Genomic DNA, 57,671 nt, shown 5'->3' with positions numbered 1-57,671 from the left:
GATTTCTGCAAGGCTTGCAGATCGGGTTAGCAATGAAGCGGCTTCCTCCAACTGCTGGTTAATGACGAAAGGAGCGTAGATCATCCACTTCTCCCAGTCGATAAAATAGACCCGTCTACTTCTGACCGCGGCATGCCGCCTCCAGACAGGATTGTTTTTCTGCAATTCCAGAACCCGGCGTCTATCCCCTTCTGTCTCCACCGCAAAAAATAGAAAGTCAGACTCATACTCCCCCAGCTCATCAGGAGTTATCGCAGTCCAGTTATGTACTGTACCGATCGGATGTCTCTCCATCTCTTTCTGCATTTTCTCAGGAGGAGCGAGCTGCAACGAGCGGTAGAAGACATGTCCAATATTCCTTGCCCCATACATACGCAGCTCAGACTCACGACAGACACATATCGCTACGGTGCCCTTACCAACGGTAGATCGAAGCAATTTGCGGATTTTATCAGCCTTCTGTTCATGATTATGCAGCCACCGCACAGCCTCATCCTTCCTATTCACCAACTCCGCGATGGTCATTAGATGAGCGTACACATCCTGGCTTACCCATGGAATGGAGATAATCGGGGCGACATCATTAATGTGTTCCCGGGCTTTGGACAGTACATTATCCTTACACAAGATCAGATCCGGCTGCTCCGACAGAAAAACTTCCCGGCTAATTCCCCATGGATCTCTGGCATGCTCCGGAAGTGTGAGACCTTTGGTAATTAAGGGGATGTGACGATGTAATTGAGCTGCACTAGGGATTAGGCCGAGTGTAAATAAATGATCTGTATAAGGCGATGAGAGCGAAATGATTTTTTTATCCTTGTTCTTCGTGAAAATCCTTGGAGAATAGCCGCTGGATTCTTTGAATCGTCTACTGAAATAGAACTCATCCTTATAACCGACATCCGCAGCGATATCCCGAATGGTCTTGTCCGATTGAAGCAGCATTTCTTTGGCTTTATTCATCCGAAGATGCGTAAGGAACACCACCGGGGATTTATCCATGGCCTGTTTGAATACTTGAGAGTAATAAGACGGATGCAGCTCCGCCATCTCTGCCAGCTTGTCAATCCGAATATCCTCACGGTAATGATTCTGCAAATAATCGAGCGTCAGCTTCAGCCGGATGTCTATATCATTAGGAGCTTGAGGTTCAGCATACCGTAATATTCCGTCCAGCATATCGTGCAGATATTGTTGACTTATAAACGGATTTCGGTCATTCACAAGCTTACCTTCCGCAACCATAAGATAGAAGAGTCTCTTAAACTGACTGCTGCCAACTGAGATCTGGCCTTGAAGCGGGAATTCAAGCTCCCGAATATATTCTCTACGGCTTAATACCTTTTCCATTAATCGATAGATATCAAAAGCAATCCAGTAGAATTGCAGCTCTTCCCCTGCATTGCTGGCCGTAAGCTGCAACCGGGTTTCCGGCCGGTACAAGTGCAGAGAGTTTCGTTCCAACTGGTGCTGCTGACCATCGACGTATAGGTGCCCTTTACCGCGTGCGATGTATAAAAGGATATGATGAGCCAAAGGGTCGCCCTTCGCCCAGGCCGGTACTGAAGAATCTTGGCGTGCCTCCACGATTTCATAGAGCACACCTTTAAGAAATTGATTTGCCTTGAGCGGTGTTAGCATAGCCTGCTCCCTTCTCGCTAGAAAAAAACACCGCCCGACTGGGCAGTGTTTGTGTAATAGCATCAAATAAGATAATGATAATCAGTATCAATTATAATTAATGTTTAGTTCTCTGTCTAGCATCTTCGGAACCTGTCTAATTTTATAGTTTCGTATACATGTTCTGATCCTGTAATCGAATCAGTACTTTCCCGAAACGTCCTCCCTCATGAATAACTACTTTACCGGACGGATAGGCTTGCTCCAAATAATCAGCGATGATGTTCCGATTCCGTTCATCTACAGGCAGACGATGATTACGAAGCCAAGTCAGCGTTTCCTCCAACGCCGCTTCCCTGGTGACCTCTGTCGTTTTCGTTTCCCGAGTGATGAGTGATTCGTATGCATAACCTTTTAGATACAGCAGATGCAGTAAGTATCCCATCTCCATATGTTTCGTATGGAAAGGCTGACCCGTGACAAGCGGCCAGATTTCATTCACCAGGCTATGCTCTGGAGGACTTACCGGCATACTGATATAACAGAATTTCCGCGCGCAATGAAGTATCTTTTTCACGCTATCCCAATTGTGAATCACCGGGCACATCGAGACAAAAACGAGATCGAAGGCCTCCTCCCAGCCTTTGCTCTGCACATCAATATCTTCAAAAGGTTCGGATACAATCTGCACCTGGTTTTCGGCGAACTTCGAGATATTTTCTTTCAACAATTCGACCTGTGGGGGAGAGGTTTCTACAGCAGTTACACGAGCTCCTCGCTCGGCAAACGGCACTGAGAATACTCCTGATGCGGCGCCAATATCCAGAACAGAGGCATTTTCGAATTGAACTCCTTGCCCCTCGATCCAGTTCATGATCCGTTTGGTTCGTTTTCTCCCTTCTTCACTAAATGATTGTTCGTTGAAAGTCTTGGCCTTATGGTCAAAAGATCGGGTAGGATCGACTCCCGCCCCTCTCATCTTCTTTAGGACAGAATCGTCTTTCCACGCTTTTTCCCAGTTAGCTGCATCAAAGAAATTATTCATGCTCGTTCCTCACTCTTTCATTATGGTTTTTGGATTTTCCTGAAGTGACGGCCACTCTCAAGCTGCTGCCTGTTCATTCTCCGGCGACTTCTCTTTACGAAGGAAAAGACCGAGTACTAAAGCAAGAAGCGCGATGAAGACGCCGATCCAGAACGCGTTATTGATACCAGCTAACAGCCCTTTGGTCATTTCTGCTGGAGAACTCGGATCGCTCGCTCCGCTTAAGTACTGTTTCTGTCCACCTGACATAATACTGAAATATAGGGCAGTACCGATTGCGCCGGATATCTGCTGCAGCGTATTCAAGATCGCCGTCCCGTGCGGGTGCAGATGGCGTGGCAACTGGTTGAGTCCAGCTGTCTGTGCGGGCATCATGACTAGTGCGACGCCAACCATCAGCGCGATGTGCACAGCGACGAGAAAACCGGTGGTCGTCGTTTCATCAAATCGGGTGAACAGCCATAGCGAGGCGGCGGCAATGACCAGTCCGGGGATGACCAGAACACGAGGTCCGAACTTGTCAAACAGCTTGCCTGAGACTGGAGCCATGATCCCGTTCACAACTCCCCCGGGAAGCAGGATCAAGCCAGATTTGAATGCCGTCATCATCAGCACGCCCTGCATAAACATTGGAAGCATGATCGCCGAAGAGAAGAATGTCATCAAAAGCACGAACAGCAGCACCGCGACAAGCGCAAACATAGGATATCGGAACGCCCGTAAATCCATAATAGGCTCCTTAAGCAGCAATTGCCGCCAAACGAACAACGCCAAGGCGACACCTCCCGCCGCAATTGTCCAAATCACCTCCGGCACCGACCAGCCGAGTTCACCAGCCTTGCTGAACCCATAGACAATTCCGCCGAAGCCAATCGTTGACAGCACGATGGATAAGAGGTCAACTCGTGGTTTTGTGACTTCTGATACGTTTTTCAGGACAGCAATGCCCACAATAATCGAGAGTAGCGCAAACGGCAGTACAAGGTAGAACAGCCAGCGCCATGAAAGCCCATCAACAATCAAACCTGAAATGGTCGGACCGATGGCCGGTGCGAACATGACGACGAGCCCTAACATCCCCATTGCGGCCCCCCGTTTTTCCGGCGGATAAATAGTCATAATTACGTTCATTGTAAGCGGCAGCAGCAAGCCGGTTCCTATCGCCTGAATAATCCGCCCGATCAGCAGCACACTGAATCCCGGTGACACCGCCGAGACGAGTGTACCGACGAAGAACAGACTCATCGCCGACAGAAACATTTGCCGGGTGGTGAACCATTGTTGCAATACCGCTGTCACTGGAACAAGCACGCCAACGATGAGCAAATAAGCAGCAGAAAGCCACTGGACCGTCGTCGCGGATACACCGAAAGATTTCATTAGTTCAGGGAGGGCATTGCCCATTAGTGTTTCGTTCAAAGCGGCAACGAACATACCGACGATCAGTGCTAGCATGATTGGACCACGCTTAATATTTTGTATGTCTAGCATTAGTTTCTCCTCCAAGTTTCTGTATTTAGTTTATTAATGATGGACGCGCAGCATATACGCCTAAAGATCAGCCATACAACAATCTATTTTATATGGATCTATAATATCCGTAATTGGAATATAAAAATCCCTCTTAACCTCTATTATGTAGATCTATATTATCCATAATTAAAACACAAGAAGTTCATCACTTCTTGTTTACCTCGTGACTGCAACGCTTGAACGCCTCATCCAATACGGACTGAATCGTATGTTCCCGCAAATATTGGTGCAGCTGTTGTTCCGCGCCGTTCATAACTTTTTCAACCAAACATTCTTTACCCGGATGCTTCTGCTCTCTCTGCACAGCCCCTTCTTCCGCTAACAACTGGTGCTGCTGCGAACTCGAATTCGAACATTCGAATAGCTGCTGTCTTCCTTCAATCACTTGAATCACATCAAGAAACGTAATCTGTACCGCTGGCCGGGCAAGCTCGTAACCGCCGTTCACTCCTGGCACAGCACGCACGATTCCATCCTGTCTCAGCTTGGACATGATTTTGGATAAATAGCTTTCGGAAACTCCAAGTGCCCCGGATAATTCCTTGATCCCTACGTTGTTGCAACGCTCCCTGTGTCCCAGATGAACCAAGGCGTGTAGGGCATAATCTGTACTTTTGGAAAACTGCAAGTTTTCCTCCTCCCTTCTCATGATTATCATTATTATAGACCTTCGTTGTCCATGATAAACGATTCGACTCAATAATGCAATGACATTCTTGTTCAGAACTTCGTTTCCAGTGGCGGCGCATCAGGATATAGCCCCCTAACGCTTCAGTTGCAGACCAGCCGTGAAGAAAAGCCGATAGATCAGCACACTGAGCAGCATACTGGTAATCGCAGCGGAGGCAGTAAAGGAAAATACAATTAAAATCTGATAGCGAACAGCAATGATGGGATCGGCTCCAGCAATAATCATTCCGGTCATCATCCCGGGCAGTTGTACAAGACCTACCGTCTTCATTCCGTCAATCGTTGGAATCATACTGAATTTCACAGAGCTTGCCCGGACCTTCTGCATCGCCTGCTGGGCGGTTGCGCCAAGAGATAACAGTGTCTCGATCTCTCCCTTATTCGACTGAACCTCCTGCTTGATATGATTAATGAACAGTCCGGAGACAACCATAGCGCTCCCAATCGTCATTCCGCTGATCGGAATAATATATTGCGGGGTAGCCTTAATAATATGCAGACCGAGAAGTATCCCCATCATCAGCACCTCTGAGGCCGAAATCGCCAACGCAATCCTCCAGAAGAGTCCCGGCAAGCCCTTTCCCCGCTTGGCAGCATTCCAAGAAGCAACAACAATCATAAAGAGAATAATCAGAATTATGTATATGATGTGATCGGCATTAAAAATAAACTGTAGGACATAACCAACGATTAGAAGCTGAACCGCCGACCGTACAGTTCCAACAGCAATGTCCTTTTCCAGGCCTAGCTTTTGCCAGATCGAGACCATCATGGTGCCCATCACAAAAAGAAGTGTAAAGCTTAGTGCTTTTAATGTCATAGTTGCAGGCTTCCTTCCGTAGGTCCAACAAATCTTCTGGCCAAATCCGCGACAGGTTCATTAAAAAAGGTGTCACTGCTGTATTCCTGCAGTCCGCCCTTATCCATCATCCATGTTCGGTTACTAATTCTGCGAGCTTGCTCCAGATCATGAGTAACCCAGATGAAAGTCGTGCCTTCTTGCTTGTGCCAATCCAGCAGCAGCGCCTCCACCTTCTGTGTGCTATTGATATCCAATGAAGCTGTGATCTCATCCAACAAAAGAATCTCAGGCCGGAGTAATAACGAACGAATCAGGGAAATCCGCTGCTTCTCTCCGCCTGAACAATCCTTCGCCACTTTAGCAAGATCCAGATAATCAAGTCCAAGCTGTTTCAGCAGTTCTGTGGCAAGGGACTCATCGTAAGGCCGCCCATGCAGCCTGCTTACCGTACGCAAATTATCCTCTATACTCCCCGGAAGCATGACCGCTTGCTGGGCCACATAGGTTACAGCCATCCGCCATTGCCGGGCATGAATATGTTGAAAAGACTTACCGTTGACCAGCAGATCCCCTTCATCCGGTGTGTCCAGTAACGCCAAAATTCGCAGCAGCGTGCTTTTCCCCTGACCCGAAGCACCAATCATTGCAATCCTTGTCGGCTCGGAAATCTCCGCAAAGATCTGTGAGAATAAATACTTACTCCGAACATTAGCATCTGTCGACCAATTCAATTTGGCCAAGTTACGAATTTGAAAAATTGCACCCAAGTCGATTCCTCCAAAACGAAGGACTGAATTACTCTTCGCTCATTTTATAACCTCTCTCTATATATGATACGGATTTAAACGCATTTAAATCAAGCTAAAGTTGTCCTCTGTGAGATTAACGAACCAGCAGATAGATTGCGAACACTGCTGCGAGACCAAACCGGTAATAGGCAAAGGGTGCAAGCTTCAGCCGCTCGAGCAGCTTCAAGAAGGTAATGACCGCTAACAGGGCCACAACAAATGAGACAAGAAATCCAGTGATGAAAAAGCTGGCGTCAGCAGCCGTGAGCGATTGATAGCTCTTCAGTAACTCATAGCCGCTTGCGGCAACCATCATCGGGATCGCGATGAGGAAAGAAAAGTTCGTAGCCGCTTTGTAGCTAGCACCTGTCAGCAGGCCCCCTGCAATCGTCGCCCCGGAACGAGAAAAGCCAGGCCATAACGCCAAACATTGAAATAAACCAATCGTGAAAGCTTGCTTATAGGATAGCTGATCTATATTTCCTGCCGTGATCGAAGTCTGTTTCTTCTGTCCGTACAGCATAAAAATTCCTCCCAGCACCAGCCCTGCAAGTACCGTATAGGGAGAGAACAAATACGTTTTGATCACAGCATGAAGAACGAGACCAAGTACCATTGCCGGCAAGCAGGCGAGGATCACATGGAGCAGATTCAATTTCTGCCCTCCATATGAATTCCCCGACTCGGATTTAACCTTTACCAGACCCAGCAAGCCGAGAATCCGCCGCCAGTAAAGGATGGCTACAGCGAGTATGGCCCCCAACTGAATAACGATCTCGAACGTATCGGCTTTCTCTCCAGTGAATTGCAGTAGCTCTCCGCTTAGAATAAGATGACCTGTGGAGGATACCGGCAGGAATTCGGTAACTCCCTCCACAATGCCTTGAATAATTGCCGTAATGTAATCATGCATAATATCGTGCGCTCCCCATCGTTATCGTGACTTTTAAAAAGAACGGATAAGAACTCAAGGCTCTTATCCGTCTTTAGTTTCGTGCAGATACTATTCTTAGCTACGTTTAGTCGTTATGTCTGCCTTCATGATGATCCTGCACTTGCTGCACCTTTTTCCCACTCAAGTCAATGCTATCAAGAGTTGTTGTGTTCAAAGCAGACAATTGAACGTCCACACTTGCAGTCAAAGTATGCGACACACCTTGGGCATCCTTACCGGTAAATGTAATGTCAAATTGCTGGCGCTGAATTTCATTAGCCGGATTGACCACTGCGTTCAGATGGATGTTTTGAATTTGCACACCCTCAGTCAACGCAATATCTTTAGCGTTAAACAGGCTATGCTTGAACAGATTTTCCGGATCGTTCTGCTGCGCTTTCGCTCCACTGTCTTTCAGGTCACTCCGCTGTGATTGATCCGACAAATGCTTGAAAGCAACTGGTGCGAGCGCTTGAACAACCGCCGGAATTTGCGCACTATCCAACTGCAGGGAGATATTCTTGGACCCGTCGCTTGCCGTGGTAGATGTGATTTCATTCTTCAAGTTACCAATCAATGCATCAATGACCGTCTCTTCCTGACTGTTGAACCAAGCCCCATCCTTGGTCTCTTTGCCCTGTTCCTGATCATCCTTCTCTGCTTTGTCTTGCTTCACATAGTAGGTGTCGGAGGCATCACTTTTCCAGACTTGTCCTTCAGGCTGACTATAAAGATTGAGGTTCTGAGAACCTGCTTTTCCGCTAATCTTAACGGTTCCACTCACCGCTTCATTCTTCAGGTCAGCCTTCAATGTGCTTTGTGCCCCACTAAGCAGGGACCCGTTATCCTTAAGAACAGCATCTGCTTGAACAGTCACGCTGTGTAGATTCTGCCCTGTATTCTTCAGCGCAGCCTTGTAATCTTCATACCCCGAGGTTCCCGCAAACGCCGTAAAGCCAGTGGCCAACATCAGCGCACCACTAATTCCTACTGCACTTCCGGTTAAAAGCCATTTCTTCTTCATGTTCTTCCTTCCCTTCATTGCTAGTTTATCTTGCACAATGCTAAGCCTAAGTGATAATCCTAAACTCATCGTGAAGAGACTATTAAATAAATCTTAATTCATGAAATAAAAGAGATTACAAGGAGATCTGATCTTTCTTGCTTTTGGTCAAATATAGAACCAAGCCTAGGATAATGACGATAAAAATAATGCTGGTGCCAGTCGTCCCTAGCTCAAGGCCGCCTTCACTACGGGGCTGGGACAAGTAATCTCCCAGTGACGCGCCCATAGGGCGGGTCAGGATATACGCCATCCAAAACGCCACAACAGCATTTAGCTTCAGGCGGAAGTGGGCCAAGGTGATCAATCCAATGATAGCGGCAAAAATCACTGCAGAGACCAGGTACCCGAGGTTCAGACTTTCAGCGACAAGATCTCCGGCTGCCGTTCCTAGTGCAAAAGTGAAGAGAATTGCTAGCCAATAGAACGCTTCCCGCTTTCTTGTGGTAATGGAATGGATCGACAATGTCTTCTCGCTTGCGTACCAAGCCATGAAGGTCACCAGCAGGGCCAGTGAAAAGTACAGCGTTGTTGATTCCAGCGGAACCCCGAGATTGTCAACGAGGTTGTCTGTAATTAGTGTTCCTACAACGCTGATCAGTACGACTGCCAGCCAATACAACGAAGGAATATATCTATTAGCCGACATTTGAAAAAACAGCGCGACAATCAACAGACCCGTTATTGCCAGAGTGGTGATCGTTAATCCCCAATTCAAATTGAAATTGAGATAATCTGCGGCGGTTTCTCCCACAGTCGTAGCCATGATCTTAATCAACCAGAAAAAGATCGTGACCTGCGGAACCTTGTTCCATAATTGCTGCTCTCTCTCTGCTAAAGTGCTTGTGCTATTCATTGACCCATTCCCCTTCCATATAACAGCATGAATGATTTGCTTACCACCAAAATTCCAGGCTAGACCTCCTTCCTCTCGAAGAAGATGTAGCCTAGGGCCAAAAACATAACCAGGCTGGATAACACAAACACCGAACCCGTTGCCAATTTGGCAACTGAGATGGAATGACCGAGCCATAAGGAATACCAGCCTGTATATGAAGTTATGGAGAATGAGGAGAAACCTTGTAGAAAGTAAGGAACGGCTTTGGTTCCCACGTATATTAAAATTGAGAACACAAGAAATCCGCCAGCACTCCGGAAAAATTGGGCCACGCATACAAACAATGCTGCAAGGGACCACATGGACAGAAACGCTGCTACGTAAGCTTTTAGTAATCCGAAAGCGTCTATGCTTCCTGTGCCCGGGGTTCCAAATATTAGATTACACAGGGTGCTCACAGTTCCGAGAAGAAGCAGCAATACCCCGATGGCTACCCCCAACGCAAGAAACTTGGCTGTATAAGCACCTAATCTTGTAATGGGCCGCAGCAGGGCTAGTTTCAAAGTCCTGGAGGAGACTTCCTGCGGAAATAAATCAGCAATCTCCAGAAACAGAAACAGCGGAATCAAGAAGATTGTATAGATCTCCAGCATCTGGACTGGATAGGTTGGACTGACTGTAAACAGTCCCAGAACAGGCTGCAGCGAATGAAATAGTGCAATCAGCAGCAACGGAATGAATACGGATATTGCGAAGAAGAAGATTGTCTTTTTGCGATAGATCATGAGCTGTAGCTCGTTTTTAAGTCCTGCTGTCAAGCCGTCCATCGTTCATCAGCTCCTTTCCATTCTGAAGTTCGGCGATGTAATATTGCTCCAGAGAGATGTTCTCCCTTAGCAATTCCTGTACGCTGCCTTCACGAATCAGAACGCCTTGATTCAAGATCCCTACTCTGTTGCAGAGCTGCTCCAATTCATGAATCATGTGACTGGAAATCAGGAAGGTAATTCCCTGTTCAGCAGATAGTTGTTGTACCAGCGCGCGGAAGTGAACAACCCCTTCAATATCCAGACCATTCGTCGGCTCATCCCAAATGACTAGTTCGGGGGAGTGCACAATCGACGAGGCCATGGCAAGCTTTTGTTTCATACCGGTGGAGAAGTGTCTTATTTTTTCTTTGCCAAATGCCGCTAGACCCACCGCCTCAAGGACCTCATCAATCCGTTGCGCCCGGATATTCGGATAAAAGCTGGCATTCAGCTTCAAATATTGAACCGCAGTGATGTAATCGTAGAAATCAGCGGATTCAATCATGCAGCCCACCTTCCGCATACCTGATGCGAAGGAATGCTCCAAATCTTGTCCGAACAACGAAATACTTCCGAAGCTTGGAGAAATGAGTCCGGTCAGCATTTTTAGAAGAGTCGTTTTGCCGGCACCATTAGGTCCGAGCAATCCGTAGATATCTCCTTTTTGCAGCGACAGATTCACACCGCTAATGCCTCTGCCGTTTCGGAATTCCTTGCTTACTTCTGTTAGCTTCGCTATATCCTCCATGTCTACTCCCCCCTTAGCTATAATGTCTAGTTCCCGTAAGCTTTCCCGCAACCTTAGACTACAGGGTAAATCTAAAATGGCTGTGAACAGACTCTTAAATAATTATTAACTCCCCTGATAACAAAAAAAGCCAAAGCATCATCCGCAGATTAGCTTTGGCTTGCCAAATTTATATTAGGGACGGAACCGATAGCCCGCTCCCCATAACGTCTCAATATACACTGGATTGGCGGAATCCTCTTCGATTTTCTCCCGCAGCTTGCGGATATGCACGGTCACCGTCTGCGTATCACCAAGCGAGTCGATGCCCCATAACCGATCGAAGAGCTGATCCTTGCTAAATACATGATTGGGATGTTGCGCCAGAAAATAAAGCAGGTCAAATTCCTTGGTCGTCAGCGTGACCTCCTCATCTCTGACAAAAGCTCGGCGGGAGTCGGGATTCAATCGTAGCCCCCTGATTTCAAGCTCTGTCGTGGATGGTCCACTCCCCTTCAGACGGTCATAACGTGACAAATGGGCTTTTACTCTGGCGACCAGTTCGGCAGGCTTGAAGGGCTTGGTCATATAGTCATCCGCGCCAAGCCCAAGCCCGCGCACAATATCTATATCCTCCCGTCGTGCAGTGACCATTAGGATAGGAATATCCAGGACGTCACGGATTTTTTTGCACACCTCAAAGCCATTCAGCTTAGGCAGCATCACATCCAGGACGATTAATTCAAATTTGCCGCTAAGACTTAGCTCCAGCCCCTGTTCTCCATCAACAGCGATCTCCGTTCGATATCCGTTCATCTCCAAATAATCCCGCTGAAGCTCAGCAATGGAAGGCTCATCTTCTACGATCAGTATCGTTCTCTGCATGGACCAGCGCCTCCTCTTCTATCGGTAACACAATTCGAATCACCATTCCTTCACCTTCCTGGCTGTCCGCATAAATGGTCCCCCCATGCTCAACTATGATCTGCTTAGCAATGGCAAGACCAAGACCACTTCCGCCTGTTTTCGTATTTCTGGACTGCTCCGCACGGTAAAACCGTTCGAATATATGCTCAGCAGCCTCCGAAGGAACACCAGGACCATTGTCTCCAATAGCCAGTGTAAGGGCGTGATTTTCTATCCGGGTGCTGACGGTGATTTTCTTGTTCGGCTTATCCATATACTTCAGACTGTTCTGAATGATGTTGCCGAGCACACGTCTAAACGAATCACGGTCTACAGCAACCTTAGCTGCTTCCCCGCCGTCCATATCAATTTGCAAATCTACCTTCTGTTTTTCCAGCTCCACCTTCAGCTCGTCCGCCCAGTCATTTAGAAAAGGAAGAATCGGTACGGATTCAAAGGAAAACGGCAGCTTCTGCATATCCAGCTTGGAGTACAAAAATAATTCATCAATCAGATGATCCATTTCACCGGCTTTAGCCGCGATGGTGCGCATGTACTTTTCAGTCTTTTCGGGTGAGTCCGCTATGCCTTCCAAAATCCCGTCCACATAGCCTTTTATAGCAGTAATCGGTGTTTTTAAATCATGGGAAATATTCGTAATCAATTCTTTGCGGTTGTTCTCATATTGCTGCTGGACTTGAATAGACTCCTGAAGCCTAGACCTCATCTCTTCAAAAGCCATGCCCAGCTGTCCTAGTTCATCCTTACCGCTAATCTCCACCTTGAAATCAAGTTCACCATCGGTCACCATTCGCGCTGCTTTACGCAGTTCAAGCAAGGGACGGATAATTCGTCTCGACATGTAGGTTGTCAGCAAGGTATGTGTCAGCAAGAGAACAACCACAGTGGACAGAAACAGAATCGGGAAAAATGTTCGCACGAATTGAACCAAAGGGTCGATTTTACTTACCAAAAAAATACTTACCGGCTCTGCATCCTTGGATAATAAATCAAACTGCGCAATCTGATACCAGTCATTGTTATATTTCTCCCTAAAGGACTCATTATGAGTTCCGGCTTGTTTGAAATCCGGAAGGCTGTCAATCAACCCTTTCTTTAGGAGGAGATCGTCTGAGGCATACAATGCTTTATGGTCTGTACGAATATAAATAGAAGTGTTCTTCTTGAGCATATCTGCGGATAAATCATTCAAAAAAACAGGGTCTGTCAGTAATTCTTTATTCTGCATGAAGGTGTGTTTGATCAGATCGCGGGTATCGCTCTCTTCCATACTTTCAAATTTACTCCCATAGGCACTTTCAAGGCTTTGCACATCCCCATGATAGACGATAGTTAGCAGTATAGCTGTTATCAGAATCAGAAGCAGCGGTACCACCAGCATTGCCGCGTACGACAGCAGAAATTTCATTCGAATGGACATCTCGGCCAATCACCCTACCTCTATTTGTTTCAGGATGCACTTATCATACGTCATTTCACATGAGATCTAAAAGTACAACCTCCGTTGCTCTAAAGTCAGACTGTTCGATCCTTTCTTCTGCGCAGCAACCACCACACGAGAAGCAGCACCACCACGCCGCAAATAGCATAACTAACCGGACGTAAATACTGCTCCACAATACTCCAGTTTCCTCCCAAACGATATCCCAAATACAGCAGAGCCAAATTCCAGGGAATACAGCCGAGCAGGGTAAACACTGCAAACTTCCAGGTCTTCATGCCTGCAATCCCTGCCGGTAAAGAGATAAAGGTACGGACAAAGGGCAGCATGCGGGTGAAGAATACAGTGCTCTCTCCAAAACGCTGGAACCAGCGTTCCGCTTGCTCCAGATGATGCTCATTCAGCAAAATATATTTGCCATACTTCTGGAGCAGGCGCCGCCCCCCGGCTCGGCCCACATAATATGCAAGGATTGAACCCAAGAGATTCCCGATGATTCCGGCTACAGCTACGTCCACAAATGAAAGTGAGCCTTGAGCAACCAGCCACCGCTAAGCATAATTACCTCGCTTGGAATCGGAATGCAGGCGCTCTCCAGGATCATGCCTATCCATATCCCCCATACTCCCATTGAGTTTACCAGATGCAGGGCTGTTTCAGATATCCAGGATAATAATTGGTGCACGAATATTCACTCCGTTTCAATTCAAGAATTCGTCTAAACCAATGTAATGCCCAAGTATAAACTGGTTATGAAACAATTCTTAAGGAATTATTAAATCATACAGAACCCTCGCATCGCCAAAAAGAGGCTCTTAACTTGCTTAGCCTCGCTCTGGTAATGTCCGATCATAGTGGGCCCTTGCCTCTTCGACATCTGAATAATTCGTTCTGCCCCACTGCCTTAGTTCTTTCATTGGTTCAAGTAAGGTTTCACCTAATGCCGTTAGCGAATAGTCCACGATTGGAGGCACTACGGGTGTGATATGGCGCTTGACTATTCCATCGCGCTCCAGCTTTCGCAGTGTTTGTGTCAGCATTTTTTTGGAGACTCCATCAACTTTTCTGGAAATTTCCCCATATCTGATCTGGCCGTTCTCCAATGCATAAATGACGAGCGCCGTCCATTTGTTAGAAATAATATCGAGGACTCTGCTATAGCCACAGCCTGCCAGCGTAAAGTCGGGTTGTTTTTTTCTATTGGAAGATGCCATACCTTTTCCCCCTTATGAACTTGTAAGTAACCTGGGCACTTTAAAGTGCCTCCTTATGTAAGTTTAGATTTTAGATTAAGGTATGTCTATAGCTGCCGCCACACTACCGTAACTGTTACGAGTGGAGTGTGCAATGGAATGAAAATAACTCTTTATCAGGAGGAAATGAGTATGTCAAATATAATTAAACCACGGCCCAAACTGTATGTAATGGATAACGGAGTAATGAGTATGGACAAGAACTGGATCATTGCCATGCATAATCCGGCTACGATTAACACTCCTAATGCGGCAACGCAATTCGTTGAATTTCCGATCTATACCGTGTTGATCGACCATCCTGAGGGAAAGATTTTGTTCGATACTGCCTGTAATCCCAATTCGATGGGCCCTGAAGGGCGCTGGGCTGAATCCACCCAATTGTCCTCTCCATGGGCCGCCAGTGAAGAATGTTATCTGCATAACCGGCTGGAACAGCTGAATGTACGACCCGAAGACATTCGGTACGTTATTGCTTCTCATTTGCATTTGGATCATGCGGGATGTCTGGAGATGTTCACCAACGCGACGATTATCGTGCACGAGGATGAGCTGAATGGTGCACTGCAGAGCTATGCCCGTAATATCAAAGACGGTGCTTATGTCTGGGACGACATTGATGCCTGGATCAAAAATCACCTGCAGTGGAAAACCATCAAACGCCAAGAAGATAATCTGGAGTTGGCTGAAGGCATTAAGATTCTTAACTTTGGCAGCGGACATGCTTGGGGCATGATTGGCTTGCATATAGAACTACCAGAGACAGGAGGAATTATTCTCGCTTCGGATGCAATCTATTCAGCGGAAAGCTACGGTCCACCCGTCCGCCCGCCAGGCATTATTTATGATCTGCTTGGTTATCGGGATACAGTAGAAAAGATCCGCACACTGGCTGCTCGAACGAATTCACAAGTGTGGTTTGGACATGATGGCAATCAATTCAAGCAGCTCCGTAAATCAACTGAGGGTTATTACGAATAAAAGGTTCCTTGAATCATATTCTTCAGCTGCACCGCCCGACTCTTAATTTCATTCTCTTTCTCTAAATAGGTTAAGATGGCCACTCCTAAAGCTACGGAAGGCTCGGCCTTGCTCATTTCTTCGCCAAATAAATGCAGCAACTCCTGCAGTTCCTTTCGAGTCGTATTTCCAGCGGGTATCTTCTTAATGAGGACCCCGATCTGTGCAATCAGGTCTTGGATGGCCTCTTGCCTATTGTCTTCTTGCCCCGGGAATCCCCAATGAAGATGAGATTGAAGCATAGAAGACGGCATTAATGGTGCTGCTTGGGTACTCAGCATGGAATCCGCAAGCACGTCTACTTTTTGCACAATAAACTGGGCGGTCTCTTCAATAGATGCAACTTCAAATCCATCAATCAACCAGTACAAATATTCTTTAAGAATCGCTTTATAAATAAATACCAGATCCGTTAGAAAAGGTGTTATTGGCTCACCGTAAACAGGCAGCAGACAATCTCGATGTAACATCATCAGCCGGCCCCGAACCCGTTCCCGAAGCGGAGCAAATGTAGGGTCTTGCTGGATGGGCAACTCAGTGAAATCTACAAGGATGCGTTTATATTCGATAAAATATCTAAATCGCAAAACGATTTGCTGAAGAAGCTTTTCTCTAGCCGGGAGCTCTCGTCTTGATTGTAAATTCTCTACCCTATCAAAATAATCATTCTGGCATAAGTCAAACACTTCACTGAATAGGTCCTCTTTGGAAGAGAAATACTTGTATACTGAACCTTTAGCGATTTGGCAATCGTCGGCAATATCCTGTATGGATGTAGCCAGAAAGCCTCTTTCCTTAAATAACCTGCAAGCCGAACGCAAGACCTCCTGCTTGGTTACCGCCATATATAACACCCCTTCTTGACTTCTCTTGACCCATAGTACATAATTACGAACACCAAGTCAATAATTGATCGAGGAGTGGATAAGATATGAATTCTTTATTTAACCCCGCAACAGCAGCATTGGTTGTCATTGATCTTCAACAGTGGCTGGGTAACCAGTATGCTCCTTATACTTCCCAGCAAGTCGTGACTAACGCTGCCTCGTTGGCCCAGGCATTTCGTCAGCAACAATCCTTTGTCGTTCTCGTGCATGTATCCAGCAAGGATATGAAGGACCTTCCTCGTCCGATATTGGATCAAAGCCCCCCTCCAATGAATTTATCCGAAGGTTGGGATGAACTACTACCAGAGCTGGGTGTGACGGAAAACGATCATATTGTCACCAAGAAGCAGTGGGGCGCTTTCTATGGAACAGATCTTGATCTTCAATTACGCCGAAGGGGGATTGATACCATTGTTCTGTGCGGAATTGCTACCGGACTAGGTGTTGATACGACCGCACGCGAAGCGTTTATGCATGGCTACAAGCTCATCTTCGCGGAGGACGCAATGACGGGATTCAGTGAAGCTGAACATAACCATGTTCGAGATTACATTTTCCCCCGTATAGGCCGAACACGGACAACTAAAGAAATTATAGATAGCATGGGCTCGTAGTAATATAGATTAAGATGTTTGACTTGCTATATTGAACATGTTAACTTAGGCCGAGCATTAACAATGATTTACAAACCCTCCTACTTATCATTAAACCAATCACGAACGAAAGGTCATTCCAAGATATGATGATTTATAGTCGTCTCGCCATCATGATGCCCCCCTTTCCCTAGCTAGGCTCATATTCTTGTTGTCATAACGGAGTATAAGCTTGTAGGAGGGCTACTACTTGCTGGTAAGTCTGACAACCTGGGGAATGAGCCTCTTCCATAATGGTTCATTGCTGGCGATGCCTTTATACTTCTTAGTAATTAGCAGTGGAATGTGGTGGCTTGGCAGAAGATTTATTACTGCGGAATAGTCTTTTTGGAATGGTTTTTTAAAATTAATAAAACACCAAGAAGAAGTGAACCGGGGCGACACTTCAAACACATAAGAAGAGCAGTCCAGAACTATTTATTAGTTTCTGAACTGCTCCTTTTTTCAAGCGGGAAATCCATTTACCTTTCGACGTTCTACCACGCTAAAATCAAGACTCTTTAGGAGGGCATTCTATGAAAGTAAGATTAACTAATTATAATGAAAATTGGGTTAGACAATTTCAAGATGAAGCCAAATTTTTAAAAAGAATATTTGGAGATGAAATAATACGCTTTGAACATTTTGGAAGTACATCCGTTCCGGGCTTAAAAGCTAAACCTGTTATCGACATGATATGTATTGTAAGGGACATTGAAAAAGTTGATGTATATAACGATAAGATGTTCGCACTCGGATATGACGTTGCAGGTGAATGGGGCATTGCAGTATTTTTACATGAAAAAGATCTAGTAAACCAGCTCACAATCATGATGTTGCCATACATCAAATAAATTACCATCCAAATCTTCAAGCACAAAAAATTTCCCGTATTCCCCCTCATCACTAATATCTCCTACCTTAACTTCTTCTGATTTCAAATAGTCATGTAAAGATACAATGTCATTAGTGAAGAATGTAATGATCCACCTTTTCTTCTGTTTTATTTCAATGACCGCTCGTGAATCATTATCACTTTGAATTAAATCTAAAATTGGTCGGTTATCTCTAAATAAACTTAAATAATCTTCTCTTTGATGTCTAATATTAAATCCAAAATGCTTGACAAACCATGCCGCCGATTTCTCCAGATCCTTAACAGGAATCACATTGTAGGCGATACCCAATATTTTTCCAACTTCCATATCATTCCCTCCTCCATTTTCGCTCCAACAGAGATTCAATTATCCATAGTTTACCATACAAGCGTTTTCAGTTCCTCAAATTGTTCGAATTGAATTACACCGTCAAATCACGAAATAAATATTTAGCTTTACAAAAAATAGGATATGGTTTATTTTAACATTAAGTATTCATTGAATATTTATCAATCAGATACAACATTTAAATTCTATTTTATTCAAAGTTGGAGGTTACGATGGAAGGTACGATAAAGAATACCTTACTAAAGAATATTAAATTTGCTTACAACGAGGCTTTAGAGTTAATTGTTTTCATGGGAATGATCGCTAATGAAGAGCAGCTACTCACATCAGCAGAGGATCTTAAACTTGAAATGGATCCACTCGCATTATCCTATCAGGAAGAAGCACGTACCCTTCTATCACCCCATGCAAACCGGGAACTCCAGTTTTTCTTTCAATATAACTTTTTTCATAAAGCACTGGATTTTGCCTTCTATGAGTCCATCTGTACTTGTGCAGAACCACTAACGGCTGAAGTCTGGATAGCTCGTCTAGAGAAAAGCCCTGCTGAAAAGGTAGTCGCAGAAATGGTATATGGCGTATATTACGATAAATTAGAAGAATTTCTCGAAGGAAACGATTGGGAAGTCGTAAAAAAAGATATTCACTTCATGACTGAACTTGTAACTAGAACCAAACCGCATCAAGAGGTTATTAATGCCCATGGTCCATTACTCGAATGTCTCGCTTATCCTGAGGACACGAAGCAACGTTATATGCAGCTCTTCAACCAGTTCTATCGGGATGTATTTTCGCTTTGGAAAGATTCACTAAGAAAGGCATCTCAAGAAGCCTCCCGGCGGTATGAAGAAATGTTCCTGGATAATCCTGAAAGGTTTATTCGTGAGGTTAACAAAAATGAACCTGCTTTATATGACGTCCAAACTAATTTTCATGTTAGCTTCATCTCTCAAGTTGGCAACCACTGTCTCTTTTTTAACACTTCAGAAGCTGAGCGTGTGGGAACGGTAATCTTCGGGGTACATAATGCTCTTGTATTTGGCCCTGCTGCTGATCGGGAGAAAACGGAGTTATTCTTAAAGGCATTCTCAGATAAAAGACGTTTAGACTTCTTATTGCTATTACGGAAACGCCCGCACTATGGGCAAGAAATTGCAACAGCACTTGGCATCACTCCCGCTGGGGTAACTTATCATGCCAACTTCTTATTCTTCTTAGACCTCATCCAGATCAAAAGAGAGGATCATCGATTATATTATCATCTTCAAGTGGATAAATTGCGAGAACTGCTGGCTGTCACCACGAAGGTCATGCTGGACGAGGAACCAGGGAGGGTTTAATTTGAATGAATCTATGATTGCTCAAGCGGAGTCTAAAAAGAAATCACGAGTCATTTCGAATACATTTATGCGTTTACTAAAACTTGGAAAACCCTATTTAGGTTGGTATCTCATATTGTGTATCTTAGCAGCAATCGTTTCTCTTGCAGCAGTTGGGATAGCTGAATCTTTACGGCGTATGATCAATGCTGCTACGAATAAAGACATGTCTAGTTTAATGTCCGGCGCAATTATTGCCCTAGTAATCGTTATTGTGGAGGCTTCGGCTAACTTTTTTAAAACTTACTTATCAGGTGTACTTGAGTTCAAATCTACCTCCAAGCTTCAGGTATCTGTTCTGTCCAGATTATTAAATGTTCGAATGAAAGATTTAGACCGTTATCATTCTGGTGATCTCATCAGTCGTATTAACGATTCTGCGACTGCTGCCCAGCAAGGTATCAATCAGAAGACGATTGATCTCTTCAGTAATCTGATGCAAATTACATTTCTTCTGACCTATCTACTCTCACTCCAATATGCCTTAACCTTGGGGATGTTATTGATTTGCTCATTGGTACCTCTTGTGATGCTTCCCTTTACTTCTCGTCTACGTTCTATGCATGAGCAAAGACAGCACATTGAAACTACTCAACAAATGTTTATACAGGATACGGTACAGGGTGCAGAGGTTGTTCGTACCTTCTCCCTTGCGCCCAAGCTTCAGCAGCAATTCACCGAGCGGGTTATGAAATATTTGAATATTCATTTACCGGTGTCACGCTTAGAAGCTGTAGCTTATAATATGCCTCTTGCCGTTATTCTTGGTGGATTGCTCTATGTTCTCTCCTATGGTGGATATCTAGTTATTCAGGGGCGTTTGGATGTGGGCGCCGTGGCAGCCTTTCTTGTATGCTTCGAGCAAATTGCGAATCCAGTGTCGAAGCTTGCGAATCTATGGACTGAGTTACAAGGCTCTTTGGCGCAAGGTAAGCGGTTATTTGAGGTCCTAGATTTACAAGAAGAAGGTGTACGCAGTGATTCCCATGACAAAGATCTTCATTTGGGAACTTCGACCAACAGCAATCAGGCGGTTAGCGGATTATATCCCATTTCTTTTAACAACGTCGGTTTTGGTTATGGTAATGATCAAGTATTAACAGGCGTCAATCTAACGATTCAACCTGGTAAGGTAACCGCACTTGCCGGCCCTAGCGGTAGCGGAAAAAGTACCCTTCTACAATTAATACTGTCATCATATGAGCCTAATGAAGGTACAATTCACTCTGGTAATCTGCTGTTAAGCAGCATACCACCTCGATCCTGGCGTAGCCATTTGGCTTATGTATCTCAGGAATCCTATCTATTCTCCGGAACACTCTATGAGAATATTGCGTGGGGACGACCTGATGCTACTGTTGAAGACATCATTTCAGCCGCACAACACGCAGGTATTCATGAATTCATTATGACAACCCCTCATCAATATGAGACTTTTATCGGTGAACGGGGGCTTACTTTATCTGGAGGCGAAAGACAGCGACTATCTATTGCCAGGGCGTTTGTGCGAAAGCCTAAGCTTCTACTTCTTGATGAACCCACTGCAGCGCTCGATAGCCACAATGAAGAAATTGTCGGGCATGCCCTGCAAGAACTCATGCATGATCGAACAACGGTTGTTGTTGCTCACAGACTCTCTACCATCAGAAATGCAGATCATATTTATTACATGGAAGCGGGCTCTATCGTCGAAGAGGGCACCCATCTGGAGCTAATGGATTTGAAAGGAAAGTATTATACCATGGTTGAGACAACATTTAAAAAGAATGATATTTCTGCTGCAGTCATGGAGGAAGCACAATGAATATAAATGAATCCAAGGATCTTAAACTAGGATATGTGCTGCGTCGATTGATGTCTTATGCTTGGCCTTATCGCATTGGATTTATTGTTGCTTTACTCCTCCTCTCCGCCAGGCTAGTAATGGACGTAGGAATTGCAGCTGTGCAGCAAGTATTTATTGATACGATCAACGGCTCTAACATGGATGCGCTTACGCGGATAACCGTTATTTGTGCCATTGCCTGTGTGATTATCATTTTCTGTCTCATGCTACAGCATTACTTCCGCTTTGTCATACAGAGTCGGATGGCATGGAATATCCGCGGTAAGCTATTTGGCAAGAGCAACCGAATACCTTTTCAGCAAGTACAATCTATGCATTCCGGTGATTTGACTTCACGTAATAATCAGGATGCAAGTATAGCCATTGGTATGATTAACAGCATTGTATATGATTTAGGATATAACCTTCTTTTATGTTTTATTTCCTTTCTATACTTGGCCAAAACGGATGTCTGGCTCGCCCTGCTTGCTCTCGGATCGGGACCCCTTGTATTTCTTTCTGGTCGCTTCTTTGATCGCAGGCTACGTAAATTATCTACTGAAATATATGCTAAAGAGGCGGAATTACGTGGGATTCTACAAGAAACACTGCAGGGCATGGCAGTCGTGAGAGCTTTCTCACTAGAAGAAATTCTCTTAGACAAATATGCGTTAGAACGTGAGAAGCTAAGAAGAATGCAGCTGAGAAGATCCCTTCTTAATGGACTCCTATGGCAATCTTCTGCTTTTATCAACAATATCATTATGATAACCTGTGCGGCTTTAATAGCTTTATCTGCTCTAAAAGGTGGGACAACTGCAGGTGAAGTACTCGCCTTTATTATTCTGATGGGAAGGGTTCAATGGCCATTTGTCCATATGTCCCAAACATGGGGCAGTGTACAGGAAGCCTTAGGTGCATCAGACCGCGTATTCGCTATATTAGATTCGCCTGATGAAGGAAACGATCATGCTTCACCAGAACCGGGCGTATTACCTGTAATTTCTGATGAAGTGGCTGCACTACATATAGAGGATGTCCATTACAACCATTCATCTATAGAGGATAATGAATCCCCGCTTTTTACTGGTGTTAATATCCACATCCAGCATGGTGAAACCGTCGCTGTTGTGGGACCAAGCGGGTCGGGGAAAACGACGTTCGTTCGATTATGCTGTGGACTTTATGAGCCCAGTGCAGGCAACATCTCTGTTTATGGAAGATCTATTCCTGATCAGCTTGAAGAAGCCCGGGCAATGATCACCTATGTCCCACAATCTCCTTATTTGTTCTCAGGGACTATACGGGATAATATCGCTTATAGCTCTAGTACAGCAACGGATGAAGAAATAGAGCAAGCCGCCCGCCTCGCAGGTGCAGAGGAATTTATATCGAAGCTGCCTAATGGCTATGACACTTTGCTAGGTGAACATGGATCGACTTTATCCGGTGGACAAAGACAACGTATAGCCATAGCCAGAGCTTTCCTTCGTAATGCTCCACTTCTTCTTCTGGATGAAGCTACCTCCGCTCTCGATAACGAGTCCGAGCGAATGGTTCAGGAATCTCTTGATTTGTTAATGAAGGATCGCACAACACTAGTGATTGCGCACAGACTCTCAACCGTGCGAGAAGCGTCTAGAATTATTGTCTTAGATCAAGGTACTATTGTTGAGGAAGGCACACATGATTCTTTATTAGAAAGAAATGGTCTTTACGCACAGTTATACAACATTCAATTTCAAGCTTCAGAACAAGAAGACACTCATGCAGATGAATTAACAGCTACATATCCCGCTTAGAATCACAACAAATTAGATTTGTTACAAAAAGAAGGGGCTGTCCCCTAAGAAGATATATCTTTGGGATCAGCCTCTTAGTGCTGTGTTCACATCGGCTTAATTCAGCATGGCCAACGGAAAAGCCCCGATTAAGAGTTAGAAGGAATCCTTAACGCAACACAAATTTCAATCAGCGATCATACTCTCCGCCATCTTTATAAGTTCTTTCTTACTCATCAGCCCAGCTTCATTCACCATTATTGAGTATACAACGCCTTGTTTACTATCATACCAGGTGATCGTTTCGCCAAGGGTAGACTGCTTGAGATATATGGCCTCCACTTGCTTTAGCTGGATGATCTCGGACGTAGCATTCGATGATTTGGGCAAACTGATTCCTTGGCCATAACTGGCCGTGATACCTACAGCCGTGTCGTTTTTTCCATCTGTTAAATGAAGGATTGACGAGTTAGCTTTGGCCCCCTGCAATTTTTCAATGAACAGCTTATCGTTATTCTTGGAAGCATTCGCCCGATCGATTAGCTTTTGTTTTAACGGTTCGCTCTCCTTACCAAGTGGCATCTCAAGAAATACTTTACCGTATGAGAAGCTTAACCCTTTGGGAAGATACCCGGGCTGCTTAAGTCTAGGTGCCGCAGTCCGTGCCTGCTCAGCCAAGAAATCTGTATATGAATGATAATCTATAGGCAGCTGCTCGAATTTAAGTTCATTTACCGTGTCATAACCATTCAGCTTGTTGATATAATTATCCTTAATGTAATAAGCTGCCAATTCACCGGGTTTTAAAAGGCTTACTACTTGTTTGCGGTATATCTCCAATTCATTGTTCAGCTTATCAGGCAACGAAGGCGATGGATCAGTCGTTTTAACTACAACTTCGCCTTTACTAGTGAAGATTTGAAGATGTCCAGAGGCCGCATACGCGGTAAATGAGAGCAGAAAAACACAGCTTACAGCAATGGATAGAACTGTTTTTCTTTTAACGGGCCGTGCTTTTGAAGCATTGGTATGCCCCATCTTCTCAATTTCCTGTCTGATGCTGGATGTGACATCTATCTGTCGAAAATGATCGTCAGAAACGGAATATCTTCTTAACTCTTCGTCTGAATCCATGTATGCTCCCATTGACCTTCCTCCTGACATGCATTGATGTTGTTCTTAACCTTTTTGCGAACCCGGGTTATTTTTTTACGAACAGCTTCCGGACTTTTGCCTGCAATCTCTCCGATCTCTGTATAGCTCTTATCATGAAAAACATACAGAATTAGCAAGCTTCTTTCTTCCCCAGAAAGTTGGGATAGTGCTTTAGAAAGCGGTCCATTGAAGACCCCTCTCAAATACTCCTGTTCGGCGCTCTCTGCAACAAAATTCCCCCTCCAGATTCGACTCAGCTTATCATATAATTGGCGTTTACGAATCAGATTCAGACAGTGATGGTAAGCAATCTTGTACAGCCAGGCGCTGAAGCTGACGGTTGGAGCATAACCGTGGATTGACTTATAAGCTTTCAGAAAAATATCCTGCGCCGCATCCTCAGCATCCTGCTCATCACACAGCAGCCTACAACAGTAGATAAATAACTGCCGCTGGTACGCCTCTACAATTGGGATAAATGCTCCCGTTGTGCCCGCCTGCACTTGCTGGATATAATCTTCGATCCCTGTGGTGTCGATGTGTATTCTCCCCCTCTCTTTTATGAATACTTATATAACAATGCAAGCCGCTAGAAACGGACACATCTACCTGATATTTCACATACTGACAGCTAAAAAAGCCCGCAAACGCGGGCCTTATGTAGTGATCTTCAAAATTACTCCTAAATTTCACTGGAAATATCCTCTGCTAAATATAACGGACCTATCGGTATCAATATACACATTCTTGATATCGGGTTTACGTAAAACATCCACCACATAATAATACAACGGTACAATGACCATTTGGTCGATCAGAACTTTTTCTGCGTTAGCTAATAGCTGCATGCGTTTGCGATTATCGAAGATCTGCTGCGCTTGTTTGATAAAATTATCATACTGAGGGCTGCTCCACCCTGAATCATTTACACCACTCCAAGAAGTAAAATACTCCAAAAAGGTTGCTGGATCATTGTAGTCCGCCCCCCACCCTGCTCTGGCTATGCTATAGTTCCCCTTATGCCGCCTATCTATCAGTTCTCCAAAGCTCTTAACTTCAATGCTTACATGAATTCCAAGGTTCTTCTTCCAATCTCCAATCACTGCTTGTGCTATAGTCTTATGACCGTCACCTTCGTTAATAAGAATGGAGAAGCTTGGGAGTGTCTTCAGCCCCTCTTCCTTCAAACCTTCCTTTAGCAGCTGCCCGGCTTGGGCCTGATCCTCTTTGAAGTATGCAGTATCGGAAATTTCTGAGCGAAATTCCGTTTTTGTCCCCCTAATACCCGTGGCAACAAAACCATATGCCGGTATGCCATAAGGCAAGGCTTCCCGGTCAATAGCCATCGCTAACGCTTTACGTATCTTAAGATTTTTGAATGGAGCTTTGCTGAGATTGAATTGGTAAAAGTAAGTGCTGCCGTATGGCATTTGGATCAGATCACGGGAAGTTTTGCCGTCCAAACCTTCGTAATCAATATTCTCTTCTCCGCCTACCCAATCAACATTATTCATAAGGTAAGCTGATGTCACGGTGTTAATCCCATCCAGCATCAATCTCGGAACCAATACACGAACCTCTGAGAAAGAAACCTCTTGCGCCATGTAGTAGTCGGGATTTTTGACCAATACAACCTCACCGTCATTCCACGATTTAAGCTTGAATGGACCATTAGTGACCATGGTTTTGTTCGTGTTGCCCCAATTCTTATTCGCTTTGACCGTTTCTGCATGAACCGGCAGATAGATTGAATGTGTAAGAATTTGGAGGAAATCAGGAGTTTGTTGCTTCAACTTCACCTGCAGCGTATTTTGATTCAATGCTTTAATGCCGATCTTCGCAGGGTCCTTCAGCTTTCCACTGTTGTAATCCTCTGCGCCCGCAATGACAAATAAGCTGAGCGCATAAAGATTGTTGGCACTCGGTGCAAGGATCCGTTTCCATGCGTACTCGAAGTCTGACGCCTTCACCGGCTGCTGGTTGCTCCACTTGGCACCTGCTCGAAGGGTAAAGGTATACGTTTTGCCGTCATCCGAAACAGTCCATTTTTCAGCCATTCCAGGAACAGCTTGTCCCCAGTTGTTCAGACGAACCAAACCCTCAAATAACCCTTTTACGATCGTATTAGAACTGCCCGGCTCGGCTAAGGCTGGATCGAGCGATTCTGGCAAATGTTCAACCCCAATCCGAAATACCTGTTGAGTCTTTGCAGCAGAGGCTGTAGGTTCCTTCCCCACGTCCAGGCTCATCAGCAAACTAATACACAAACACACATACAGCCATTTTTTCATCCACTATTCCCCTTCATTCTCTTAGCAATTACTAGCTTCCTTCACCAAGAAACTCTTCAGTCATTATAAACTAGTTTTTTAAACTTTTTTGTCGAATTATGGCAGATAATATAAGCACTTCTTCAACAAAGCTATTGACTTGTTATTAGTAATGTTTACTATTAACATAACAATTCATTTACTTTACATTAAGGAGCGTTTATATAGATGATCAAATCCACTTTTCCTGCTAAAAAAGAACGACATCTGCTATTCGGGTCTGTTCCTCCCGTTACCGGAAACAAACCCACTCTTAAAGAACAGATGACAGATTTACAGAATCGCAGTGAAGATTATTTGTTTGCCATTGAAGAGGTCGGCATCACAAGAGTCACGCATCCTCTAACCATCCATTCAACTTTGGCACCGCATGTTCAGACGACCATAGCCAGCATAGAATTGACCACGAACCTGGGGCAAAAGAGCAAGGGGATCAATATGAGCCGCTTGACCGAGACTTTGGAATCCTATCGGCAGGAGGGGTTGTCTGCAGATCTTGCTCAATTATGTAGATTAACAAAAGAACTAACCATAGTAATGAATCAGACTGGCTCGAAGTTAGTAATGGAGTTCCCCTGGTTCTATGAGCGTTCAGCACCTGCCTCTAGTCTAGTGGGGTTAGGCCATTCCGAACTGTATATTGAAATAGCGTATGATGAGTCCGCATACAAGAAATTTGAAATCACGGTGGGTATTACTACTGCTGTAACTACACTTTGTCCGTGTTCTAAAGAAATTAGTGAATATAGCGCGCACAATCAGCGGGGATCGGTCAAGATTCGGGTCAATGTCGACCCGCAGCTTCTGGATGGCAATTGGAATGTACTGCTGCTGGAAGCGGCGGAGTCGAATGCCAGTGCTGCGCTTCACCCCGTGCTGAAACGGACGGATGAGAAAATGGTCACTGAGCGAGCCTACGAGAACCCCCGTTTTGTCGAGGATCTCGCTCGGCTGATTGCCGCTGATCTCTATGAATATGACTTTGTGGAGAAGTTCACAGTGGAATGCCGTAATGAGGAATCAATTCATCAGCATGATGCGATCGCCCGAATCCGCTTTGATAAAAGGCAAAAAAGCTGAGGTCCGTAACGGACCCCAACTCCTTTCTCCCCTAAGCCATCTCATCGAGACGCACAAATTGCAGGTTCCGGGTCTTTAGCTCTCCCAATACCTCCTCCAGCGCTTGCATCATATAGTAAGGCGCATTCGGATCTGCACCCATGGTCTCCCCGCTGTCATGCAGCAGGACAACAGAACCATCGGTAATACGGCCTAACAGTGTGGACTGTAAGCGGGTGCGACAGACCCTGCTGCTCCAATCGCCGCCTTTTAGCGACCAGAGAACAATGCGGTAATGTCTGTAATGGAAAAAATCAAACAGGTTGATTAAGCCCCATGGTGGGCGGTAATGGTTCGGCCTAATTCCAACAATCGATTCTATGATATCAGCAGAACGTTCCAGGTGCTCACGCCGAACCGTACCGGGCAGCATTAACCAGTTGGTCTTATGATTATAATTATGAATGCCGATCTGATGGCCTTCGCGGTCCATCCTGCGAATGAGCTCAGGATACTGCTCTGCTTGCGCTCCAAGTACAAAAAAGGTTGCTTTGACTTGATACAGTTCCAATAAATCCAATAATTCCGGGGTATATATCGGGTGCGGGCCATCATCAAAAGTAAAAGCCACCTGCTTTTGAGCTCTTCCCTTGCGAAAAACACCAAGACCGGTCATTCGGCTGATCAAGCTGGGAACAAACATGTAACAAGAGGCTGCACACAATATTCCGCCTGCCAGGTATTTGAGCATGACTCTCCTCCATATGAAAAATAATGATGGTAAATTAAATATATGCGTTTAATGTCAGGGGAGAATAGCTCGTTTCCCTTTTTTACGAACATCCGTTTTAACCGCTGATTTGTTGTATGGGGGCGAACCGTTTCTTCAGTGAAGCACGGGAGTGGATCAACTGCATCGGTACCAGTAGCTCTGTCCGCCGGTTGACCCGGTTCCTGCCATCGGGGTGAAGAGCAGACAGCAGTAAACGCAGGTAAATCGTTGTAAGCCAGCGGAAAAAACCTGGCTTGAGTGGTCTTTGTTCGAATCCCAAACCGTGAATCAATCCACGATGCAACAGCGTAATTCCAAGCAGCCCCTTAACCTGCTGGAACTCGGCCCTAGTCTCGAATGCTTCTTGAATCTGCTGCAATGATCGGCGAAGCAATCGTGCGCTCTGCAAGGCAGCGCGGGCACTTCCTTTAGATTGATGGAGCTTAACAACCATTTCATTATCGAGATGAATCTCTCCTACCCAATCCCCGTAATGAATCACGGTGGAATCCTGGCAAACAATAGTCTTACCCCTGTGTTTTTTTAGCAGCACCTTGCAAATACCAAATTGGGACGTATGCGAACTGCGAAAATGGGACAGTAGCTCAAACCCTTTTTCCCACAGTAGCCAGAGGGATTGCAATATCGTTTTTCGTGCCTTGATACTCAATAAGTTCACTCCTTTTAAATTAAGGAATTTCTCCCTTTGTATTTCATTGTACCTATCAATTCTTTCAACTTTCTTGCATAAATCTTAAGATTAACTGAAACGTAGAAGAGGCCTCTAATTAATGGACGTTACAAAAGAGCGTATCCCTGCCTGATGAATGAAAATAGCGAATATTAACGAGCCGTCAAAATCGAGAACATTAAAATGTTCGAAGAAAATAAAGAATTAAAATGACTCCAACACAAAAACCAACGGCAGTCTTGAACTGGACATAAAGTTCTAGACTGCCGTTGGTTTAATATATTCCGTTACTTGCGTAGACTGATCGAGATCCAGCTTGTTCTGATCATGCAAAAGCATAATTGCAAAAGCTGTAAACTGCTTCAACACGAAAGCAAGAGAAAAGCACCTTTACTGATTACTTGAATAACCCCATAGAAGTCCCATAATTCCAGATACTGCGAATATAAACCGCTAGTTTCGATTTTACGGATTGCATTGGATTCTCTCCCTCCCCCCTCACTTCTACGGGATGATTCATATCATTTCTTTTTCCATAATAAAATCGTCCATCACAAGCCGTTGCCGATATCCGCCACTTGCGTACGGACGGTTCGAAATTTGATCCGTAATTGCCTTGTCGGATTGAAACTTGTGTACCAAGTAGTCAATCTGTTCCTGAGAAATGATCGTAATAAAACACTCATTCCTTCCGGCAGTAGAGTAGTCTAGTTAGTCTCTCTTATCCTGCTTTTTATTCCAGACTATGACAATCTGCCAGAGAAGCAAACGAAAGGAAACTGCGCCAAGTCCCCACAGTATAATTCCTATCCTCGCGACCTCGTAATTTTGGCTCAATATAACAATAAGTAATCCTGTAATTGCAAAAATTGCAGATGCTCGCAGAATGGTCACTCTGCCAAAACGATCAAGCAAGAAGCCGCCTGCAGCACGCCCTATGGTCATGGCAGCTACAAACAGCCCAAAAGCAAATGATCCCATAGCAGGCGCGAACAAATCATCTATTGGATTGAACGGGTGTCACTTTCCTTTACTGATCAACCACTTAATAAATATACTTTATAAATTAAATTTATTTATAATGCAGTACGATTTTATTGTCAAGATTAATTCTAGCAATGCTGTTACAATAAGTTTCACTAATTTGCAAGCTATAGCTACACTTGACTTTAGAATCAATTTTGCTGCATAGTGAATAAAAATCTTCATTAAAATAATGGAGGCTCCCGATGAATCAGCCTAGTAAGAACCTTATCAAAGAAATTAACCTGAACCACGTAAGAAGAGTAATGAAGCAAGTGCATACAGCAACAAAACCTCAGCTATCGGCGTTAACGAAGTTGAGTGTGGTGACCATTAATTCGCTCGTCAAAGATCTTGTGAAGTATGGAGAGTTATTGGAGGATGAATTAGTCTCATCGAGCGGAGGAAGACCCGCTTTAAATTACCGCTATAATTTCAACTATCATTTGGCATTAGTCCTCTATATGAAGGAATATCAGGGTCAGGATAACATTGTTGCGACAGTAATTAATCTGCAAGGGGATGTATTGGCACGGGAAGACTATGTAATGGCATTTTTCGAAAAAGATCGTTTCTATGCAATTATTAACCAATTTCTAGAACTGTATCCTTCCATTAATGTCATCGGGCTTGGTATTCCAGGACAGTCTGTTCGTGGTGAAATTACCGTAAGCAGTCATGAACGGCTCAACGGGATTCGAATCATTGATGATTTACAGCAAGCGTTTGGCCTACCTGTCGTACTTGAAAATGACGTCAACGCCGCTGTGGTTGGATATTGTGTAGAGAGAGAGCCTGAAGAAGAGCAAACGGTGGTCGGGATCTATTTTCCAGACAAGGCCCCTCCCGGTATGGGCATCTATCTGGATGGTAGAATTGTCAAAGGTAAAGACGGCATGGCCGGTGAAATTAAATTCCTCCCACTCTATGTAGATTGGGGAAGCTCCCTGGACTTTCAGGCGTTTGCCGAGTTGGTTAGCCAAACTGTTCATATTACCAATGCTATTCTCGCTCCGCATAAAATTGTCATTTATCAGCAACTGATGAACCCGGCAGATTGGGAGCGATACTGGAAGGAATACAGAGTCAAGCACAGTATGCCTGTAGAACCTGAGGTATTATTGGAAACGACATTCCAAGAAGATTATGAAATAGGGATGAAATGGTTAACCCTTAAAGAACTAGAACCTAGTATTACAATAGCCGATGAATAGCCTGAGTGGACAAAAAAGGGAAGGACATCATGTCCTTCCCTTTTCCACAACTGCAAGATTAGCCAAACAAAAAAAGCAGGTTGCTCCGGAGAGCAACCTGCTTTGAACTTTAGCCATTAATTGTTGATGATCAGGTTAAAGCCGTTTTGAATAAAGTTGGTATTCGGGTTGGCAATGTTGCTGGTATTCAAGTTATTGAAAGTTGCCGAACCATTGCCAGTGTAGGTATAGATCGCTGCACCTTTATGTGAGGAAGTAAAGCGCGATGTCTCAATACCATCCCGACCTGTGCCGTTAATGTTGATGTTGTTGAATACGATGTTCTGGAATCCACCGCCGTATCCGAACTGAATGGCACTGCGCTGGGTGTTGATGATATCAATATTCGTGAACGTTACGTTACGAATCGGATCACTGGATGCTTCCAGGTCAATCGCTCCGCGTTCACCGTTGTACAGATCCTTGCTTGTACCGCTGTTGATAATGGTAGTATCCGAAAAAGTAATTCCGGTGTTGTTTTGGAAGTGGTAACCCGGGAATACCGTATTCATACGGATACCGGAACCGCCTACTGTATCAACGATCAGGTTGTTAGTGGCTTTGTGACCGCTGCCGCCGAAGAAAGCGATACCCGCAGCACGCCAGTTATGCTCGATGGTGTTGAAGGAGAAGGTGTTGTTCACACCTTGAGGCGCACCATTGACACTGCTAGGCCAAACCGCCAGACCATCGTCACCGTTGTTGCGGATGCTGCTGTTGCGCACAGTAGAGTTGCTTGTACCTTGCGAGAAGTTAACGCCGTCTGCAAGGTTGTTGCGAATACGGCTGTTCTCAATGACCAGACCGTCGGCAATCATAGCCGGCGTATGGGCATAATCGCCCACCCAGATACCACATTCAAAGTGCTCTACCCAAACGTTGCTGACTCTGGAGTTCTTACCGAAATTGTCCATGAACGCTTTGTAGATGGCCTGTTCACCATAACGTGAACGAAGATTGGAGTTCATGTAGACATTGCTGAAATCAAGTTTGCCTTGAACGCGGAAGGAAATCCCGCCGCCTGCAACGTTCGGGTTCGTGAACTGGATATTTGTATGCCAGATGCCCGCACCCAGAATGGTAATATTGTTAATCATGTTGGTCTCAGTGCCGATTTTCCACATTCTGCTCAAATGGAAGGTACCTTCTGGAATATAGAGTGTTCTGCCTGTAGACACTGCTGATTGAACGGCTGCTTCGAAGGCAGCAATATCGTCCCCGCCGTCATTGGCTACGGCACCGAAATCCGTTACAGATACGGAATTTGCCGGACGGGTAATGGCTGCCGGAACAGCTTCGATTTCAAGGAAGTCTACACCGTATTCCAGGTTGTCGCCATTGTTCTTCTGAATGCGGATGGTATCGCCCGCTTTGAGCGGAGTATCCAGCTTCCAGTGCACTTCATCGAAGCGGAACAACGGACGCCCGTCCGCTGGCGTATCTCCCGGATGATCGCTAGAGAAGTACTGCCAGTTGTAGTAAGAGGTCAATGGAACGGTCTTAGCTTTGGTTCCGTTCACGTAGACATCCAGCGCTCCGTTAAGACCCATACCGTTAGCAGAGTCTGGCATCGTAAAGCGCATGGTTACACCTGCGCCGCCTTCACCTGGTCTTACAGTCCATTGTACGCTGGAACCGTTGGAAGGAAGGGCAATATAGCGCTGGCCAGAAGCTTCCGAAGCAGTCTGCGACTGGTCGAAATTCGGCGCGGATTTTAGCGTTGCTCCGCCACCACGAGTCGCATCTTCAGTATTATACCGGGTATACGGCATACTTGCTCCACGATTGGAGTTTACTGGAGGCGTTGGAGCCGGTGTAGCTGTAGGTCCTGGTGTTGCCGTTGGTGCTGGGGTGGGCGTTGGTGTTGGAGTTGTACCGCCCGCGCCATAAATTTCAAATTCAGATAATTGTCCTGCAGGCCATTCCGTGTTAGCCGTTATGTTCAGGCGAACGTAGCGAGTGCTTACGGCCGCGAAATTAATGGTAACTGAATTGCCAGCAACATTTGGATTGAACGCATAGTTGGCAGAACCGACAATATTGTTGAACGATGAACCATTCGTGCTTCCCTGTACAGCTAATGTCTGTGTCCGTGTTCCCCAAGATGCCGGCAACTTCAACACGATTTGATCAATATTCGTGTTCGCGCCAAGATCTACTTGAATCCATTGTGGAAAAGCATTGTTGTTGCTCTCCCAGTAAGTTCCCTGATTGCTGTCATTCACATTGCCTGGTCCGTAAGTTTGAGTATAGCTGCTAGCGCTTACATTCTTCCCCGTCGCCAGATTCGGTCCGCCGGCAGCAGATACTGGAGCAGGAGATTCAACTGTCAGAAATAAGTTTGTGATTAGCATGGTCAATACCAGAGACCACGCGATATATTTTTTACGCATTCTATTCCTCCTAAGGTAAGTGTGAGTACGATAAAGCGTAGTGTCATGCAACGAATAATTGTTAGCGGTTACAATTCGTTTAATAAAATGCTATTTTTCTTCTTTACCCGCCTCTCTGTCTACTAATCGGAATTACTGTCGAACGCTCCTCCTCTCAATGACATATACTCCAATTATAGATGAATCATTGCCAAAGAAATAAGTGGTAATTCTACGTTTTATGTATGCATCTTCACGTTAATAGTGGTAATAATTAGTATTTTAATCTTATTTTCCCTCCCCTTGTGCTTCTAATTCGATAATTTCGTCTATGTTAATACCGACACAAATTCAGCAATATCGACATCTAGACAGTAGTCACCGCCTCTTCCCTCGAGAACTGGAGTAACCCACTGAAAAAAAAGCAGGATACTCCGAAGAGCACCCTGCTTGGGACTTTACCACTAGTTGTTGATGGTAAGGTTAAATCCATTTTGAATCAAGTTAATATTAGGATTCGCAATGTTACTGGTTATCAGATTGTTGAATGTGGCTGAGCCATTCCCGGTATAGGTGTAAATTGCTGCGCCCTTATGTGGCGATGTGAAACGCGATGTCTCAATGCCATCCAGACCTGTGCCATTAATGTTGATGTTGTTGAACACAATATTCTGGAATCCGCCGCCATATCCAAACTGAATGGCACTGCGCTGTGTTCTTTGAATATCAATGTTGCTAAACGTCACGTTCTTAATGGGATCATTGGAGGCTTCAAGATCTATTGCTCCACGTTCACCATTATATAGGTCTTTACTCGTACCACTGTTGATAATGGTAGTATCGGAGAACAAGATACCCGTATTGTTTTGGAAATGGTACCCCGGGAATACGGTATTCATGCGGAATGCGGAACCGCCAACGGTGTCAACGATCAGATTGTTGGTGGCTTTGTGACCACTGCCGCCGAAGAAGGCAATCGCTGCTGCACGCCAGTTGTTCTCAATCGTATTGAAGGAGAACGTGTTGTTCACGCCTGCAGGCGCACCGTTGACGTTGCTGGTCCATACCGCCAGACCGTCGTCACCGTTGTTACGAATACTGCTGTTACGTACCGTGGAGTTGCTGGTACCTTGAGCAAAGTTCACACCATCAGCAAGATTGTTACGAATCCGGCTGTTCTCAATGACCAGACCATCAGCGATGATAGCTGGTGTATGGGCATAGTCTCCCACCCAGAAGCCGCACTCAAAATGCTCTACCCAGACATTGCTGACTATGGAGTTCTTGCCGAAATTGTCCATGAACGCTTTGTAGATCGCACCTTCATGATAACGTGAACGAAGATTGGAATTCATGTAGATATTGCTGAAATCAAGCTTACCCTGAACACGGAAAGAAATTCCACCGCCTGAAATATTCGGGTTAGTGAACTGGATATTCGTATACCAAATTCCTGCACCCAGAATCTTAATATCATTAATCTTATTGGCCGGTGTGCCAATCTTCCACATGCTGCTCAGATGGAATGTACCTTCAGGAATGTACAGTGTCTTGCCGGTTGCAACCGCGGATTGAACCGCTGCTTCAAAGGCTGCAAGATCATCCTGACCATCATTCGCAACCGCACCAAAGTCGGTTACAGATACCGAGTTGGCCGGACGGGCAATGGCCGCAGGAACAGGCTCGATTTCGAGGAAATCCACACCATATTCAAGGCTGTCGCCATTGTTCTTTTGAATACGAATGGTGTCTCCTGCCTTAAGGGCTGTATCGAGTTTCCAGTGAACCTCATCAAAACGGAACAGCGGACGTCCTGCACCCGGTGTATCTCCTGGTTGGTCACTGGAGAAATACTGCCAGTTGTAGTAAGAGGTCAACGGAACCGTCTTAGCCTTAGTACCATTCACGTATACATCCAGTGCGCCGTTAAGACCCATACCATTTGCCGAATCCGGCATAGTGAATCTCATGGTTACCCCTGCGCCGCCTTCCCCTTGTCTTACGGTCCACTGAGCGTAAGAGCCGTTAGAAGGAAGAGCAATATAGCTCTGACCAGAGGCTTCCGAGGCGATCAGTGCTTGATCAAAGGTTGGAGCGGTCTGGAGTGTTGCTCCACCGCCACGGGTAGCATCTTCCGTATCATACCGGGTATAAGGCATGCTTGCGCCACGGGCCGAGTATACGGTCAGATTAGTTGTACTAACGTTGTTGGTTTGTTTAACCGGAGCTTCATTAGCGTCTACCTCAACGGTAGTCGTCACAGTGTAGTTACCAATTGCCGCTGTCCAGGAACCAACACTGACATTCACCGATGCTCCCGGTGCCAGTGTGCCGTTATAAGTACCGTTGTAAGTCTGAACGGTTGCTCCGGCAGCGTTCTTCAGAACGACAGTAACACCATGAGCTCCCCCGGCAGAAGCCAGATTTCCTTGATTCTTCAGGTTAACAGTAAATGCTACTGGGTTGTTGACTGTTGGATTACCTGGAGTCCAAGAGACCGTGCCCACCAAGTCAGAGCTGGTGATTGGGGCAACAACTATTGAAGATGGATGTGTGTAGCTGTTGTTTGCTTTATTTTCTTCGATGATCTCGTTATTCTCATCAACCTTAGCGCTGACCGTATAAGTGCCAGCAGTCTTGGTACCCGCATTCACGGATACTGTTGCCGATGAACCTGTTGTCAAAGCGGCTACAGTCGCAGAGCCGGCCAACTCATTGTTCAGATAGAAGTTCACCTTAGCGGCCGGGGAACCGGCGGAACCGATATTCTTAACGGTTGCGTTCAATGTGATTGCATTATTCTCAACCACAGAAGTCGGTGTCCAGGAAATACCGGTAATTGTCAAATCAGGATTCGGGGCTGGTGTTCCGAATACCTGGAATTCAGCAATTTGCCCGGCAGGCGCGCCAGAGTTGGCAGTAATATTTAATTGCAATCGTTTAACAGTAGCTGTTACAGGAATTGTTACCGAGTTTCCAGTAGCAGGGTTAAACGTATAGGATTGAGCAGCTACCAAATTACTGAAGACTGTCGTGTCTTGATTATGACCAAGCACTTGAATCGTTTGAGTCCGTGTGCTCCAAGCAGAACCAGGGTTCAGCTTCAACACAATGGACGTGATATTATGATTCGCTCCGAGATCCAACGTCAGCGAGCTTGGATTACTGGCGCCTTCCCAATACGTATTGGTATTGTTATCATTAGCATTCGCAGCTACAAAGGATAAAGTACTCGAGGAGGCGGTGATCGCCTTACCGATCGCAATGTTACTTCCTGTTGGAGGCGTTGGTGTTGCTGTCGGACTAGCCGTTGGCGACGGGGTCACCGTTGCTGTAGGTACAGGTGTTGCTGTCGGTGTAGGCACTGGGGTCGGTGTTGCTGTAGGCGTGATCGTCGGTGTGGCCGTAGGCGACGGGGTTACTGTCGGTGTCGCTGTTGGCGAAGGTGTTACTATTGGCGTAGCTGTAGGTACAGCGGTTGGTGATGCAGTTGGCACCGGAGTTGCCGTTGCGGTCGGCGACGGAGTCGGCGTTGGGCCACTGGCACCGTACACTTCAAATTCGGACAATTGGGCTGCCGGCCAGCCGGTATTGGCCGTCACGTTCAAACGAACATAACGTGTGCTGGTGGCCGTAAAATTGATGGTAACCGAATTACCAGCAACGGATGGATTGAATTCGTAATCCGCAGAACCGACAAGGTCCGTGAACGTTGAACCGTTCGTGCTGCCTTGCACGGCCAGTGTTTGTGTCCGTGTGCCCCAGGTCGTCGGCAGCTTCAATACGATTTGGTCAACATTTGTGTTAGCACCAAGATCCACCTGAATCCATTGTGGGAACGCATTGTTCGTACTTTCCCAGTATGTCCCTTGATTGCTATCATTCACATTGTTTGGACTATAGGTTTGAGTGTAGCCGCTTGCGGAGACATTTTTGCCCAGTGCCAGGTTTGGTCCACCGGCAGCCGATACCGGTGCAGGAGATCCAACGGTCAGGAATAAGTTCGAGATCAGCATGGTTAATACGAGTGACCATACGACATACTTGTTGCGCATTATATTCCTCCTTAGGTGATGTGTAAGTACGTAAAAAGCTTTAACTCTCATAAATGGACGAGTTGTTAGCGGTTACAAAATAGCACATCTATCCATTTAAGCGCTTACTATTTCTTGTCCAGCCCTGTCTTTCTTGGACAATCTGGTATAGCAGGCGATCCTCCCTTCTATGACAATACACACTCATTATAGAGGCATCATCGCCCAGCAATAAGTGGTAATTCTACGGTAAATATAGTCATTTCCATGATAATAGATACAAATAATCCAAAAGTAGGTATTTCTATGCGCGCCCTATATCCTAAATCTGGTGCTTCTGCACCATTTCTAATGTGTCCCATATATTACTTGAGTTCACAGAAAAAGAACAGGTCAGAGCCCTTCTCTCTGACCTGTTCTTGCCCTTATATTACAATCAGGAACGATTCCGTTCACATTCCAAAAATAGCATTAGCTATTGAACGTCACGCCAGTCATTTTCTGACTCAGCAGCCATAGACGCTCTGCCAAACCGGGATCAATGGCCCGTTGAAGCACGCCAGGACCAAAGGGAGCATCGTCTGGGACGAGCGTTGAGATATCCACACTCTCACAATATACTCCGCCTTTGTCTTCAAGCTGCAAGTTGGCAGCACACCAGACACTGGTCGCGGCGCCCTGTTCTGTAGTAATGAAGGTATACTGGCTGCTAGTAGCAGTCAGTTCTTCCTCCGAGACATCCCGTGCCAAGTCTGTCTCAATCGAGCCGGGATGAACGGCAAATGCACGAATACCATGTGGCTGCCCACGACGGTCCAGCCCAACAGCAAATAGAGAATTCGCCGTCTTGGATTGACCATAAGCCACGTATTTGTCATACGGCCGGTCCTCAAAGTTCAAATCATCGAAGTCGATACCAGAAATATGAATCCCGATAGAAGACAACGAGACTACCCGGGCGTCGCCCGACTGCTTGAGCGCTGGCCACAATCGGGCCGTCAATTGAAAGTGTCCTAAGTGATTAGTGGCAAACTGGGCCTCATATCCTCTCGCATCGTGAGTCACCTTAGGTCCCATGATCCCTGCATTGTTAATGAGGATATCCAACGGACGTCCGGAATCTAAGAAACTCTGCGCAAAGGCATCAATGGATGCCGGGTCAATCAGATCCAGCTCTTCCAACTCTATGCGCGGAATGGACGCCAGTGCTTCCCGAGCTTTCTCTAGCGTTCTTGCAGGCACGATTACTGTAGCGCCAGCTTTCGCGAGTACACGTGTCGTCTCCAGACCGATACCGGAATAACCACCAGTGACAATAGCGATTTTTCCTGTCAGATCACGGCCTCCAAGCGCTTCTTCGGCTGTAGTAGTCGTTCCAAATCCGGAAGGAAGTGGTGCTTGCGGTGTAGCAGTATAATAAGAATAATTGTTCATAAAGTTTTCTCCTCCTAATTCTGAGAGCTTCATCATATACTGATAATGCTCCAACTTGAAATTCATAACTTCCAGCGTAGACTGTATTTCTGTCAGTTGCTGATCAATCTGCTGCTTATGCTCAAGCAATACGTTATAACAGCTCTCATACTGCTGATCCATCGCCAGTTGCATGTAGCGTTCTATCGATTTTATCGGCATACGGGTTCGTCTCAGCCGCACGATGAATATGAACCGTTCCAGATCCAATTTTCCGTATTGGCGTTGTCCATTCTCCGTCCGCTCTGAAGGCGGCACCAGTCCGATTTTCTCATAATAACGGATCGTATCATAAGTCAGTCCCGTCTCCCGGGCAATGTCTGCAATACTGTATACAGACTCCATCTCTCGCTCCTTTCAACTGGGCAACTCCTCACCCAAGCTTGTCATTTCTTCTGCATCTTATCCCATGGAGTTCACTCCATGTCAAGACATTCCCTTTCAAAAAACATTCCTATGACCTTAGCATAGCCTGCGGATGATCACTTTATTTCCACCCCTTTACTACGGGAGAATCCGAACAAAAATGGCATCAGTGAGATTACACCCGCCAGTGCGAGGATAAGCCCGATCCAGAGCGGTGCGACCAAACCATAACCGGCGCTAATAGCCAGCCCTCCAACGGACGAGCCTACCACTACACCAAAGGTAACGATCGCGGTATGAATAGTGTTTACCATAAGACCACTTCCTCCCGCTCGTATAACTCTTGTCACCATAGGCGGGTTCATGGGAACCCCGGCAAGTCCAATGACTATAACAGCCGGGATAACCACAGCCGGTTCATGTGCACCAATGGCAAATGCCAGAAGCGCTACCGACAAGAGAATCAGACCTGTGGTCAATAGTGGCATCATATATCGATCGGCCAGTCTGCCTGTAATTAAATTCCCAACCACAGTCGCAGCTCCATATACGACAAAGAGCAGTGGAACCGAGGCTGGAGAAAAGCCTGTCAAATCGGTGAAAATAGGCGCAAAATAGCTGAATGCTGCAAATGTCGCTCCAATAATGAGAAAGCTGGTCAAGTAAGCTGCCCAGAGACCGCGGTTACTAAAGGATTTCAGCTCATGCCGCAAACTTGTAGGTTCGGACGTAGACAATACCGGAATCAACCGCAAGGCGGTCAATCCTGAAAGCAAGACAAGAACCGCGACTGCCCAGAAGCTGAATCGCCATCCATAAGCTTCTGCCGCCCATGTCGCCGCGGGTGTACCGAGAACCGTTGCGATCATAAGACCACCGAAGATAATCGACACTGCGCGTCCGCGGGTATTCTCTTCCACGAGCGAAGCGGAGATCGAGATCGATACACCGAAGGCTGCCGATGAAGCTATACCGGTAATGATGCGTGAGATCATCATCAGCTCATAGTTCCCTGCTATCGCGCCAAGCAGTTGTCCAACGAAGAAGACTGCAATTAGGGTAATAAATGCTTTTTTCCTTGGTGTATTCAACAAAGCTGCAGTGAGCAACGGTCCACCCACAACCATCCCTGCAGAAAAAGCGGTAATAAGATACCCCACCGCCGATACGCTTACTCCGAATTCTGCGGCAAGTGTATTCATCATTCCGGCTACCATAAATTCTGAAGTGGTCATACAAAAAATAGCCAAACTAAGTACATAGATTGCAAATGGCATTTCAATCTCCTCTTTTCATAAAATATTGTAAAACCTAAGTATTGTAATGATCGGTACAATTCTAGCGCAAAAAAAGTGCCGGATACCCGGCTAGTAAATGGCTGCCAATGTGCCTTCCACAATGGTGTTGGCCAAATCACGATTCTGTGCGGAGCTGTTAAGTACACGAAGTCCGTAATAGCTGCTGAGAAACATACCCGCTAGTTCTTTGGCTGCTCTCCCTGAAGTGATTTCACCAGTCTCAATCCCCTGCTCCATCAGCCCAGAAAGCATCTCCTCTAAAAAACCGATATGCCGTGTTGCCACCTGCTCTACCATCGGATCGACCCCTGCCCGTTCCATCGCTGCGTTAATCAAGAGACAGCCCCGGCGTCCTGTTTCAGAGAAATCCTCCTGAACGGCCCAGTCCAGTAGTCCCCGCAGCTTTTCTTTCAATGGCAATGGACGCTGTAAAAGCTCGCTCTGCTCCCGGATCCCCTGCTCATGATAGCGCTGAAGGGCCTGTTCGTATAATTCATGCTTGCTGCCAAACGCATTATACAAGCTGCCTTTTCCAAGGCCTGTCTGTTTGCACAAATCCTCAGTAGAGCACCCTTCGTATCCGTTTATCCAAAAGGCTTCCATAGCTGCGTCGATAACCGCCGTATCTTTAAATTCTCGTGGTCGCCCACCTCTGGTCATGACAATATTCCCCCTTTCCAAGCAATAATAAATCACAGTATAGATAATTTGTAACGTTCAGTCAAGAAGTTGTTTACAGTGTTATATTTCTCTGTTACAGTGAAGATGTTATACCATATTAAATCGGGAAAGGAAGTCGGAATATATGAAAATTGCAATTATTGGAGCCGGACATATCGGCGGAAATCTTGCCCGTCGTCTTACCAAGCTTGGACATGAAGTCTCCATTGCCAATTCCCGCGGTCCCCACACCTTGACAGACCTCGCCGCAGAGACTGGCGCCACGCCTCAAGAAGTTAAGGAAGTCGCCCGTGGAGCGGAGTTAGTCATTGTCACGATTCCGCAAAAGAATATTCCTGATCTTCCCGAGGGGATCTTAGATCACACGGCACCAGACGCTGTCATTATTGACACCGGCAATTATTATCCCCGTCAACGTGACGGCCTTATTGCGGAGATCGAGGCTGGCTTGCCGGAAAGCCGGTGGGTCGAGCAGTACTTGAAACGCCCCATCAATAAAGTATTCAATGGGATTACCGCTGCTAATCTGCTAGAACGCGGAGTGCCCGTTGGTTCACCCAACCGTATTGCCCTGCCGGTAGCCGGGGATGATGCCGCTGCCAAGGCTATTGTGCTTCAGCTTGTCGAGGAACTAGGTTTTGACGCTATAGATGCCGGCGGACTGGATGAGTCCTGGCGTCAGCAGCCGGGTACACCGAGCTACCGGGAGCATGGAGCGGATAGTCTCCGCCAAGCCCTGGCCGAGGCCAGTCCCGAACGAATTGAAGATTTTAAAGCCTGAGACATTGATTTTTAACATGAAATAACTTATTGTAATAGAAATGTGAAACGGATAAACGACGTTGAAGAAGAGTAAGTACGCATCAGATGTTGAGGTCCAGAGAGTCGGTGGCCGCTGTGAACCGATCCTCACCTGATGCCGAATGGGCTTCTGAGTCGCTACGCTGAACTCTAAAGTAGGCGCTGCCGGGAGTCTCTCCCCGTTACCAAGAGAGGAGTATCGCAAGACTGCCATTCATGGCGTCTTCCTGTACTTTTAGTGAACCGCTTGTATATAGAGTGAACTTAAGAATCTAACGGAGCCAAATTCTTAAGTTCAGCTTATATAGCGGTTAAAAAGGTGGTACCACGATAACCTCGTCCTTTGCGGACGGGGTTTTTTTGTATTTTTTAAAGGGGGTGATGTCCATGGACGATGGTTGGTGGTTCCGTAATTTCAGTCGCACAAGCCTATTATTGAGGAGGATCATTCATGAAAGAACGTATATTAACCGGAGACCGGATTACTGGAAAGCTCCATCTTGGACATTACGTCGGAAGTCTGAAGAACCGCGTAGAATTGCAGCATCAATATGACACCTTTTTATTGCTTGCAGATGTGCAGGCCCTCACGACCCACTTCGAACAGCCGGAGCTGATTCAGCGGAACCTGCGTCAGGTAGCTATGGATTACCTGGCAGCCGGAATTGAACCGGAAAGGGCGACCATCCTGGTGCAGTCATTGATCCCGGAGATTGCCGAATTAACGGCTTATTTCTCCATGTTCGTGACGGTGAATGCTTTACGTCATAATCCTACAGTCAAAGCAGAAGCCAAAGATCGCGGATTTCAGGATATGTATTACGGCTTTCTAGGGTATCCGGTGAGCCAGACCGCTGACATCACTTTTTGCAAAGCGTCATTGGTGCCCGTGGGTGAAGACCAGCTTCCCCATATCGAGCAGTCCCGCAAAATCGCCCGCCGTTTCAATCAGCTGTATAAGCCCGTGCTAATCGAACCAAGAGCCCTTGTAGGCGAGATCCCTCGTCTCATCGGTCTGGATGGAAACAGCAAAATGAGCAAAAGTCTTGGAAATGCCATCTATTTGGACTCCACACCGGAGGAAGTCAGCCAGCAGATTCAAAAAGCCACTACGGACCCTGCCCGTATCCGCAAATCCGACCCCGGTCACCCTGACATCTGTCCAATCTACGCTTATCATCAGGCCTTTCGCCCGCAAGGCGCACAGGAAATCCATGAAGACTGTACTAAAGGGCAGATCGGCTGCTCGGAGTGTAAACGAAGGATTTATGGTTCCATCAATGAGCTGCTGGAGCCGATGCGGGAGCGGCGTGTAACGTACCAGAATCATCCCAAACGCGTGGATGAGATTATGATATCAGGTACAGAAACAGCACGCCTGACTGCCAAAGAAACGATGCTTGAGGTGCGCGAGGCGATGGGCATGAACTATTTTAATGATAAATAAATTGTAGTTCTATTCCGAATAAGGAGGGGCCTCGGGCTCCTCCTTTTTAATGCATAATGCAACCCGGATCAGGAATTCTAAAAAGAAGAAAATTGACATGATCTCTTTTTTATGCGATTATATCTCTGCCAGAGATATAGAGAGAGGTGAATAAATTGATGAATAATGACTTTCCTGCAAATAGTGAACAAGAATCTGCGCAGCCAGCAATGACGCCAGAACCGGCGCATATGGAACAGACGCCAACTGCATGGACGATCCTGGGTTTCCTCTCTCTGCAACCGCGCAGTGGTTACGAAATTCGTGAGGCCGCCAAACGATCCGCAGGTTTTTTCTGGGGCATCAGTGACGGGCAGCTATACCCGCAGTTGAAGGTGCTCGAGAAGCAGGAGCTAATTCAACCTTCCAGCGGAGTCGAAGGTCCCAGATCCCGCCAGCGGTGGCAGCTCACTGAAAAAGGCCGCGCAGCACTGCGGGCCTGGTTATCCACTTCCTCTACCCCTCTACACATTAGGGACGAGAATCTGGTTAAATTTTTATTTGCCAGTCAGGAAGATCCTGCGCTGTTACTGAACCTGATCAAGGAACGGCGTGATAGCTTTCAATGGTTCCTGGATACCATTCAGGAGGTACAGCCGGGAGCAGCCTGGGATCCTTCTGACGACCCTTCTCCACTTACCGGTCCTTTGCTATTGAAGCAATATGGGATGGACTTCGCCCGAACTGTCTTAGCTTGGTGTGACCAAGCCGAAGCCGCACTAACGACAGCAGCAACCCACACACATTCTAGTTCAGAAGAGGAGTGATCCTTATGTCAAACAATGTACGTACAGGAACCAAGAAACCATCAGCAGTAATGTTGACCCAGATCCTTTTATATCTCGCTGCGGCAGTGAATTTATTCAACGGTTTCTATTCCATTGGCAGCCAGCAGACCATGAAGGTTGTGCTTGCAGCCGTGATGATTATTTTTGGAGTTGTAGCCCTGTGGGTCGCCAGTCGTCTGGGATATCCAGCACCTTCCCGTCGTCAGAACGCAATCCTGCTAGCCTCTATATTAATCGTGCTTAGAATCGTTGAATATTTTGTCTGGCACAACTTCGGTTTTCTAGTGGGCATCATCCTGCCCATCCTTGTGGTGTGGAGGCTCAATAAGACCGAAGCCAAAGAATGGTTCGGTTCACGCTGAACATTCAAAAGGAGTCACAATAGCCTTTGAATAGGCTGCTGGGACTCCTTTCTTGTTCAGCAGTATTGTTACCGGATTCATTCACACGGATGGTTATTCCAATTGCTAAGCCCTAACCGCATCCCAACTCATACAAATAATCTGCTGGAAATTCTCTTCGCTGCCCTCCAGTTGCCCCTTGAATACCGTTTTGGCGAAATGCGTGACTGGCAGATAACAGTAGGACAAGAGCAGCATAGTGTTCAGCGCTTTAAGCTCTCCCTTCTGCTTCCCTTTCTCGAATAATTCATACAGCCCAATAAACATCGACGACGTATCGTCTAGGCATAGCCGTTCAACATAGGGAGAGTGCTGATACTGTTCCAGCAACAGGAAGTAATCCTTGTTGTTCATGATAAAATCTAGAGAATTTCGCATAAGCTGCTCGCATAATTCTTGGGAGGACAGTGATTCATCCAGTCCCTTGCTCATCTGCTGACTCATTTTTTCCTTAACCTTCACGTAAAGCTTGGCTAACATATCCTCCTTATTTTCAAAATACACATAGATGGTTGCCGAGGAGACGTTCGCTACCTTGGCAATTTTGGACATGGATATATCCGAAAATCCAATTTCATTCAATAGTTTAATCGTTGCTTCAAAGATGGCTTCACTCTTTTTTTCGTCTTTATGTCTCATGACCCCACCTTAAATGATCGTTCGGTTAAAGTCAATGGATACAATTTGCACTAATTACTTTAAGAGTTCCCCCGTACCGCGTGCGTCTCCCGGTGCGCGGTGCGGGGCCTAAGGTAGTACTCTAACCTCTTGTCTACGCCATCAAGTGCCATGCAGCAACGAGGATTTTGACTTATTCTGCATTTCTATACAGTAAGATTTACTCCTGTGTACCCGTTCTGCCAAGAACAGGTGGTTGTGCTGCTTCCTTCCCATCCGCTCTGCCGGCAAATTTGAACACAATAATGCCACCGACAATGACCAGCACTCCAAGGAACTGATTAATGTTAAACGGAACCTTCTCCAGTCCAAGCCACCCCATAGAATCCCATAACAGGGCAAAAGCGAGCTGTGAAGTCATCACGATGGAGATCGCGTAGGTAGGCCCCAGCAGTTTCACTCCCTGAACGAGACAGATCACAACACCAACGCCGATCATCCCGCTGATCCAGTACCAAGGCTGCATATTTTGCAGGGCAAAGGTGTTTTTTCCTTCAACAATGAAGCTGATGGTCAGTGAAGCGATGAAGCCCATACCGAGCACCAATGTAGTGGTTGACCATGAACCCGTCTGCTGATTAACTTTGCTGTTAAAAATATTTTGCAGGCCGACAAGTGAACCGGCGATAAGCGCCAGTAGTATTCCAGCTAGCATATGTGTTTCCCCCCATTTGTGTATTCGAATTTTAGAATTTCATGATTACGACACCAGCGATCATCATCCCGATGCCAATAAAATGCGGTACCCGCAGCTTCAGTTTTTTGACCCCAAACCATCCACGAACATCAGTTAAGAATGTCAGACATAACTGGGCAATTAGTAGCGCAGAGATCGTATAGGTCACACCCATCATCTTAATCGCTGTAACCTCGGTGAAAATAATAACAGCACCAAAGGAGCCTCCCAGCAAGTATAAAGGCTTCACTTTCTTAAAGCCCTGCCGCTTGCCATCCCGTACGAACAACAAGATCAGCAATGCCATCAAAAATCCCGTCAACTGAGTGACCGTTGCAGCTTGCCAGGTGCCAATATCCTGACTGATTCTCGCGTTAGCGACACCTTGCAATGTAATGCAGGCCCCACCCAAAAATGCAAAAATAATTCCTCTCATCTCATGTCTCTCTCCTTCATCTAACTCTCCTACTCATTAAAAGACATTACGGGCCATTCAGGGAAGGACATCTGTCCTTAATTGGCAAATTCCGCTTTCAGCAAGTAGAAACGGCTTTGCCGTCCTCTAAGGGACGGTATCCGTTTCAGCGAGAAATATAAGGATGATTTATAAAGTGAAACATATAAATTCTTATATTTGAACAAAAAAAGCCCGCTTCATGCCTATTATAGGCTGTAAACGGACTTTTACTCAGAACTTCGTTTGGAATTTCATTCAGGACTTCATTTAGAATAACTGCTTCAACGCATGCAGCTTGTCAAAAATTAATTGGCTGACGGCGGATACACGATCCCGATCACTATAAGTTAACCATGCCAGTTCCTCAATTTCCGAGGCGGCGGCTAACTCCCCTTCAAATGCTGCAGAATAGCAGGTCATCCGCACGGTCACACCTTCCGCTTTGCCATGTGCCCCTGCTTCAAAGGTCCCCAAAGGGGAGATCGTCTCTGACTTAATATGTACAGATAATTCTTCCTGTATCTCACGAACAAGCGTCTCTTCATCGGTCTCGCCGATCTCACGTTTCCCTCCAGGCAGATAGTAAGTATCTTTTCCGGTGGAACGGGCAGCCAGCACACGACCTTCAACGATATGAACCAAAGCTATTTTATCAATCAATGTAGTCATTTCAGTCTCCTACGTTTGTTTTTCTGAACATTATAGCATGGGGGCACTTCATTTCAAAAAAACAACAAAAACTCTCTGTCTCGAAAGACAGAAAGTTTTTAATCCGTGCTATTTTCAGCGTATTGCGCTTATCCCTTAACCGCGGACCCGACTGTCATTGCTCGTTCCACCTGCTCACTGAAGAACAGATACACGATGATCATTGGCAGTGAAGCCATCGTCATAACAGCCCCCATTCCACCCCAGTCCGTACTGTATTGTCCTTGGAAGAACAACAGACCGAGCGGCAGAGTTTTCATCGCTTCATTAGAGATCAGGATATACGCAAGGGTGAACTCGTTCCAGTTCGTAAGGAATTGGAAAATTGCAACTGTTGCAATAGCCGGCATAACCATCGGCATGATCACTTGCATGAACATCCGATAGATATTCGCGCCATCCATACAAGCCGCTTCTTCAATCTCCGTTGGAATTCCACGCATGAATCCGTAGAATATCATGGTTGAGAACGGAAGCCCTAAGGCTACATAAGGAACAATGAGGGCTCCATACGTATTGGACAAATGAAAGTCCCGAACCAGAATCGCCAGTGGAATCATGATAACTTGAAGCGGGATAAACATCCCTACCAGCATATAGATCCGCACGGCATCTCTGAACTTCCAGGTCAACCGCGCTACAGCAAAGGCAAACATCAGTGCAAAGAGCAGAATGAAAACTGTAGCAATTGAGGAAACTACAATACTGTTGATAAAATATTTTGGAATATTGAATTGTGACCATGCAGTCACATAGTTCTCAAAGCGGAAGTGTGTCGGTAAGCCAAACGGATTGGTCGAGAAAATTTCGTCGTTATTTTTCAATGAATATGAAATCATCCAGACTAGCGGATATACCGAAACGATAAAATAGATCCACAGCGGAACCTGGTAAAGTACGCCTAACGCCTTTTTCATGTCACGTTCCCCTTTCTGCCTAGACCGCCTCGTTACGATCAAATACTTTGTTGATAACCACCGTTGCAATGAGCGAAATGATTACCAGAACTACCGCTACAGCGCAAGCATAACCATAGTTGCTTTCCAAGAAAGCGTAACGGTATACCATGAAGGTCATCGTATAATTGCTCGTTCCCGGTCCACCGTTGGTCATGATTAGCATTTGCGTAAAGGCGCTAATCCCGCCGGTGATAGCGATCGTAAAGCAGAACTTGTACGTTTCTTTCATAAGCGGTAGGGTCACTTTCCAGTGTGCCTTCCATTTGCTGCAGCCATCGATCGTTGCAGCCTCCATGTATTGTTCAGGAATAGACTTGACGCCTGCATACAGGAGTGCGAATTGATAGCCCATGAACTGCCATGCGTTGACGAACGCAATCGCGATAATCGATTTAGTCGGTGAAGTTAACCAATGCTGCTGATAAGAGATACCCAGCATCTGAAGCATGCGATTGATAAGCCCGTTGGTCGGATCATAGATAGCGATCCAGAGCTGGCAAACAACCGTCACGGACAGTACAACCGGAATAAAGTAAGCCGTCTTCAGCAGCTTGCGTCCCTTAACCTTAACGTCTGCACAGACCAGAGCCAGAATTGTACCCAAGCCGATCTGAAACACAACAAGCACTAAAGCAAAAACTCCGCCGTTCTTCAGCGATGTCTTGAGCAGCGGGTCCGTGAATAAATCGCGGAAATTCCCTAGCCCATTGAAGGTAGCTTCGCTGAGTCCGTCCCAGTTGTAAAAGCTCCGGTATACGGTTTGAAGCACCGGATAGATGATAATTATGGTGTAGATTAGCATGGCGGGCAGAAGGAAGAATAGAATCGCTTTTTTATTGCCCAAATAAGTTCGCATGGCCCTCCACAGCTCCTTTCCAAAATTAAATATGCTCTGGTTTAGAACCCCGGAAACCCCAAGCCTGAAGTTTGAAGTCCAGGGTTCTTAAGCTTTTCTCTATAGTCTTCTCTATTTGCTCAAAGCGCGGTTCATATTCTTGATAAAATCATCTACGGTAAAGCCATCTACTAACAGGTTTTGCGTATTATCATCTATCGCCGTACTGATGCTCATTTTGCTGACAGCTACTGCGTAGCCTTTAGCGTTTGGCAGCACTTCTGTAGTGAGACGCTTCATCATTGCCGGAATGTCTGTAGCCGTAACAGGCTTATCAATCTTCGGTGCAACAATCGGGTTGCCTAGTACCGTGAATTTGTACTCAGCCGATTTTTTGGCGATGAAGGCCGCTACTTTAACAGCAACGTCTACATTTTTGCTCTTGGAGGATACAGCATATCCTTGTGGTCCACCGGAACCGTTCATTTGGAATTTCATGTTCTCATAGGTTTGCTCGTCTTTGGCAGGCCAGTACATGAAGTCTACATTGTCACCCATTTTTTCTTGTGCGCTGTAAATTTCCCATTGACCATTAATAAGCATAGCCGACTTCCCGGTATAGAACATTGAGGATGCTTGGTCATAGTTCGTATTGGTTGCATTGACATCAAGCAATCCGGCTTGTTGCAGCTTCTTCACTTGCTCAGCGGCAGTAACTGCACTTTGCGGAGTTTCCTTAGGATCACCTTTTTCAAATACGCCTGTTCCGATACCATCCTCACGAGTTAAGAAGGCATTGTAGAAAGCCGTAGTAATCCATTTTTCTTTAGCAAAGATAGAGAGTGGTACATAACCCTTAGCCTTTAATTTCTGAGCTGCTTCGGCGAGTTCGTCAATCGTTTTGATAGGAACCGTAATGCCCGCATCTTGGAACATTTTCTTGTTGTAATACAGAAGCTCGAACTCTACGCCTGTGTCCGGAAATGCATAGACGTGACCATCCGGAGCAACCATGCGGGATTCGACACCAGGATTAAGATTGGCCTTGTATTCTTTGGTCGTATCATAATCATCGAGTACCTGTACATTTTGGGATTTGGAGAACGTTTGCAATGTATTCCAATCGGTATAGAAAATATCAGGCAGATTTCCTGTCGCCGCATAAGTCTTCAGCTTCTGGTATCCGTCTTGAACCGCCGGATCAAGCTCAATCTCCACATTCGGCATTTCCTTCTTCAGTTCTTCTACCGCGTAATCAAACGGCTTGGAGGTATCATCATCAAAATGTTGTGCGTACACTTTCAGTTTCACTTTGTCATTCGCTCCGGCTGTGTTGCCTCCTGAAGCGCCTGTGTCCGTCGGCTTGTTTGAAGAAGATCCGCCGCCACAAGCGGTTAGGGATGCAACCAGTGTCAGTGCTAGTACTCCAGCCCACGTTTTATTCCATGTGCTCTTCATCTTTATTTCCCCCTGTAGCTTAATTTAGTTAGCGCTTTCTTGTTTGCGCTTTCATTATAGAATGACCTGTGCCTCTTGCAGAATGAGCAAAACGGGCCGGATAAGTAAAAAACGGGACAACAAGTAGAAACAGCTTTGCCGTCCTCAAAGGGCCAGCATCTGTTTCAGCGAGAAATATAAGGATAACTTATAGCGTAGAGCATATAAATTCTTATATTTAAGCAAAAAAGCCGGGTCCGCCCGGCTCTCTTTTACCTCAGTTGTTCAAACTCTGTCGGTGTCATACCAAAGTTCTTTTTGAAGCTTTTGCTAAAATAATTCGGATCACTATAGCCTACTTCGTATGCAATCGTCGACAGCTTTATGTTGCCCTTCTGGATCAGTTCCTTAGCCCTCTTCATCCGAATGTGGGTGATATGATCCAGCACCGAATAACCGGATTCCTTACGGAACACGCGCCGCAAATAACTGGGGTCCACGAATAAGATGGCGGCAACAGCCTCGACGGATAACTCTTCTTCGGTGTAATGCTGTTCAATATATGCCTTGGCGTCCGTGTAAAGCTTATAGGACTTGGTCTGTCTTGTGCTTTCCGTCAAGCGAATCAGCCGTTCGAAGAAGCTCAGCAGCCACTCCTCGATCTCGTCCCAGGTCACACACCCGCGCAGGTTCTTGTCAGCAGACGACCCAGTCAGATTCTCCAGCAGATGCTCTGAAGCTACTCCCCGCTCTCCGGCAAAGGACAGCCCGATCGAGACCAGTCCCATAAGCATGGTGTAGACGTATTCGCTGTTCAAATCATGGGACCGTAGCGATTGAATGGCGCGCTTCACCTCACTTAATGTGTCCTGGTCACTAAGCCGCAGCGAGATTAGGATACTCTCCTGAATCGCAGCCGCGGGATATTGCTTGTTCGTCGCATCAGAACTCAGCGGAGCAGCCTGCGCTTCTTCAGACGATTCTTGGAGCTTCGGCAGCTTGGGTTGAATCCGTTCCAGCATGGCGGCCAGCTCCTCCCGGTTAAACGGTTTCAACAAATAATCATGAACACCCAGCCGAACGGCTTGTTGGACATACTCAAATTCATTGTGGCCCGTTACGAAAACAATCGTCATCTCCGAGAAGCGTATCTTTAATTGCTCTGCAAGCTCAAAGCCGTTCATGAACGGCATATTGATATCAATCAAGGCCAGATGAGGGCGATGAATCTCTGCTTCCTCCAGTGCTTCTTTGCCATTGCGGGCTTCACAGCATACCAAGTAGCCATAGTCTTCCCAATCCATTTTCATCCGTAAATAATCTCGAAACAAGGGTTCATCGTCCACGATCATGATCCGGTACATCCGCTTTCCCTCCTGTTTGTCCGCCTGGAACGGTAATATCCACCCTTGTTCCTTTTCCCTCTTCACTGAAGATAGTTAAACCGTATTTTGTTCCAAAATACAATTTGATTCGCTCCTGAACACTATAAACCCCGATGGATTTAACCACCTTCTCCTCCTCTTGGAAGCAGCAGGCCTCCTTCAACTGCTCCTCACTCATTCCCACTCCGTCGTCCTCCACGCGGATGATGATCTTCTCCTTCTCTTTCACAGCAGAGATCACAATGAGTCCACGCTCCCCCTTGGTCTTCAGGCCATGATAGATAGCGTTCTCCACCAACGGCTGGAGTGATAACTTCGGAATCGGCGTGCTACGCAATTCTTGCGGGATACGAATCTCATACTGGAACACATCGGGGTATCTCATCTGCATGATGGACAAATAGTCAGTGGTCATCTTGATTTCCTGATCCAGAATAATGAGCTCACGGCCCTTGCTGAGCACTACCCGATAAAAATCCGCCAAGGCCTTCGTCGTATCCCGCGCCTCCTCACTCCGGTCCATATCATTCAGAATATAGATCGTATCCAGCGTGTTGTATAAAAAGTGCGGCTTCACCTGCGAAGTAATCAGTGCCAGCTCATACTCTCGTTTCCGCTTCTGTTCCTTCTCCTTATTCCGCAGCAGCTCTTGAATCTGCTTAATCATGGAGTTAAATACACGCGAAATCAAACCGATTTCGTCATTAGTGTGAACGGGTGCTTCTACATACAGGTTACCGTCCATGACCCGGCGCATTCTTTTCGTCAAATCCTGCAGTGGATTCAGGACTACCTTGGAGAGAAAATGGGCCCCCAGCAGAGACAACAGAAGACAGGTGAAGCCGATCAGAATTGTGAGCTTTGTGTTTTTGCCAACATCCTTCGTCAGAACATCCAGATCCGCTACATTAAGCAGCTTCCATTGCATCCCCGGATAATCTGTGACCGTAATTAGTCTCTTACCATCTGTATTACGGGTAGCCGTCTCTGTTAAATCTGATGTTGATTGGAGCAGTGCAAGCTCTGTTGGATTCGTAATCGGGGTCAGTACCTGCTCCTTGTCCGGGCTGGCCACGATGATCCGGCGCTCATCCACGAGAAAATAGTTCTTCTGATTAATCTTGTTCCCGCTTACAAGAGAGGCTGACAGAGTAGGCTCTTTAATCATTAGGAACAACGTGCCATAGCGTTCCCCAGTGTTGATGTTAATGACTACCTTCCCAAGTGTTAGGACCGGTACATCAGGATTTGGTGTCATGTAATTCCTTTTCTGCATAGGAAACCAGTAAGCTGAGCCATAGTTGCCCTGTTTCAGTAGTTCCTCAGGAACGCCACTACGAATGGCTTCGCTTTCATCATTTCGTGATGGATAGGACGTATAAATTTTACCGTTACTGTCGATGAAAACGGCTGCATCCGTTTCCGCGAACAATGACAGATCAATCGCCAAGCGGCTCTGTATCGTCAACCGGAATTGATTCTCCTCTACAGCTGTTCGTTCAATGGGAAAGTTATCGTATAACCGGTTCACATCCGTGACCAGCATATTGGAGCAAATCTCCATATTTTTCGTAATGGAATCCAGCTTGTTGATAATCAGACTCGATTGATCAATGACATCATTAACGCTACGGTTGATGAGAGAACGGCTAAAAATCTCACTGGATACGACTCCCAAAATGCTAAGCGACACGACAATTAAAGGTATAAAGACAGTCAGCAGCTTGCTCTTGAACGTCATTCCACTGAACCATTTCCAAATTATCCGCTTAATCTTCATCTCTCCCTCTCCCTTGCTGACATTCCGCATTGCTTATTATAACGGATCGTGTCTATAAAGTATTAAATCATTTGCCTGTCAAGAGGGCTTCTGCTATAGTAGGCAGCGATCATGTAACAGGGAGAGACGGACACATGGAACTACGACAACTGGAATATTTTAAAGCCATCTGCGATGAGCTACATTTCACACGTGCGGCAGACAAATTGGGTGTTACCCAGCCTACACTTAGTCATCAGATCAAAGCGCTGGAGGAGGAGCTTGGCATACCACTTTTTGACCGGATTGGTAAGAAAATCGCCATCACAGCGGCTGGATCTATACTCTATACCCATGCGTGCACCATCTTCAATGTAATGCATAGCGCCAAGGAACAATTACAAGAATTGCAGGATGGCGAACGCGGCACCATTACGATCGGCTCACTTCCAGGCGAATTGAATCATCTTGTGTCACTGCTGCTGGTGGAGTTCAATCGCCGCTTCCCAAAGATCAAGATCAGAATCGTAGCCGCTGAAAATGTCATAGACCCCATCCTGCAAAATGAGATGGATATCGCAGTGACCATCCTTCCTGTCGAGGATGACCGGCTAGAGCAGATTCCGCTGTATGAGGAACAATTTTATTTGACCGTACCCGCTGGACATCCCTTAGCCGACTCGCCTTCTATTCAGTTTGCTGAGGTACAGACGATGCCGATCATCATGTTCCCTAAGGAGCACCGGTGCCGCCAGTTAGTAGACGCCTCCTGTAGCACCTCCGGCTTCTCGCTGGAACCATTCATCGAGACGAATACCATAGACTCTATTTTTAGCCTCATCAAATCCGGGGCGGGCGTCAGTGTGTTATCCAAATCGTTGATCCATCTCTACAATGATGGTAGTATTCGCGCCATCCCTATCATTCATCCCGTGCTGAATCGGCAGGTAGCGATTATTCATACCCGCGGGAAGTTCCTGAGTCAACCGGTCAAGACGTATCTCTCGATGCTGCAGGAATTTGTTTTGGAAAAGGGCATTAGGGATTTCTCCATACAGTCTGCAAACCAGTAACTATTAGAGTGCCCGGCACGCGTTATACGCGTCCGGGCACTTTTGTTGTTGGGGGGCCAACGTTAAGATCATAAGTAACAATAGCTTGATGTAATAGAATGTAGTAACAAATAACGTCGATTAAAGAGTAATATTGTTTTTAACCGCTCCCAAAGTGTAAATAGCAGCATTTTTGTACCTTAATTCAGCTGCAGCTAAAGAAAAAAGTTAAATAAGTGCATTTTTGTATGTTAAATCCTCCAGAATATGCGCTGTGGCTTATTTCTCCAAAAATAAGGTACAATAATGCTCCTATATTCTATTTTTCTCATCTAACGGGGAAAATAAGATACAAAAATGCATCTAATTGGGAATAGGGAGCTATTTTCATCGTTAGGAAGCCTGGAATATGTAATGATACAACCGAATGCCTCAGGCTTCGTCGGTGACGCCGAGGCTTGGAATTGAATCTGCGGTTTGGGTTTTAATTTCACTGAATATGGAACTATTATTTTATGAGCAGTTACTTAGCTACTAAACTCAAATGGTGAAATAATATCTCAGATGAATGTGACTTAACAGGGGTGCCTCCCCCAGCCATATTACCGGCTGAGGAGACCCCTGTTGTTTTATTCCTGCCAAGGCGAATGCAGTACACAATCGCAGAAGTTCGTCGGCTTAAAGCCGGGTAACAGCAGACCGCATACATCGGCCTTGATATTACCAAAGGTCGTCTCCGGCTTATGCTTGAACCCCTCCAAGAAAGCCGGCAGAATCCGGTTTTTGAAGTTGTTACGTGGATAGGCTGTCGTTACCTGATTTCGCACTTCTTCAGTCAGGACCTCAAAATTCTCGCCCATCACATCATAACCAACTCCGGAATAGATCAAGGCTACTTCCGGCTCCTTATACTGAGCCACTCCAATGGTGGTATGCAGCGCAATCGCATCCCAGACGAGCCGACTGGATTCATCGGAAACCCCATTCTGCTGAAGGTAGCTGCGAGCGGCATTCGCACCGTCCACCTCAAAACGCTTGTCCGGACTGCTATACTGCTTGGTCAACCCCAAATCATGAAACAAAGCGCTGATATAGAGCAACTCAGGATCGTATTTCATGTTCGCTTGCTTGCCTTGCAAGGCGCCGAACAAGTATACGCGGTGCGAGTGATTCCAGAGCAACTCATCGCCATATTCACGCAGGAGTTCTGCGGCGCCGAGCGCCAGCTTGCTATCGGGGATTTTAATATCTGCAATATTTGTGTACATAATTTAATTCCTCCTAGTAGTAATGAATGATTGGCTACGAGTTCATTGTATTTGCTCACGAATAATTCATCAATGTTATTGATTCTATGATTTCCATAGATATCATTCATGATATAACTAAAATAAAGAAAGAACCCCTAACATCGCGACTTAGTCGCCACATTATGAGTTCCTTTTTTTAATCATGCCCTTTTAGTCTTCCTCTTTTCTATTCCTGTCCTACTCCTGCACCTGCTTCAAATTCCGCACCGTATGAATCGCAACGCGAATCAACAGTACCGCGCTGATCAAAACACCGGTATATCCGAAAATCTCTACTATTCCAATCTCTTTCGCCTCAGCATCTCTCCCCAAGCTCAGCAGACCAACGGAAATCCCTCCGATCGCTGTCCCCACAAAAGCAAGCAGTGCTTGCGAGATCCATTTGGTCACGAATGCCGTATTGGCTTTATCCGAGAAAAATCCGACCTTGAAGGAAATATCACCTTTCTCCAGCATCGACCCCAGTTGATCAATCCGCCGAGGCAATCGGCGTATGACGGGCAGCAGCTCCAGCAATTCATTCGTTACCGTCTCTTTCAAATCTGTGGAATCACTGACCGGAAGAAATTCAACGGATTGTTCTCTGGCAAAGCGTCGTGCTTCCTCCATCAGGTTAAAGGCAGGATTTAATTGCATCATGGTGCCTTCTAGTGTAATCAATGAGCGGAAAGCCCCTGCCACATTGGGATAGAATGTAAAGCCAAACTTCCCAATCATGCTAAAAAGTCCTTGGATAAAAGCATCTGAGCTTCCAGCGACATTATAAGCCGTCTGAACCAGCAGCTGGCTAAGCGCTTGCTCTAAGCCTGACTGATCAATATTTTGCTTTGGCTCGACAAGCTGCAATAGTGCATCCATGATAATATAAGCGCTCTGCTGCTCGAATCCAATTATCAATCGTTTCAGCGCATCCAGCTGCAGCGTTCCCAGCCGTCCAACGGAACCGAAATCCAGCAAAGCTGGGGTTCCATCATTCAGAATATAGACATTGCCAGGATGAGGGTCGGCATGAAAAATCCCTTTAACAAAAATTTGTTCCAGCATAGAGTCGAAAATCCGCCGTTGGACCTCCACCCGATCGATGCCGCGTTCATCCAGAATGGCGGTACCACTCTTAACGCTGACACCCTCCATATATTCCATGACGAGGATCTTGGCGTTGCTGAACTCACGATAGACGTATGGAATCTTCACCTTGGACGGGCTATTTGT

General features: G+C 46.0%; 53 protein-coding genes, 1 pseudogene and 1 other annotated feature (2 of these 55 only partly in view). Of the genes and pseudogenes, 14 read left to right on the top strand and 40 right to left on the bottom strand.

Annotation, left to right across the window (positions count from 1 at the left end):
- From ACFVRY_RS03350 to ACFVRY_RS03275, 16 genes are all read right to left on the bottom strand, one after another.
- Positions 1–1,641 carry the 5' portion of a helix-turn-helix domain-containing protein gene (locus ACFVRY_RS03350; protein WP_387497282.1) on the bottom strand. It extends 3 nt beyond the left edge of the window, so only the first 1,641 of its 1,644 coding nucleotides appear in the window; its start codon is at positions 1,639–1,641; its stop codon lies off the left edge, out of view.
- 142 nt (positions 1,642–1,783) lie between these two features.
- Positions 1,784–2,665 carry a class I SAM-dependent methyltransferase gene (locus ACFVRY_RS03345; protein ID WP_387497280.1) on the bottom strand — a complete coding sequence of 294 codons (882 nt, stop codon included), beginning with the start codon at positions 2,663–2,665 and terminating at the stop codon, positions 1,784–1,786.
- A gap of 57 nt (positions 2,666–2,722) precedes the next feature.
- Positions 2,723–4,156, bottom strand: coding sequence for an MDR family MFS transporter (locus ACFVRY_RS03340; protein WP_387497278.1), 1,434 nt, complete (start codon positions 4,154–4,156; stop codon positions 2,723–2,725).
- Positions 4,157–4,343: 187 nt separating this feature from the next.
- The gene (locus tag ACFVRY_RS03335) at positions 4,344–4,826 is read right to left on the bottom strand and encodes an RrF2 family transcriptional regulator (RefSeq protein ID WP_387497276.1); all 483 of its coding nucleotides are present in this window, start codon (positions 4,824–4,826) and stop codon (positions 4,344–4,346) included.
- 135 nt (positions 4,827–4,961) lie between these two features.
- On the bottom strand, positions 4,962–5,708 hold the full coding sequence (locus ACFVRY_RS03330) for an ABC transporter permease (RefSeq protein ID WP_387497274.1): 747 nt from the start codon (positions 5,706–5,708) through the stop codon (positions 4,962–4,964).
- Positions 5,705–6,457, bottom strand: a complete 753-nt coding sequence (locus tag ACFVRY_RS03325; protein ID WP_387497272.1) for an ABC transporter ATP-binding protein — start codon at positions 6,455–6,457, stop codon at positions 5,705–5,707. The genes ACFVRY_RS03330 and ACFVRY_RS03325 overlap by 4 nt, the downstream gene beginning before the upstream one ends.
- A gap of 115 nt (positions 6,458–6,572) precedes the next feature.
- Positions 6,573–7,391: an undecaprenyl-diphosphate phosphatase gene (locus tag ACFVRY_RS03320; RefSeq protein ID WP_387497270.1), complete on the bottom strand. Its 819-nt coding sequence runs from the start codon at positions 7,389–7,391 to the stop codon at positions 6,573–6,575.
- Between the two features lie 106 nt (positions 7,392–7,497).
- Complete coding sequence (locus ACFVRY_RS03315; protein ID WP_387497268.1) at positions 7,498–8,436, bottom strand: hypothetical protein; 939 nt, start codon at positions 8,434–8,436, stop codon at positions 7,498–7,500.
- A gap of 115 nt (positions 8,437–8,551) precedes the next feature.
- A complete protein-coding gene (locus ACFVRY_RS03310; RefSeq protein WP_387497266.1) occupies positions 8,552–9,331 on the bottom strand; it encodes a COG4705 family protein in 780 nt (259 codons plus the stop codon).
- 59 nt (positions 9,332–9,390) lie between these two features.
- Positions 9,391–10,140 (bottom strand): ABC transporter permease, encoded by a 750-nt coding sequence (locus ACFVRY_RS03305; protein WP_387497264.1) that lies wholly within the window; start codon positions 10,138–10,140, stop codon positions 9,391–9,393.
- Positions 10,115–10,870: an ABC transporter ATP-binding protein gene (locus ACFVRY_RS03300; RefSeq protein WP_387497262.1), complete on the bottom strand. Its 756-nt coding sequence runs from the start codon at positions 10,868–10,870 to the stop codon at positions 10,115–10,117. Before ACFVRY_RS03300 ends, ACFVRY_RS03305 begins: the two co-directional genes overlap by 26 nt.
- A 174-nt stretch (positions 10,871–11,044) precedes the next feature.
- On the bottom strand, positions 11,045–11,734 hold the full coding sequence (locus tag ACFVRY_RS03295) for a response regulator transcription factor (protein ID WP_387497260.1): 690 nt from the start codon (positions 11,732–11,734) through the stop codon (positions 11,045–11,047).
- Complete coding sequence (locus ACFVRY_RS03290; RefSeq protein ID WP_387497258.1) at positions 11,703–13,184, bottom strand: sensor histidine kinase; 1,482 nt, start codon at positions 13,182–13,184, stop codon at positions 11,703–11,705. Before ACFVRY_RS03290 ends, ACFVRY_RS03295 begins: the two co-directional genes overlap by 32 nt.
- 107 nt (positions 13,185–13,291) lie before the next feature.
- Positions 13,292–13,735 carry a DedA family protein gene (locus tag ACFVRY_RS03285; RefSeq protein WP_387497256.1) on the bottom strand — a complete coding sequence of 148 codons (444 nt, stop codon included), beginning with the start codon at positions 13,733–13,735 and terminating at the stop codon, positions 13,292–13,294.
- Positions 13,726–13,902: a hypothetical protein gene (locus ACFVRY_RS03280; protein WP_387497254.1), complete on the bottom strand. Its 177-nt coding sequence runs from the start codon at positions 13,900–13,902 to the stop codon at positions 13,726–13,728. Before ACFVRY_RS03280 ends, ACFVRY_RS03285 begins: the two co-directional genes overlap by 10 nt.
- A 139-nt stretch (positions 13,903–14,041) precedes the next feature.
- Complete coding sequence (locus ACFVRY_RS03275; RefSeq protein WP_387497252.1) at positions 14,042–14,431, bottom strand: winged helix-turn-helix transcriptional regulator; 390 nt, start codon at positions 14,429–14,431, stop codon at positions 14,042–14,044.
- Positions 14,432–14,602: 171 nt separating this feature from the next.
- On the opposite strand from ACFVRY_RS03275, the gene ahlS reads away from it, so the two are divergent.
- Positions 14,603–15,451, top strand: a complete 849-nt coding sequence (ahlS, locus tag ACFVRY_RS03270) for an AhlS family quorum-quenching N-acyl homoserine lactonase (RefSeq protein WP_387497250.1) — start codon at positions 14,603–14,605, stop codon at positions 15,449–15,451.
- On the opposite strand, the gene ACFVRY_RS03265 is transcribed toward ahlS, so the two are convergent.
- On the bottom strand, positions 15,442–16,335 hold the full coding sequence (locus tag ACFVRY_RS03265) for a TetR/AcrR family transcriptional regulator (protein WP_387497248.1): 894 nt from the start codon (positions 16,333–16,335) through the stop codon (positions 15,442–15,444). The genes ahlS and ACFVRY_RS03265 overlap by 10 nt on opposite strands.
- A gap of 86 nt (positions 16,336–16,421) precedes the next feature.
- Here ACFVRY_RS03265 and ACFVRY_RS03260 point away from each other — a divergent pair, with 86 nt between their 5' ends.
- The 3 genes and pseudogenes from ACFVRY_RS03260 to ACFVRY_RS03250 all read left to right on the top strand — a co-directional run.
- Positions 16,422–16,991 (top strand): hydrolase, encoded by a 570-nt coding sequence (locus ACFVRY_RS03260; protein ID WP_387497246.1) that lies wholly within the window; start codon positions 16,422–16,424, stop codon positions 16,989–16,991.
- A 229-nt stretch (positions 16,992–17,220) separates the two neighbouring features.
- Positions 17,221–17,352, top strand: a complete 132-nt coding sequence (locus ACFVRY_RS03255; protein ID WP_387497244.1) for a hypothetical protein — start codon at positions 17,221–17,223, stop codon at positions 17,350–17,352.
- Positions 17,353–17,545: 193 nt separating this feature from the next.
- Positions 17,546–17,794, top strand: a pseudogene (locus ACFVRY_RS03250) (GrpB family protein); the annotation flags it as partial.
- A gap of 24 nt (positions 17,795–17,818) precedes the next feature.
- Here the strand turns inward: ACFVRY_RS03250 and ACFVRY_RS03245 are convergent.
- On the bottom strand, positions 17,819–18,214 hold the full coding sequence (locus tag ACFVRY_RS03245; protein ID WP_387497242.1) for a VOC family protein: 396 nt from the start codon (positions 18,212–18,214) through the stop codon (positions 17,819–17,821).
- A 233-nt stretch (positions 18,215–18,447) separates the two neighbouring features.
- Here ACFVRY_RS03245 and ACFVRY_RS03240 point away from each other — a divergent pair, with 233 nt between their 5' ends.
- Genes ACFVRY_RS03240 through ACFVRY_RS03230 form a run of 3 tightly spaced genes read left to right on the top strand, consistent with a single transcriptional unit; the run spans position 18,448 to position 23,241 of the window.
- The gene (locus ACFVRY_RS03240; RefSeq protein ID WP_387497240.1) at positions 18,448–19,575 is read left to right on the top strand and encodes a hypothetical protein; all 1,128 of its coding nucleotides are present in this window, start codon (positions 18,448–18,450) and stop codon (positions 19,573–19,575) included.
- Position 19,576: 1 nt separating this feature from the next.
- Positions 19,577–21,418, top strand: a complete 1,842-nt coding sequence (locus tag ACFVRY_RS03235) for an ABC transporter ATP-binding protein (RefSeq protein WP_387497238.1) — start codon at positions 19,577–19,579, stop codon at positions 21,416–21,418.
- Complete coding sequence (locus tag ACFVRY_RS03230) at positions 21,415–23,241, top strand: ABC transporter ATP-binding protein (protein WP_387497236.1); 1,827 nt, start codon at positions 21,415–21,417, stop codon at positions 23,239–23,241. Before ACFVRY_RS03235 ends, ACFVRY_RS03230 begins: the two co-directional genes overlap by 4 nt.
- Before the next feature lie 165 nt (positions 23,242–23,406).
- Here the strand turns inward: ACFVRY_RS03230 and ACFVRY_RS03225 are convergent, their stop codons facing one another.
- The 3 genes from ACFVRY_RS03225 to ACFVRY_RS03215 form a co-directional block, all read right to left on the bottom strand.
- On the bottom strand, positions 23,407–24,366 hold the full coding sequence (locus ACFVRY_RS03225) for a DUF4367 domain-containing protein (protein WP_387497234.1): 960 nt from the start codon (positions 24,364–24,366) through the stop codon (positions 23,407–23,409).
- Positions 24,333–24,878 carry an RNA polymerase sigma factor gene (locus ACFVRY_RS03220; protein ID WP_387497232.1) on the bottom strand — a complete coding sequence of 182 codons (546 nt, stop codon included), beginning with the start codon at positions 24,876–24,878 and terminating at the stop codon, positions 24,333–24,335. The genes ACFVRY_RS03225 and ACFVRY_RS03220 overlap by 34 nt, the downstream gene beginning before the upstream one ends.
- Before the next feature lie 186 nt (positions 24,879–25,064).
- On the bottom strand, positions 25,065–26,666 hold the full coding sequence (locus tag ACFVRY_RS03215; RefSeq protein WP_387497230.1) for a peptide ABC transporter substrate-binding protein: 1,602 nt from the start codon (positions 26,664–26,666) through the stop codon (positions 25,065–25,067).
- A 207-nt stretch (positions 26,667–26,873) separates the two neighbouring features.
- Between ACFVRY_RS03215 and folE2 the strand changes: the two genes are divergently transcribed.
- Positions 26,874–27,785, top strand: a complete 912-nt coding sequence (gene folE2, locus ACFVRY_RS03210; protein ID WP_387497228.1) for a GTP cyclohydrolase FolE2 — start codon at positions 26,874–26,876, stop codon at positions 27,783–27,785.
- Between the two features lie 31 nt (positions 27,786–27,816).
- Here folE2 and ACFVRY_RS03205 read toward each other — a convergent pair whose 3' ends face one another.
- The 3 genes from ACFVRY_RS03205 to ACFVRY_RS03195 form a co-directional block, all read right to left on the bottom strand.
- A complete protein-coding gene (locus tag ACFVRY_RS03205) occupies positions 27,817–28,515 on the bottom strand; it encodes a polysaccharide deacetylase family protein (RefSeq protein WP_387497226.1) in 699 nt (232 codons plus the stop codon).
- Between the two features lie 97 nt (positions 28,516–28,612).
- Positions 28,613–29,215, bottom strand: a complete 603-nt coding sequence (locus tag ACFVRY_RS03200) for a YkoP family protein (protein WP_387497224.1) — start codon at positions 29,213–29,215, stop codon at positions 28,613–28,615.
- Positions 29,216–29,938: 723 nt separating this feature from the next.
- Complete coding sequence (locus tag ACFVRY_RS03195; RefSeq protein ID WP_387497222.1) at positions 29,939–30,208, bottom strand: hypothetical protein; 270 nt, start codon at positions 30,206–30,208, stop codon at positions 29,939–29,941.
- Between the two features lie 248 nt (positions 30,209–30,456).
- On the opposite strand from ACFVRY_RS03195, the gene ACFVRY_RS03190 reads away from it, so the two are divergent.
- On the top strand, positions 30,457–31,464 hold the full coding sequence (locus ACFVRY_RS03190) for an ROK family protein (protein WP_387497220.1): 1,008 nt from the start codon (positions 30,457–30,459) through the stop codon (positions 31,462–31,464).
- Positions 31,465–31,580: 116 nt separating this feature from the next.
- Here the strand turns inward: ACFVRY_RS03190 and ACFVRY_RS03185 are convergent, their stop codons facing one another.
- From ACFVRY_RS03185 to ACFVRY_RS03165, 5 genes are all read right to left on the bottom strand, one after another.
- Positions 31,581–33,896 carry a galactose-binding domain-containing protein gene (locus ACFVRY_RS03185; protein WP_387497218.1) on the bottom strand — a complete coding sequence of 772 codons (2,316 nt, stop codon included), beginning with the start codon at positions 33,894–33,896 and terminating at the stop codon, positions 31,581–31,583.
- Between the two features lie 443 nt (positions 33,897–34,339).
- Entirely contained in the window at positions 34,340–37,930 is a 3,591-nt protein-coding gene (locus tag ACFVRY_RS03180; RefSeq protein ID WP_387497216.1) for a discoidin domain-containing protein, read from the bottom strand.
- 450 nt (positions 37,931–38,380) lie between these two features.
- Positions 38,381–39,727 carry an SDR family NAD(P)-dependent oxidoreductase gene (locus tag ACFVRY_RS03175; protein WP_387497213.1) on the bottom strand — a complete coding sequence of 449 codons (1,347 nt, stop codon included), beginning with the start codon at positions 39,725–39,727 and terminating at the stop codon, positions 38,381–38,383.
- Positions 39,728–39,864: 137 nt separating this feature from the next.
- Positions 39,865–41,025 (bottom strand): MFS transporter, encoded by a 1,161-nt coding sequence (locus tag ACFVRY_RS03170; RefSeq protein ID WP_387497210.1) that lies wholly within the window; start codon positions 41,023–41,025, stop codon positions 39,865–39,867.
- 90 nt (positions 41,026–41,115) lie between these two features.
- Positions 41,116–41,706 (bottom strand): TetR/AcrR family transcriptional regulator, encoded by a 591-nt coding sequence (locus tag ACFVRY_RS03165; protein WP_387497207.1) that lies wholly within the window; start codon positions 41,704–41,706, stop codon positions 41,116–41,118.
- A gap of 145 nt (positions 41,707–41,851) precedes the next feature.
- Between ACFVRY_RS03165 and ACFVRY_RS03160 the strand changes: the two genes are divergently transcribed.
- From ACFVRY_RS03160 to ACFVRY_RS03145, 4 genes are all read left to right on the top strand, one after another.
- On the top strand, positions 41,852–42,508 hold the full coding sequence (locus tag ACFVRY_RS03160) for an NADPH-dependent F420 reductase (protein ID WP_387497204.1): 657 nt from the start codon (positions 41,852–41,854) through the stop codon (positions 42,506–42,508).
- Between the two features lie 52 nt (positions 42,509–42,560).
- Positions 42,561–42,875, top strand: a binding site (T-box leader).
- Between the two features lie 104 nt (positions 42,876–42,979).
- Positions 42,980–43,975, top strand: coding sequence for a tryptophan--tRNA ligase (trpS, locus tag ACFVRY_RS03155; protein WP_387497201.1), 996 nt, complete (start codon positions 42,980–42,982; stop codon positions 43,973–43,975).
- A 158-nt stretch (positions 43,976–44,133) separates the two neighbouring features.
- Entirely contained in the window at positions 44,134–44,781 is a 648-nt protein-coding gene (locus ACFVRY_RS03150; RefSeq protein ID WP_387497198.1) for a PadR family transcriptional regulator, read from the top strand.
- A gap of 5 nt (positions 44,782–44,786) precedes the next feature.
- Complete coding sequence (locus tag ACFVRY_RS03145; RefSeq protein ID WP_387497195.1) at positions 44,787–45,164, top strand: hypothetical protein; 378 nt, start codon at positions 44,787–44,789, stop codon at positions 45,162–45,164.
- A 105-nt stretch (positions 45,165–45,269) separates the two neighbouring features.
- Here ACFVRY_RS03145 and ACFVRY_RS03140 read toward each other — a convergent pair whose 3' ends face one another.
- From ACFVRY_RS03140 to ACFVRY_RS03100, 9 genes are all read right to left on the bottom strand, one after another.
- The gene (locus tag ACFVRY_RS03140; RefSeq protein WP_387497192.1) at positions 45,270–45,842 is read right to left on the bottom strand and encodes a TetR/AcrR family transcriptional regulator; all 573 of its coding nucleotides are present in this window, start codon (positions 45,840–45,842) and stop codon (positions 45,270–45,272) included.
- Positions 45,843–46,041: 199 nt separating this feature from the next.
- Entirely contained in the window at positions 46,042–46,536 is a 495-nt protein-coding gene (locus ACFVRY_RS03135; RefSeq protein WP_387497189.1) for a DMT family transporter, read from the bottom strand.
- Between the two features lie 31 nt (positions 46,537–46,567).
- A complete protein-coding gene (locus ACFVRY_RS03130; protein ID WP_387497186.1) occupies positions 46,568–46,993 on the bottom strand; it encodes a DMT family transporter in 426 nt (141 codons plus the stop codon).
- Positions 46,994–47,281: 288 nt separating this feature from the next.
- On the bottom strand, positions 47,282–47,683 hold the full coding sequence (locus ACFVRY_RS03125; RefSeq protein ID WP_387497183.1) for an NUDIX hydrolase: 402 nt from the start codon (positions 47,681–47,683) through the stop codon (positions 47,282–47,284).
- A 128-nt stretch (positions 47,684–47,811) separates the two neighbouring features.
- Entirely contained in the window at positions 47,812–48,639 is an 828-nt protein-coding gene (locus tag ACFVRY_RS03120) for a carbohydrate ABC transporter permease (RefSeq protein WP_387497180.1), read from the bottom strand.
- A 19-nt stretch (positions 48,640–48,658) separates the two neighbouring features.
- A complete protein-coding gene (locus ACFVRY_RS03115) occupies positions 48,659–49,537 on the bottom strand; it encodes a carbohydrate ABC transporter permease (RefSeq protein ID WP_387497177.1) in 879 nt (292 codons plus the stop codon).
- A gap of 111 nt (positions 49,538–49,648) precedes the next feature.
- Complete coding sequence (locus ACFVRY_RS03110) at positions 49,649–50,974, bottom strand: ABC transporter substrate-binding protein (RefSeq protein WP_387497174.1); 1,326 nt, start codon at positions 50,972–50,974, stop codon at positions 49,649–49,651.
- Between the two features lie 251 nt (positions 50,975–51,225).
- Positions 51,226–52,317, bottom strand: coding sequence for a response regulator transcription factor (locus tag ACFVRY_RS03105; protein WP_387497171.1), 1,092 nt, complete (start codon positions 52,315–52,317; stop codon positions 51,226–51,228).
- The gene (locus ACFVRY_RS03100; RefSeq protein WP_387497168.1) at positions 52,289–54,118 is read right to left on the bottom strand and encodes a sensor histidine kinase; all 1,830 of its coding nucleotides are present in this window, start codon (positions 54,116–54,118) and stop codon (positions 52,289–52,291) included. The genes ACFVRY_RS03105 and ACFVRY_RS03100 overlap by 29 nt, the downstream gene beginning before the upstream one ends.
- A gap of 134 nt (positions 54,119–54,252) precedes the next feature.
- On the opposite strand from ACFVRY_RS03100, the gene ACFVRY_RS03095 reads away from it, so the two are divergent.
- On the top strand, positions 54,253–55,170 hold the full coding sequence (locus ACFVRY_RS03095; protein ID WP_387497165.1) for a LysR family transcriptional regulator: 918 nt from the start codon (positions 54,253–54,255) through the stop codon (positions 55,168–55,170).
- Positions 55,171–55,778: 608 nt separating this feature from the next.
- Here ACFVRY_RS03095 and ACFVRY_RS03090 read toward each other — a convergent pair.
- Positions 55,779–56,417: an HD domain-containing protein gene (locus tag ACFVRY_RS03090; RefSeq protein WP_387497161.1), complete on the bottom strand. Its 639-nt coding sequence runs from the start codon at positions 56,415–56,417 to the stop codon at positions 55,779–55,781.
- A gap of 219 nt (positions 56,418–56,636) precedes the next feature.
- Positions 56,637–57,671, bottom strand: the 3' portion of a protein-coding gene (locus ACFVRY_RS03085; RefSeq protein WP_387497158.1) for an ABC1 kinase family protein. It continues 924 nt past the right edge of the window; only the last 1,035 of its 1,959 coding nucleotides appear in the window; its start codon lies off the right edge, out of view; its stop codon occupies positions 56,637–56,639.

The sequence above is a fragment of the Paenibacillus sp. NPDC057934 genome (assembly GCF_042887565.1).
In the GTDB taxonomy this organism is placed as follows: domain Bacteria; phylum Bacillota; class Bacilli; order Paenibacillales; family Paenibacillaceae; genus Paenibacillus_AQ.
Note: the sequence above shows the minus strand (reverse complement) of the source record. Positions and strands in the feature narration are given on the sequence as shown.

Excerpts from the sequence above, each read along its gene's own strand:
- ACFVRY_RS03330 (WP_387497274.1), bottom strand. The coding sequence starts at position 5,708 with ATGACATTAAAAGCACTAAGCTTTACACTTCTTTTTGTGATGGGCACC.
- ahlS (WP_387497250.1), top strand. The coding sequence starts at position 14,603 with ATGTCAAATATAATTAAACCACGGCCCAAACTGTATGTAATGGATAAC.
- ACFVRY_RS03345 (WP_387497280.1), bottom strand. The coding sequence starts at position 2,665 with ATGAATAATTTCTTTGATGCAGCTAACTGGGAAAAAGCGTGGAAAGAC.
- ACFVRY_RS03310 (WP_387497266.1), bottom strand. The coding sequence starts at position 9,331 with ATGAATAGCACAAGCACTTTAGCAGAGAGAGAGCAGCAATTATGGAAC.
- ACFVRY_RS03305 (WP_387497264.1), bottom strand. The coding sequence starts at position 10,140 with ATGGACGGCTTGACAGCAGGACTTAAAAACGAGCTACAGCTCATGATC.
- ACFVRY_RS03205 (WP_387497226.1), bottom strand. The coding sequence starts at position 28,515 with ATGCTCAAATACCTGGCAGGCGGAATATTGTGTGCAGCCTCTTGTTAC.
- ACFVRY_RS03145 (WP_387497195.1), top strand. The coding sequence starts at position 44,787 with ATGTCAAACAATGTACGTACAGGAACCAAGAAACCATCAGCAGTAATG.
- ACFVRY_RS03190 (WP_387497220.1), top strand. The coding sequence starts at position 30,457 with ATGAATCAGCCTAGTAAGAACCTTATCAAAGAAATTAACCTGAACCAC.
- ACFVRY_RS03135 (WP_387497189.1), bottom strand. The coding sequence starts at position 46,536 with ATGCTAGCTGGAATACTACTGGCGCTTATCGCCGGTTCACTTGTCGGC.
- ACFVRY_RS03115 (WP_387497177.1), bottom strand. The coding sequence starts at position 49,537 with ATGCGAACTTATTTGGGCAATAAAAAAGCGATTCTATTCTTCCTTCTG.
- ACFVRY_RS03245 (WP_387497242.1), bottom strand. The coding sequence starts at position 18,214 with ATGGAAGTTGGAAAAATATTGGGTATCGCCTACAATGTGATTCCTGTT.
- ACFVRY_RS03100 (WP_387497168.1), bottom strand. The coding sequence starts at position 54,118 with ATGAAGATTAAGCGGATAATTTGGAAATGGTTCAGTGGAATGACGTTC.
- trpS (WP_387497201.1), top strand. The coding sequence starts at position 42,980 with ATGAAAGAACGTATATTAACCGGAGACCGGATTACTGGAAAGCTCCAT.
- ACFVRY_RS03240 (WP_387497240.1), top strand. The coding sequence starts at position 18,448 with ATGGAAGGTACGATAAAGAATACCTTACTAAAGAATATTAAATTTGCT.
- ACFVRY_RS03150 (WP_387497198.1), top strand. The coding sequence starts at position 44,134 with ATGAATAATGACTTTCCTGCAAATAGTGAACAAGAATCTGCGCAGCCA.
- ACFVRY_RS03130 (WP_387497186.1), bottom strand. The coding sequence starts at position 46,993 with ATGAGAGGAATTATTTTTGCATTTTTGGGTGGGGCCTGCATTACATTG.
- ACFVRY_RS03125 (WP_387497183.1), bottom strand. The coding sequence starts at position 47,683 with ATGACTACATTGATTGATAAAATAGCTTTGGTTCATATCGTTGAAGGT.
- ACFVRY_RS03275 (WP_387497252.1), bottom strand. The coding sequence starts at position 14,431 with ATGGCATCTTCCAATAGAAAAAAACAACCCGACTTTACGCTGGCAGGC.
- ACFVRY_RS03290 (WP_387497258.1), bottom strand. The coding sequence starts at position 13,184 with ATGAAATTTCTGCTGTCGTACGCGGCAATGCTGGTGGTACCGCTGCTT.
- ACFVRY_RS03300 (WP_387497262.1), bottom strand. The coding sequence starts at position 10,870 with ATGGAGGATATAGCGAAGCTAACAGAAGTAAGCAAGGAATTCCGAAAC.
- ACFVRY_RS03320 (WP_387497270.1), bottom strand. The coding sequence starts at position 7,391 with ATGCATGATTACATTACGGCAATTATTCAAGGCATTGTGGAGGGAGTT.
- ACFVRY_RS03105 (WP_387497171.1), bottom strand. The coding sequence starts at position 52,317 with ATGTACCGGATCATGATCGTGGACGATGAACCCTTGTTTCGAGATTAT.
- ACFVRY_RS03165 (WP_387497207.1), bottom strand. The coding sequence starts at position 41,706 with ATGACCAGAGGTGGGCGACCACGAGAATTTAAAGATACGGCGGTTATC.
- ACFVRY_RS03140 (WP_387497192.1), bottom strand. The coding sequence starts at position 45,842 with ATGAGACATAAAGACGAAAAAAAGAGTGAAGCCATCTTTGAAGCAACG.
- ACFVRY_RS03170 (WP_387497210.1), bottom strand. The coding sequence starts at position 41,025 with ATGCCATTTGCAATCTATGTACTTAGTTTGGCTATTTTTTGTATGACC.
- ACFVRY_RS03195 (WP_387497222.1), bottom strand. The coding sequence starts at position 30,208 with ATGGGATCATTTGCTTTTGGGCTGTTTGTAGCTGCCATGACCATAGGG.
- ACFVRY_RS03340 (WP_387497278.1), bottom strand. The coding sequence starts at position 4,156 with ATGCTAGACATACAAAATATTAAGCGTGGTCCAATCATGCTAGCACTG.
- ACFVRY_RS03260 (WP_387497246.1), top strand. The coding sequence starts at position 16,422 with ATGAATTCTTTATTTAACCCCGCAACAGCAGCATTGGTTGTCATTGAT.
- ACFVRY_RS03175 (WP_387497213.1), bottom strand. The coding sequence starts at position 39,727 with ATGGAGTCTGTATACAGTATTGCAGACATTGCCCGGGAGACGGGACTG.
- ACFVRY_RS03265 (WP_387497248.1), bottom strand. The coding sequence starts at position 16,335 with ATGGCGGTAACCAAGCAGGAGGTCTTGCGTTCGGCTTGCAGGTTATTT.
- ACFVRY_RS03120 (WP_387497180.1), bottom strand. The coding sequence starts at position 48,639 with ATGAAAAAGGCGTTAGGCGTACTTTACCAGGTTCCGCTGTGGATCTAT.
- ACFVRY_RS03215 (WP_387497230.1), bottom strand. The coding sequence starts at position 26,666 with ATGAAAAAATGGCTGTATGTGTGTTTGTGTATTAGTTTGCTGATGAGC.
- folE2 (WP_387497228.1), top strand. The coding sequence starts at position 26,874 with ATGATCAAATCCACTTTTCCTGCTAAAAAAGAACGACATCTGCTATTC.
- ACFVRY_RS03160 (WP_387497204.1), top strand. The coding sequence starts at position 41,852 with ATGAAAATTGCAATTATTGGAGCCGGACATATCGGCGGAAATCTTGCC.
- ACFVRY_RS03090 (WP_387497161.1), bottom strand. The coding sequence starts at position 56,417 with ATGTACACAAATATTGCAGATATTAAAATCCCCGATAGCAAGCTGGCG.
- ACFVRY_RS03095 (WP_387497165.1), top strand. The coding sequence starts at position 54,253 with ATGGAACTACGACAACTGGAATATTTTAAAGCCATCTGCGATGAGCTA.
- ACFVRY_RS03315 (WP_387497268.1), bottom strand. The coding sequence starts at position 8,436 with ATGAAGAAGAAATGGCTTTTAACCGGAAGTGCAGTAGGAATTAGTGGT.
- ACFVRY_RS03110 (WP_387497174.1), bottom strand. The coding sequence starts at position 50,974 with ATGAAGAGCACATGGAATAAAACGTGGGCTGGAGTACTAGCACTGACA.
- ACFVRY_RS03185 (WP_387497218.1), bottom strand. The coding sequence starts at position 33,896 with ATGCGTAAAAAATATATCGCGTGGTCTCTGGTATTGACCATGCTAATC.
- ACFVRY_RS03295 (WP_387497260.1), bottom strand. The coding sequence starts at position 11,734 with ATGCAGAGAACGATACTGATCGTAGAAGATGAGCCTTCCATTGCTGAG.
- ACFVRY_RS03180 (WP_387497216.1), bottom strand. The coding sequence starts at position 37,930 with ATGCGCAACAAGTATGTCGTATGGTCACTCGTATTAACCATGCTGATC.
- ACFVRY_RS03225 (WP_387497234.1), bottom strand. The coding sequence starts at position 24,366 with ATGGGAGCATACATGGATTCAGACGAAGAGTTAAGAAGATATTCCGTT.
- ACFVRY_RS03230 (WP_387497236.1), top strand. The coding sequence starts at position 21,415 with ATGAATATAAATGAATCCAAGGATCTTAAACTAGGATATGTGCTGCGT.